The 57,671-nt window shown below is 57.8% G+C and carries 38 protein-coding genes, 3 rRNA genes and 5 pseudogenes (1 of these 46 only partly in view); 28 read left to right on the top strand and 18 right to left on the bottom strand.

Going from position 1 to position 57,671, the window contains the following annotated elements; all coding sequences use genetic code 11:
* Positions 1–292: 292 nt before the first annotated feature.
* Positions 293–805, bottom strand: a pseudogene (locus tag H2O17_RS09300) (transaldolase family protein); the annotation flags it as partial.
* A 116-nt stretch (positions 806–921) separates the two neighbouring features.
* Complete coding sequence (locus H2O17_RS09295; protein WP_220456753.1) at positions 922–1,608, bottom strand: TetR/AcrR family transcriptional regulator; 687 nt, start codon at positions 1,606–1,608, stop codon at positions 922–924.
* A 344-nt stretch (positions 1,609–1,952) separates the two neighbouring features.
* Between H2O17_RS09295 and H2O17_RS09290 the strand changes: the two genes are divergently transcribed.
* Positions 1,953–4,208, top strand: a complete 2,256-nt coding sequence (locus H2O17_RS09290) for an exo-beta-d-1,3/1,6-glucosidase (RefSeq protein WP_182049417.1) — start codon at positions 1,953–1,955, stop codon at positions 4,206–4,208.
* 39 nt (positions 4,209–4,247) lie between these two features.
* Positions 4,248–4,745, top strand: a complete 498-nt coding sequence (tpx, locus tag H2O17_RS09285; RefSeq protein ID WP_182049416.1) for a thiol peroxidase — start codon at positions 4,248–4,250, stop codon at positions 4,743–4,745.
* A 68-nt stretch (positions 4,746–4,813) separates the two neighbouring features.
* Here the strand turns inward: tpx and H2O17_RS09280 are convergent, their stop codons facing one another.
* On the bottom strand, positions 4,814–5,797 hold the full coding sequence (locus H2O17_RS09280) for a DUF5692 family protein (RefSeq protein ID WP_182049415.1): 984 nt from the start codon (positions 5,795–5,797) through the stop codon (positions 4,814–4,816).
* A 234-nt stretch (positions 5,798–6,031) separates the two neighbouring features.
* Here H2O17_RS09280 and H2O17_RS09275 point away from each other — a divergent pair, with 234 nt between their 5' ends.
* Positions 6,032–6,613: a TetR/AcrR family transcriptional regulator C-terminal domain-containing protein gene (locus tag H2O17_RS09275; protein ID WP_182049414.1), complete on the top strand. Its 582-nt coding sequence runs from the start codon at positions 6,032–6,034 to the stop codon at positions 6,611–6,613.
* 181 nt (positions 6,614–6,794) lie between these two features.
* Here H2O17_RS09275 and H2O17_RS09270 read toward each other — a convergent pair.
* Positions 6,795–8,468, bottom strand: a pseudogene (locus H2O17_RS09270) (oleate hydratase); the annotation flags it as partial.
* Between the two features lie 186 nt (positions 8,469–8,654).
* On the opposite strand from H2O17_RS09270, the gene H2O17_RS09265 reads away from it, so the two are divergent.
* Positions 8,655–9,362 (top strand): TetR/AcrR family transcriptional regulator, encoded by a 708-nt coding sequence (locus H2O17_RS09265; protein WP_220456752.1) that lies wholly within the window; start codon positions 8,655–8,657, stop codon positions 9,360–9,362.
* 129 nt (positions 9,363–9,491) lie between these two features.
* Here H2O17_RS09265 and fucO read toward each other — a convergent pair whose 3' ends face one another.
* Together fucO and H2O17_RS09255 are read right to left on the bottom strand one after the other, a co-directional pair.
* Positions 9,492–10,643 carry a lactaldehyde reductase gene (fucO, locus tag H2O17_RS09260; RefSeq protein ID WP_182049412.1) on the bottom strand — a complete coding sequence of 384 codons (1,152 nt, stop codon included), beginning with the start codon at positions 10,641–10,643 and terminating at the stop codon, positions 9,492–9,494.
* Between the two features lie 338 nt (positions 10,644–10,981).
* Positions 10,982–11,854 carry a D-hexose-6-phosphate mutarotase gene (locus H2O17_RS09255; protein ID WP_246311214.1) on the bottom strand — a complete coding sequence of 291 codons (873 nt, stop codon included), beginning with the start codon at positions 11,852–11,854 and terminating at the stop codon, positions 10,982–10,984.
* Between the two features lie 170 nt (positions 11,855–12,024).
* Between H2O17_RS09255 and H2O17_RS09250 the strand changes: the two genes are divergently transcribed.
* A complete protein-coding gene (locus H2O17_RS09250; RefSeq protein ID WP_246311213.1) occupies positions 12,025–12,816 on the top strand; it encodes an IclR family transcriptional regulator in 792 nt (263 codons plus the stop codon).
* A gap of 78 nt (positions 12,817–12,894) precedes the next feature.
* Here H2O17_RS09250 and H2O17_RS09245 read toward each other — a convergent pair whose 3' ends face one another.
* Entirely contained in the window at positions 12,895–13,587 is a 693-nt protein-coding gene (locus H2O17_RS09245) for a glutamine amidotransferase (RefSeq protein ID WP_182049410.1), read from the bottom strand.
* A gap of 238 nt (positions 13,588–13,825) precedes the next feature.
* Between H2O17_RS09245 and H2O17_RS09240 the strand changes: the two genes are divergently transcribed.
* On the top strand, positions 13,826–14,338 hold the full coding sequence (locus H2O17_RS09240; protein WP_182049409.1) for a DUF4282 domain-containing protein: 513 nt from the start codon (positions 13,826–13,828) through the stop codon (positions 14,336–14,338).
* A gap of 209 nt (positions 14,339–14,547) precedes the next feature.
* Here the strand turns inward: H2O17_RS09240 and H2O17_RS09235 are convergent, their stop codons facing one another.
* Complete coding sequence (locus tag H2O17_RS09235; RefSeq protein WP_182049408.1) at positions 14,548–14,727, bottom strand: hypothetical protein; 180 nt, start codon at positions 14,725–14,727, stop codon at positions 14,548–14,550.
* A 290-nt stretch (positions 14,728–15,017) separates the two neighbouring features.
* On the opposite strand from H2O17_RS09235, the gene fumC reads away from it, so the two are divergent.
* Entirely contained in the window at positions 15,018–16,442 is a 1,425-nt protein-coding gene (gene fumC / locus H2O17_RS09230) for a class II fumarate hydratase (RefSeq protein WP_182049407.1), read from the top strand.
* A 54-nt stretch (positions 16,443–16,496) separates the two neighbouring features.
* On the opposite strand, the gene H2O17_RS09225 is transcribed toward fumC, so the two are convergent.
* Positions 16,497–17,210: a TetR/AcrR family transcriptional regulator gene (locus H2O17_RS09225; RefSeq protein WP_182049406.1), complete on the bottom strand. Its 714-nt coding sequence runs from the start codon at positions 17,208–17,210 to the stop codon at positions 16,497–16,499.
* 160 nt (positions 17,211–17,370) lie between these two features.
* On the opposite strand from H2O17_RS09225, the gene H2O17_RS09220 reads away from it, so the two are divergent.
* The 5 genes from H2O17_RS09220 to H2O17_RS09200 all read left to right on the top strand — a co-directional run bounded on the left by H2O17_RS09220 (position 17,371) and on the right by H2O17_RS09200 (position 24,413).
* The gene (locus tag H2O17_RS09220; protein ID WP_182049405.1) at positions 17,371–19,119 is read left to right on the top strand and encodes an ABC transporter ATP-binding protein; all 1,749 of its coding nucleotides are present in this window, start codon (positions 17,371–17,373) and stop codon (positions 19,117–19,119) included.
* A complete protein-coding gene (locus H2O17_RS09215) occupies positions 19,116–21,098 on the top strand; it encodes an ABC transporter ATP-binding protein (RefSeq protein WP_182049404.1) in 1,983 nt (660 codons plus the stop codon). Before H2O17_RS09220 ends, H2O17_RS09215 begins: the two co-directional genes overlap by 4 nt.
* 304 nt (positions 21,099–21,402) lie before the next feature.
* Positions 21,403–22,284, top strand: a complete 882-nt coding sequence (locus tag H2O17_RS09210; protein ID WP_220456751.1) for a VOC family protein — start codon at positions 21,403–21,405, stop codon at positions 22,282–22,284.
* A gap of 125 nt (positions 22,285–22,409) precedes the next feature.
* A complete protein-coding gene (locus H2O17_RS09205) occupies positions 22,410–23,648 on the top strand; it encodes an LLM class flavin-dependent oxidoreductase (protein WP_182049403.1) in 1,239 nt (412 codons plus the stop codon).
* A gap of 21 nt (positions 23,649–23,669) precedes the next feature.
* Entirely contained in the window at positions 23,670–24,413 is a 744-nt protein-coding gene (locus tag H2O17_RS09200) for a CE1759 family FMN reductase (protein ID WP_182049402.1), read from the top strand.
* A gap of 69 nt (positions 24,414–24,482) precedes the next feature.
* Here the strand turns inward: H2O17_RS09200 and H2O17_RS09195 are convergent, their stop codons facing one another.
* The 4 genes from H2O17_RS09195 to H2O17_RS09180 all read right to left on the bottom strand — a co-directional run bounded on the left by H2O17_RS09195 (position 24,483) and on the right by H2O17_RS09180 (position 27,280).
* A complete protein-coding gene (locus H2O17_RS09195; RefSeq protein WP_182049401.1) occupies positions 24,483–25,019 on the bottom strand; it encodes a dihydrofolate reductase in 537 nt (178 codons plus the stop codon).
* A gap of 20 nt (positions 25,020–25,039) precedes the next feature.
* Positions 25,040–25,843, bottom strand: coding sequence for a thymidylate synthase (locus tag H2O17_RS09190; RefSeq protein WP_182049400.1), 804 nt, complete (start codon positions 25,841–25,843; stop codon positions 25,040–25,042).
* A 166-nt stretch (positions 25,844–26,009) separates the two neighbouring features.
* A complete protein-coding gene (locus tag H2O17_RS09185) occupies positions 26,010–26,456 on the bottom strand; it encodes an Hsp20/alpha crystallin family protein (RefSeq protein WP_182049399.1) in 447 nt (148 codons plus the stop codon).
* A gap of 356 nt (positions 26,457–26,812) precedes the next feature.
* On the bottom strand, positions 26,813–27,280 hold the full coding sequence (locus tag H2O17_RS09180; RefSeq protein WP_182049398.1) for a DUF2505 domain-containing protein: 468 nt from the start codon (positions 27,278–27,280) through the stop codon (positions 26,813–26,815).
* 36 nt (positions 27,281–27,316) lie between these two features.
* Here H2O17_RS09180 and H2O17_RS09175 point away from each other — a divergent pair, with 36 nt between their 5' ends.
* Positions 27,317–28,747 carry a sensor histidine kinase gene (locus H2O17_RS09175; protein WP_182049397.1) on the top strand — a complete coding sequence of 477 codons (1,431 nt, stop codon included), beginning with the start codon at positions 27,317–27,319 and terminating at the stop codon, positions 28,745–28,747.
* A gap of 138 nt (positions 28,748–28,885) precedes the next feature.
* Here the strand turns inward: H2O17_RS09175 and H2O17_RS09170 are convergent, their stop codons facing one another.
* Positions 28,886–29,140 carry a WhiB family transcriptional regulator gene (locus tag H2O17_RS09170; RefSeq protein ID WP_182049396.1) on the bottom strand — a complete coding sequence of 85 codons (255 nt, stop codon included), beginning with the start codon at positions 29,138–29,140 and terminating at the stop codon, positions 28,886–28,888.
* Positions 29,141–29,353: 213 nt separating this feature from the next.
* Positions 29,354–30,052, bottom strand: a complete 699-nt coding sequence (locus tag H2O17_RS09165; protein WP_182049395.1) for an SOS response-associated peptidase — start codon at positions 30,050–30,052, stop codon at positions 29,354–29,356.
* 61 nt (positions 30,053–30,113) lie between these two features.
* Here H2O17_RS09165 and ligA point away from each other — a divergent pair, with 61 nt between their 5' ends.
* Entirely contained in the window at positions 30,114–32,540 is a 2,427-nt protein-coding gene (ligA, locus tag H2O17_RS09160; RefSeq protein ID WP_182049394.1) for an NAD-dependent DNA ligase LigA, read from the top strand.
* Between the two features lie 79 nt (positions 32,541–32,619).
* Here ligA and H2O17_RS09155 read toward each other — a convergent pair whose 3' ends face one another.
* Positions 32,620–33,879: a phospholipase D-like domain-containing protein gene (locus H2O17_RS09155; protein ID WP_182049393.1), complete on the bottom strand. Its 1,260-nt coding sequence runs from the start codon at positions 33,877–33,879 to the stop codon at positions 32,620–32,622.
* 236 nt (positions 33,880–34,115) lie between these two features.
* Between H2O17_RS09155 and gatC the strand changes: the two genes are divergently transcribed.
* The 7 genes and pseudogenes from gatC to H2O17_RS09120 all read left to right on the top strand — a co-directional run bounded on the left by gatC (position 34,116) and on the right by H2O17_RS09120 (position 43,525).
* A complete protein-coding gene (gatC, locus tag H2O17_RS09150; protein WP_182049392.1) occupies positions 34,116–34,412 on the top strand; it encodes an Asp-tRNA(Asn)/Glu-tRNA(Gln) amidotransferase subunit GatC in 297 nt (98 codons plus the stop codon).
* Positions 34,412–35,923, top strand: a complete 1,512-nt coding sequence (gene gatA / locus H2O17_RS09145; RefSeq protein WP_182051016.1) for an Asp-tRNA(Asn)/Glu-tRNA(Gln) amidotransferase subunit GatA — start codon at positions 34,412–34,414, stop codon at positions 35,921–35,923. Before gatC ends, gatA begins: the two co-directional genes overlap by 1 nt.
* Entirely contained in the window at positions 35,923–37,416 is a 1,494-nt protein-coding gene (gene gatB / locus H2O17_RS09140) for an Asp-tRNA(Asn)/Glu-tRNA(Gln) amidotransferase subunit GatB (protein ID WP_182049391.1), read from the top strand. Before gatA ends, gatB begins: the two co-directional genes overlap by 1 nt.
* Positions 37,417–37,665: 249 nt before the next feature.
* A pseudogene (locus tag H2O17_RS09135) lies at positions 37,666–38,984 on the top strand (ISL3 family transposase).
* Between the two features lie 9 nt (positions 38,985–38,993).
* On the top strand, positions 38,994–39,179 hold the full coding sequence (locus H2O17_RS09130; RefSeq protein ID WP_182049390.1) for a hypothetical protein: 186 nt from the start codon (positions 38,994–38,996) through the stop codon (positions 39,177–39,179).
* Between the two features lie 337 nt (positions 39,180–39,516).
* A complete protein-coding gene (locus tag H2O17_RS09125; protein ID WP_182049389.1) occupies positions 39,517–41,496 on the top strand; it encodes an NAD(P)/FAD-dependent oxidoreductase in 1,980 nt (659 codons plus the stop codon).
* 710 nt (positions 41,497–42,206) lie between these two features.
* Positions 42,207–43,525 (top strand): annotated as a pseudogene (locus H2O17_RS09120) (ISL3 family transposase).
* A gap of 73 nt (positions 43,526–43,598) precedes the next feature.
* Here H2O17_RS09120 and H2O17_RS09115 read toward each other — a convergent pair.
* Positions 43,599–44,276 (bottom strand): annotated as a pseudogene (locus tag H2O17_RS09115) (GntR family transcriptional regulator); the annotation flags it as partial.
* 428 nt (positions 44,277–44,704) lie between these two features.
* Between H2O17_RS09115 and H2O17_RS09110 the strand changes: the two are divergent.
* Complete coding sequence (locus H2O17_RS09110) at positions 44,705–46,096, top strand: NAD-dependent malic enzyme (protein ID WP_182049388.1); 1,392 nt, start codon at positions 44,705–44,707, stop codon at positions 46,094–46,096.
* Positions 46,097–46,278: 182 nt separating this feature from the next.
* Here the strand turns inward: H2O17_RS09110 and H2O17_RS09105 are convergent, their stop codons facing one another.
* Positions 46,279–47,097 (bottom strand): class II aldolase/adducin family protein, encoded by an 819-nt coding sequence (locus tag H2O17_RS09105; RefSeq protein WP_182049387.1) that lies wholly within the window; start codon positions 47,095–47,097, stop codon positions 46,279–46,281.
* Between the two features lie 14 nt (positions 47,098–47,111).
* On the opposite strand from H2O17_RS09105, the gene H2O17_RS09100 reads away from it, so the two are divergent.
* The 6 genes from H2O17_RS09100 to H2O17_RS09075 form a co-directional block, all read left to right on the top strand.
* Positions 47,112–47,954 carry a substrate-binding domain-containing protein gene (locus H2O17_RS09100; RefSeq protein ID WP_182049386.1) on the top strand — a complete coding sequence of 281 codons (843 nt, stop codon included), beginning with the start codon at positions 47,112–47,114 and terminating at the stop codon, positions 47,952–47,954.
* Positions 47,955–48,460: 506 nt separating this feature from the next.
* Positions 48,461–49,993: ribosomal RNA gene (locus tag H2O17_RS09095) — 16S ribosomal RNA — on the top strand.
* 240 nt (positions 49,994–50,233) lie between these two features.
* A 23S ribosomal RNA gene (locus H2O17_RS09090) occupies positions 50,234–53,313 on the top strand.
* A gap of 117 nt (positions 53,314–53,430) precedes the next feature.
* Positions 53,431–53,547: ribosomal RNA gene (gene rrf / locus H2O17_RS09085) — 5S ribosomal RNA — on the top strand.
* Together the 16S, 23S and 5S rRNA genes form the textbook arrangement of a ribosomal RNA operon.
* A 425-nt stretch (positions 53,548–53,972) precedes the next feature.
* On the top strand, positions 53,973–57,419 hold the full coding sequence (locus H2O17_RS09080) for a pullulanase X25 domain-containing protein (protein WP_220456750.1): 3,447 nt from the start codon (positions 53,973–53,975) through the stop codon (positions 57,417–57,419).
* A gap of 235 nt (positions 57,420–57,654) precedes the next feature.
* A protein-coding gene (locus H2O17_RS09075; RefSeq protein WP_182049385.1) for a YceI family protein crosses the window boundary here: on the top strand, positions 57,655–57,671 show its 5' end (the start). Its footprint extends 511 nt past the window's final position; only the first 17 of its 528 coding nucleotides appear in the window; its start codon is at positions 57,655–57,657; its stop codon lies beyond the right edge, outside the window.

Below are 57,671 nucleotides of genomic sequence, written 5' to 3'. Positions count from 1 at the left end.
TGCTACACGACTTGGATGGGGAGCATCCCAGAACCGCGTGATTGAGGGTCCCTCTAATACCTAGTTGCGAGACCCCTCCAGTATGTGAGGGTCCTGCCGAGTTGGAGCGTATCCAACCGGCGGTATCAGGCGTCTTGAACACTACCGACGCCAGTAAACAGCAAGGAACGCCACCGTGCCCGCCTAGTAGGGGGAACGGTGGCGTCCTTTGCAATGAAGATATGCTCTCCAGCAAGTTATGGAGCCAGCTGCATGAGAACAATCCGTTGGTGTGAAGAAGTTGCGCTGCCTATCACGGCTCCGGAACGATGATGTCGCGAACCAGCTTGTCGAGGTCCGCATCTGCGTTGAGGAACTGGCGCAGTGTCTTGGCGGTGGGCCCGAAGGTCTCAAACTCCTCGATCGTCATCCCATCCACATCGTATGCACGGTTGAAATCGGGGATTCGGCGCAGTTGCTCAATGTAGTGTTCGTCCACTGGAACGTCCATGCGAGCTACTGGTTCATAGTCAGACCCATTGATGATCTTCTGCCACTTGAATGGCGGGGAAACGACGACGTCGCCGCCCTGGAACTCAGACCATTGGAGAACGTTGCGGAACGCAGCGCTCAGCAGGCGAGCACGAAGGCCACGCTCAATGGCTTCGGCAGACTTAACAGCCTGAGGGACGGAGAAGGATACTGTGACGTTCATTGAGGCGCCACGGTAAGTGGCATCTTCGATAGCCTCAATACCGGTCTTTGTTGCAGGTACCTTCACAACGATGTTGGGAGCAAGTTCGGAGAACTCAACGGCTTGATCAGCGCCCTGCGGTCCGCAAGGTTCCCGTGGCGCAGAACGTCATCGCCGTTCCGCCGGCAAGACTCCCGCCCAGTGACTGGGGAACCGCCTGCTGTGGCAAGAACGCGCTGTAGCCCGGCCTATTCGGCGGTCGCTTCTTCGGTCGATTGCGCAGGGTCCAACACCGCACGCACGATCGCTTGTATGGCGAAGTCAGTGGTCGCGGCCAAGTTAACGCCGTCTGGGTCCATTAGCCACTGGTACTGAATGCCATCCATGGCCGCGAGGATGGATGTTGCGGCCATCTCGGCGGTGTTGGATGCGATTCCGCGTTGCGCACACAGTGCCCGGAAGTTCTCAGTAATCTGATCGCGCAGGGTGCTGTATCGCGACTCGAAGTATTCGCGGGTGGCACCGTTGTTGGCGATCGCATCCGCGCTGAGAGTGACGAAGGTTTGGACGATGCCGGGGCGTTGCATGTTCAGCTCGGCGGTTTGGGTGAGATGCCGGAACTGCTCTAGCCCTTGCGGCATATGGTCGACGGCTGGTCTGGGTAGGTCGTGTGTGTCCCTGTAGCGCACTGCCTCAAGGAGAAGTTGCTGCTTGCTTCCAAAGTGGTGAAGTACTCCGGCGTGGGTCATTCCGACTCGTTCAGCTATCTCTTGAAGTGTGGCCTGGGAGTACCCATTGGTGCCAAATACTTCAACAGCTGCGCGCAGGATCTCGGCGCGCTTCTCAAGCGTCTCAGGGCGAGGCTTGAGCGCCCGGTGGGGCGGCGCTGCCTTGCGTTCTGTGTGGGATGTGTTGGTTTTCTGACGAGGGGGCACGGGCCAATTCTCCATGTCGGTGCTTGGTACCGCAAACGATTGTCATTGGTCGAACCCAAGCAACGTGAGTGATGCGGCCCCTAGCAGGGGCTCGCATGTGTGGTTCATGTAGTGCGAAAGAATCCAGCATGTCGCGGGTCGCGTGGACGGGAGTTTCTTGCACACGGGATGGGTTAGTGGATAGTCTATACTTCAATTACTGACAGTCAGTAAGTAAATGGTTTCGACGAGGATGCTTTTCTCACTTTCATCGATCCCACGTGCTGGCTGCCAACCCCCAGCGGTGTTCAAGCGCTGGTTTCCGTCAATGACGACACACGGATTCTGGATTGAAGGACTAGTTGATGGACCACAAACTCCCATATCAGGACAGCTCCAACTCGGTCACTGACCGGGTTGAGGACCTCATGGCCAGAATGACAGTTGAGGAGAAGGTTGGGCAGATGCTCCAACTTGATGCTCGAGGCGACGTCGAAGATGAGGTCCTCAACAAGCTGGCGGGTTCCTTGCTGCATACCTCGCCGGAAAAGGTGTTCCAAGCAGCAAAGCTCACTGCGCAAACACGGCTTGGCATTCCTTTGCTCATCGCCGATGACTGTATTCACGGTCACAGCTTTTGGAGCGGAGCAACCATCTTCCCTACTCAGTTGGCAATGGCGGCAAGCTGGGATCCAGAACTGATCGAGAGAGTTGGCCGAGCCACTGCGGTTGAAGTCGCTGCAACGGGCATTCACTGGACCTTCTCACCAGTTCTCTGCATCGCGAGAGATCTGCGATGGGGCAGAATCAATGAGACGTTTGGCGAGGATCCGCTCCTGATTGGGGATCTAGCCACAGCCTTGGCGCGTGGATATCAAGGTGACGGTTTGGCTGACAAGACGGCCATTCTGGCAACTGCCAAGCACTTCGCAGGATATTCAGAGACGCAGGGCGGCCGCGATGCCTCGGAAGCAGACATCTCCCATCGGAAGCTTCGTTCGTGGTTCCTCCCGCCGTTTGAACGGGCGGCCAAGTCCGGGATCGGCAGCTTCATGCTTGGATACCAGTCCACAGACGGCGTACCTATCACTCTCAACGATTGGCTCCTCACAGACGTGCTGCGCGGTGAGTGGAACTACAACGGCGTGCTCGTTACAGACTGGGATAACGTAGGTCGCATGGTCTGGGAGCAGCACGTGCAGCCTGATATCGCACACGCCTCAGCTGCCGCAGTAAAAGCGGGCAATGAGATGATTATGAACACGCCCACCTTCTTCGAAGGAACCTTGGAGGCTCTTGAGAAGGGGCTACTGGTTGAATCCGACCTCGACAACGCCGTCCGCCATATTCTGACGGTCAAGTTTGAGATGGGTCTGTTCGAGGATCCCCGCCAACCGTCCTCCGATCCCACTCTTATTGCGTCCCGCATTGGAACTCGTGAACACCGTCAGCTGAATCTCGAGGTTGCCCGCAAGTCCGTGGTGCTTCTGAAAAATGATGGAACACTACCTTTGGAACCGACTACGCAGCGCATCGCCGTCGTCGGTCCTCTTGCCGACGACGCCCAAACACAGCTGGGAGACTGGGCCGGTTCGTCTGGCCAAGTCGATTGGATGATGGAGGGGCAGCCTCGCGAGTTGATCACTACCGTGCTCGACGGTTTGGTGAATCAGACTCCTGAATCATGGGAGGTGACCTACTCACAAGGTGCGAAGATCCTTCGGCTAGAGCCTGATTCCTCTGGTAGGACTTTCCCGGATGGCCAACCGTTTCCTCCGGTTCCGGTTGCCGAACTGCCGGATGAGGAAATGATCGCTGAAGCTGTGGCTAATGCCGAGGATTCGGACGTCGTGGTCGCTGTGGTGGGAGATCGAATAGAGCTTGTTGGAGAGGCTCGGTCTACGGCCACGCTCGAACTGATAGGCGGTCAGATTGCACTGCTTGATGCCCTCATCGCCACAGGAAAGCCCGTCGTGGTTGTGTTGCTGGCCTCCAAGCCGCTTGTGCTGCCTGAGTCTGTGAACCGTGCTGCGGCCTTGCTGTGGGTAGCAAACCCGGGAATGGAGGGCGGCAATGCGATTGCTGAAATCCTGCTGGGCGCCATAGAACCATCTGGCCGCCTGCCGATCTCCTTTGCGCAGCACGTCGGGCAACAGCCCACGTACTACAACCAGATTCGGGGTCAGCACGGCTACCGTTATGCAGATTTGACTCAAGCCCCGGCGTTCGCGTTTGGTCAGGGCCTCTCATATACAAGCGTTGAGTACTCGGATGCGCGAATCGATCAGCCTGTCGTGGGCGAGCTGGATGTGGTGCGGGCCCACGTAACGGTCACAAATACAGGCAAACGCACGGCAGTGGAGACGGTTCAAGCATATGTCTCTGACCTCGTGACTTCGGTTTCCTGGACAGACAAGGAACTGAAGGCCTACCGGCAAGTTGAGCTGCTCCCAGGGGAATCCCGCGTGGTCCAGATCGAGATCCCCGTTGCGGACCTAGGGATTGTCGATGCCCACGAGAACAGGGTAGTAGAACCAGGCGAATTCGATCTGTTACTCGGCTGCTCTTCACGCTCTGAGGACCTCATGGCTGTTCGCTTTGAGGTAGTTGAAGGTCGCTGACCCTTGCCGTAGCTGTGGCCGTGTGCACAAAATGGGCGCATGGCTACAGTTACATTCAAAGGAATTCCCGTTCAGACAATTGGTGAGTTGCCGGCAGTGGGTGCGAAGGCACCTGAGTTCTCGCTGACCGGATCTGACCTTGCGGACGTCACCAGTGGGTCGTTCGCTGGTAAGCGCATCATTCTCAACATTTTCCCAAGCCTGGATACCGGCACGTGTGCGGCCTCCGTGCGTGAGTTCAACAAGCGTGCCGCCTCACTCGACGATACCGTGGTGGTGTGTGCTTCGGCGGATCTTCCATTTGCGGCCGGGCGCTTTTGCGCTGCTGAAGGTATCGACGACGTCGTGACCGGCTCCAGTTTCCGGTCCACATTCGGCAAGGACTTCGGTATTACTCAGGTGGATGGGCCGCTTGCGAACCTCTTGGCGCGATCGGTCGTGGTGTTGGACCGGGATGGCACCGTTGTGTACACCCAGTTGGTTCCAGAAATCACCACTGAACCCGATTACGATGCCGCCATCGCGGCGCTTGCGTAATAGCGAAAACGAACGTGAGGGCCCGGTCAACCACCGGGCCCTCACGTATGTGCCAGCCGAGTCTGCGCTCAGCGTCTGGCTAGTTCGTCTGCCGGTGCGGTTACACCAGTAGAAATGGTGGAGGTATCCGCGATGTTCTCTGCGACTACTTCCTTGTACTTGGTCAGTTCGGTGTAGAGCTCGTCGCGAAGCGGATTGAGGCGATGGCGCCGAATCGTACGCAGCTGATAAACGAGCACACAGAGGTTGGCGGTCAGAGACAGTGCGGCAACTGTGAACAGGGCTTCAGGCTTGCCGGAAGCATGTACTGCGAACTGTGAATCAGTTACGAAGGCCGGGACGGCCATCGTGAACATCATCCACAGCGCAAGGGTGTGTGCACGGTGCTGCAGCCATGCGCCTCGTTTGATGAAGAATGCCGGGATTGTGCAGGAGATCAGCAGAGCGGCGCCAGCGTAGAAGGAATGGTCGCCTACACAGTTGTAGACGTAGGAGAAGTTCCACAGATCGTACGCAATGATCCAGAACCACAACATGTCAGGCCAGATCATGTCCTTTGACTTGTCGCGGGAGATGAAGATACCGACCCATCCGCAGATGGTCAGCAGGTTAATGAGTCCGGCAATGCCATTCATCCAGTTCCACGGACCCGAGAGCATGTGGACGCCGTCCACGATCCCGTCTGCTCCCATGGAGCCCACCTGGAAATCACGGATGCAAGCTTCGATGATGTTGATAGCCAAGATGGCCGGTGGGAACCACAAAACCCACTTCTTCGCTGCGACGCGAGGGAAGTAGCGGATAGCCATGAAACCAAGGCAGCCAGCCAGAGCGGAGTAGACCTTCACCCAGTGGAACCAGGTTCCGGTGGACGAGCCAGCGCCTGCGGTGGTTGGCCAAACAAAAAGCGTGAGAATAATGGGAAGAGCGATAAAAAGGAGGATTCCGCCGGCTTTCCACCGCCTAGTTACTTCATTGAGTCCAATGAGCGCACCCAGCACGGCAAACCATGCGATCCATGAGTACCATGGAATAGATTCAAATAAAAACATGACAACGTTCCCCTTGATGTGTTCCGAGCCCCTTGATGTGTTCCGAGAATCGGCGGTGACTCTCTCACATCAAACGTATGTGACCGGCCTACTTGTCCCACATAGACAGATTTGCGGATGTGTGAAAGCCGGGGCAGAAATGCAGTAGTGTCAGGCGCGAACATTCACCCACGATGGGACTAAGTGCCCAGAATGATTCGGCAGTAAGTAACCATGACGAGGAGTTCGGCGGAAATGTCAAACGCGAACGCCACGCAAGACGCACTGGGTGCGTTACTAAAGGAAGAGCTGCGATCACGCCCTCTTTCGAAGATCACCGTGGCTGGTCTGACAAGTGCAGCAGGCGTGAGCCGCCAGACCTTCTACTACCATTTCGCAGACGTGTACGAACTGGCGGTGTGGGTCTTTGAACGCGACATCGCTCATCACATCATGGCCCACGCCAGCTATAGCGAGTGGGCGCAGGGCTTCCAGCAGATGCTCACATATATGAAGAACAATCGGGAACAGACGTACGCCACCATCAACTCGTTGAGCCACCGCGAACTGGAACGGTTCTTCATGCATCAGTTCCAAGGCATGACTGCGGCTATTGTGGCAGAACTCGAAGGGGATCTGCAGCTGGAGCCGGAGAGCCGCACCTTTGTGATCGATCACTACGCGATGATCGTGTTGGGCCATCTGCTCCATTGGTTTGCCGGAGGGATGAGGGAGGAGCCAGCTGATTTGGTTCCCCGGATTGAACTCATCTTGCGCGGGAGCGTGCGCGCTTCCTTAGAGCGGTTTGGTGCCGGATCCGCTGTAACGCACTCTTAGTTGTAGGTCGGAAGCACTGTGCCTCCGGTGTTGGTTCTCCGGTAGCCCGCTTCTTGCGTTCAATCGGCGCAGCGGAGCTGTGTGGGGTGGTGGCCAGAACTACTTCTAGAAGAATGGGCTGTCGAACTCAGATTCGACGTCGTAACATCAGTTCAGTAGGTCCGGCCACCACATCTCCTAACTACCGGAACATGGTGTGTGTTGCCCGTGCCAGGATCTTCGGGTTCTTCTCGTAGTGATGGAGTTTGGTCAATGGAAGGTCGAGTCCTAGCAGTGTGTACACCGCTACCTGTGCAGCGCGAACCGAGTATTGCTCGGTGAACACCATGTCGAATGGCATTTCGCAGAACTGGCTAATGAATGCGAGATTCGTGGAACCCTTTGGCACAACCAAGGGTCTATCTGTGGTTGTCCTTCGGTTGAACAGCGCTGAAGCGTATGGAATGTGGGACGGTATGACGTTTATGACCGTCTCCATGAGTTCGTCAGTTCGTTCCGAGATGGGGTTCGCCGTCGAATCCAACTTTTGAAGGTGCCCCAAAGATTCCAAGAGCATCTCTCGGCCGGTCATCTCAATGAAGGGCTTCTTCACAAAGTCGCCAGTGTTGCGTGGGTATAGCACGTAACCCCAGAACACGCCTTCTTCAGGCTTTTGCGCATGGTAGTGGGGCTGATGGTGTACTACGAGGGAGAGCAGGCAGTTTGAGTCAACAAAAGTGTTGAGTGCATTTCCGGGCAGTTGCTTAGTGAGCCGCGAGATCTCATTGATAAGCGCGTGGTCTTTGGTTGTCACGGTGAAGCTTGTCCACTCTGACTGACTTCGATCGCCAAAGAACTTGTCTGGGTTTCCAAGGTTGTAGAAGTGCTGGGCCGCCTGTTTCCACAACAGCGCCGAAGGCGCGTAACGCATGTCCTCAACGATTGGTGTGTCGAGATCGCCAATAGAGGTGGAGTCAGTGATGGATCCATTGGTGTCAAACACAAGGTCGTCCTCTGTGAGTTCAATAGTCCCTTCCTTGTTAGCGTTGTCCACCTCCTCGTACTTCAGCCCAACAACGGTTATTTCATCGCGAAGGAGAGTGTCCTTGAATATGAACTCGGTGACCTTGCGGTTGGTGACGAATTGGACTCCGCGGTCTTTGAGCCACGCGCGCATCGGGAGGATCACTGATTCCTGCTGGTTGTAGGGCGTGCGGGTTACACCTTCTAGGGTGTTGATTCGCGAGAACTCGAGAATCATCCTGTTCATGTATCGCCGCAGTTCAGCCACTGAAGAGACCTTTTGAAAGGCGAAAGTGGTTTGCCACATCCACCAGAAGTTGGTGGTGAAGAAGTGCGGAGTCTCTTTGAACCACTCCTGAACCGACATGTCATCCAGTTCGGCTTCACGAGATTCGGGAAGCATCATCAGCTTTGTTAAGAGATACCGCTCCTTATTGGTGAACTGCATGTGGATGTAAGAGTTCGGGCCGTGGTCGCGCAGTCCATGCGAGTCAATGAGGCGTCCGATGTCCTTTGTGGGGTGGGCGTGATCGAAGTCCAGTATCTCCTTTGTGACGGAGATACTGGGGTTATCCAGTGACGGAACCGTGCCCATGACGTCCCAGAAGTTCTCATACGTCTCTTCATTGAGCATACGTCCGCCACGGTTGAGGAAGCCCGCGTTATTTGAGAGCGAGTGGTGCCCATACTCCGATTCGAAATCGGCCGCTGCTTGGCCATCGTTGGCTCCGTGCGTTTCGAGGCCCAGCATGGTGATCTGTTCGCCCTTCCAACCGCCGTCACGGATTAGGTAAATACCCGCCGCCAGATTTCCGATTCCTGTTCCGATCATGAATGCTCTGCGAGTCATTGGATGTCCCTTCTTGGAGTCTCTGTTCTATGGAATCGAGTGCGTGGCATGATCCCTGGTCTTAGAGACAACCGCCACACCTCGAAACGGACTATACTCCAAACGGAGCACACTCCAAATAGGACCTGCCGGGAAGGATGTGGTTCACGACGTCGTCGCTTCAGACAATGTGCGGGCATGGATTAAAATGTGCTCGAAGATAAGTGGCGCGAAACCGCTGCGATAGCGGGCAAAAAGGGGAGTACGGGGTGCCAAGTGGTGCAGACGAATGCGAAAACTGCGGCGGTGGTTGGGCTGACGCTTCGGGAACGAAAGAAGGCGGAGAAGCGTGATCGCATCATGGCCGCTGCGAGTGACCTCTTCGCCGAATTTGGATACGAGTCTGTTACCACAGCGCAAATTGCGGAAAGAGCTGACGTAGGCACGGGAACTCTGTTTCGTTATGCGGGTTCTAAGGCTGAGCTGCTGGTGGCAGTGATGAATGCAAAGTTCGAAGAAGGCGTGGCGCTGAGCCTGAATGAAACTAGCGAAACCGGGGACGTCACGGAAGCGATCCTAGGAATGCTGCATCCGCTTGCCCGTGAGTCTATGGAGCATCCCGAAAATATGATTGCCTACGAACGTGAGGCACTGTTCGGTTCTCCGGAGCGTCAGAACGCCGCGGCAAGTCAAGTGGCAAAGACGGAGGAAGCGATTCTCAGAATCCTCAGTTCACGCAAGGCCATGCCGCGGCATCCCGATCTGACACTTTCGGACCTCGCCCACACGATCTACGCCACAATCTTCGTTGACATTGTGAAGGTGGGGGCTGGGCATTCGGACGTGCGGGATCTGCCAGTGACTATCCGCAGGGCAGTTACGCTCCTGACCAAAGCTCTGATTCAGGAGCGTAACTAGCGCTGGATTTCAAAGGTGTGGCGTGGAAGGCTGGAATTCCACGTGTACCTCATGTGTGGACGCGGTGAATCCAGCCTGCAGGAGCGGTCCGCGCTTGCGAAGACCGCAGGGAAGCCGAAAGAGAAGCCTCTAAAGAAGTGACCGATAGATTGCCGCGATCTCCTCCGGGTTGGTCTTGCGCGGATTTCCACCCGTACACACGTCCGCATAGGCGGCTTCGGCTAATGACGGGATATCCGCTTCAGTGGCACCGATTGCACTGATGCTCGTCGGGTTGCCCAGCTTGATTGCGAAATCTCGGATGGCCGCGACGGTTTGTTCACGAACCTCCTCAATGGGAAGAGTCCGGGCGCCGTCAACTCCAAAGGCTTCACCGATCGCGCGATACTTCTCACCACTATTTGGAGCGTTGTACTCGAGTACGGCAGCCAACAGAATGCCGTTGGCGAGCCCATGCGGAGCGTTGAAGAACGCGCCCAGTGGATGCGACATTCCGTGCACCAGCCCGAGGCCAACATTGGAGTATCCCATACCAGCAATGTACTGGGCCATGGCCATCTGATCGGCGGCCTCCGGATCGCCGTCTGCCGCGGAAGGTAGAGCCGTCGCAATCATCTGAATCGCCTTGATATGGAACATATCTGACAGGTCAAATGCTCCGGCCGTTATGTAGCCTTCAATGGCATGAGTAAGTGCATCTAGCCCGGTGGACACCTTCAGCCCCCGGGGTGCTGAGGCCATCATCTCTGGGTCAACGATCGCGAGAATGGGAATATCGTGCGGATCCACGCACACGAACTTCCTCTTGTTTTCTGTATCCGTAATGACGTAGTTGATGGTGGTCTCCGAAGCGGTTCCCGCTGTTGTGGGAATGGCGATGATGGGAACAGAAGGGTTAGTTGTTGCCGCGGTTCCCTCCAACGACCGAACGTCTGAGAACTCGCGATTGTTTGCGATGATTCCAATTGCCTTGCACGTATCCTGAGGTGACCCACCGCCAATCGCAATGAGCACATCTGCTTTGGCCTCATCAAATGCCGCAAGCCCGGCCAAGACGTTTTCGATGGGAGGGTTGGGCTTGATGTCTGAGAAGACAACGTAAGGGAACGCTTCGTCGTCGAGCAAAGAGAGAACCTTCTGTGCCACTCCGGTCTCAATGAGTACGGGATCAGTGACAACGAAGGCCTTTGTGAACGAGCGGCGCCGAAGTTCGTTGGGTATTGCGGTGATGGCGCCAGGACCGAAGTACGCAGTCTGGTTCCAAACCATGCGGTTAATCATGTTTGTCCTCGCCTTTCAATGGTGTTCGAGCAGCGGTGCAACGAATCTCCACAACGATGTGGCACGAAACGCCGTCACGCATCGCCACTTTCAGGCTATTGAGGTGAACCTGCCATGTCATGGGCCAATGGTCGCCACCGCTCCGGAACGGAAGTGTGTGCACGAGTCAACCGGGTTGCGTGCAAGATGTGCAGCCGGATGCCGCCCGGCCAACGCTACGTAAGGAGCCCGGCAAGCGGTACGAAGATAGTGCGGTCAACGTTACGTAACTGACCGGGCAAACGGGGTACATGTACCCAGATCAACGAAACAACAAGCGCTGGCGAACGCTCACCGCATCACAGATGGGCAACCTCCGCATGAAGCGAAAGCTGCGCGGTTGTGCCGGGTGTGATGATGGGGCGGGCATCGCGGGCGCGTGCTGCTTCTACGCAGATAAACTGCGTCCAATCCTCGGCGTCCATATCTGCGCTCGCTGCCGATCCCGTTATGCCAGGATTCCATACCACCGCATTGGTGGCGTCGGGTGAAGAAATCTTGATTTCTCGCTGGTTCCCGGCATCTTGCAGCACGATCGGCGCGTCGAACGGATAGAAGCGGTCGACTGCTTGGCCGGTCAGAGCCTCAAAGGTGCCAGCTGGGATCGCTGCGTTGCTGTTCAGGCTGTCACGCCCACCCATCTCGATGCCACTAGCAACAAGGGCGCGCGCCTCCACTGCCCAGTACGCGTGGAGCGCGAGTTCTGGGCGGATCGTGTGATCTGACGTGTTGGTTGCACTGAGCTTCACCGACAGGCGCGCGCCGAGCCTTATCTCAAGCGTGAGGCTAACTTCAGTACTGAGTGGGGCTCCAACTCGTCCCTGAGGGAGTTCCAGTCTCACGACGACGTCGCCGTCGTCGGATTCATCGATCGACGTGAGTTCCCAATCCAGATTGCGGGCCCAGCCGTGACGGCCAGCATCTGACGGACCAAACCATGGGGCGATGACAGGTACACCTCCACGAATTGCCTGACCTGGTTCGAACTGAGAAGCGCTGCTCATGAAGAGCACGGGCGTATGGCCTGCAGGCTGCCATTGAGCCAGCTGCGCTCCTTGGATGTAGATCAGTGCGTTGACGCGTGGGGTGGAAATCACGAGGGCAGGCATAGCGTTGTGCGATTCCAGAGTTATCCCTGCGATGGGTCCATGAACAAACGGTAGTGAATCCACTGTGATTTCTTCGATTCTGTTCCACGTGCGTCTGAGTTCTCACTCGGGCGATGGGACGTGCGGGTGTAGCTAATGCCCACTCATCATGTCACAGAGGAGCCGCTCTGTGGTTCCGTGCACAGGTGGGACCGATTCCAAGATGCTGCCCGTTTGTCAGTAGAATGTTAGGTATGGCAACAACGAAGCTTCTCGCCAGTGTGGGCAAGGCTGTTCGAATTGTTGATTTCCTAGCACGAAGCGATGCGGACGGTGTTCCGTTGACACTTATTGCGCGAAGCTTGGATATCAACAAGACAACGGCTTACAACACGTTGGCCACTCTGCGTGAGTACACGTGGGTTGAACAGGACGAAGAGACTGGGTATTACCGTTTAGGGGAAGGCATTGGCCCCATCGCGTCCTACCACACCCATACGCAACGCATAGTTGACGAGCTGCACCCTGTACTTGTGGGAATCTCTCGGCGCTTCAATGAACTTGTTCACCTGGGTCGACTCACCGGAACCAGCATCATCTATTTGGACAAGGTAGAGCCGGACCGCGCTATTCGGGTGGTCTCCCGGATAGGCCGAGAGGCGGTTGCTGCACGCACAAGTCTGGGCCGCGCCCTCATCGCATCCTCACCCGAAGGCGAACGGTCGGTGGACTATTACCTGTCCGATCCATCTCTCAAGCTGGCACGCGAGGAGACGATCGATAGTTTGCGAGCGTCGCTGGAGTCCAATATTGAACTCTTTCCCACGCGCGGATGGACTCAGGAACTCGAAGAAAACGAGGCCGGCATCTGCTGCGTGGCAGTTCCGATTAGCCTGCCAGGTGGGGGAACGATGGCCATCTCAGTATCCACACCGACCGAACGCATGCCCGAGGAGCGGCGCGTTGAGTTCGCACGTGGCATCGCTGAGGAAGTTCGCATGCACGCAGATTCAATTGGTGTGAGTCTGTTCCACGATATTCGGTGACGTCGGGCGTGGATTCTGGCCATTGGGCTGTGACCTGGGCTGGGATTTGGGCTGAATTACGCGCCGTACTTGCGACTCTTACAGTCCTGCTCCGGTCAACCACGCGTCATAGACTTGCCCGCCAAGTTCTTCAAGGGCAGCGCCAAACGCCGCCGTGTCCCGGCGCAGGTCGCGCGGATCAATGCCATGCGCCGCAAGTTCGAACGCATTCCCGATGAACCACCTCTCCAGAGTGAGTGGGGAGACTTCGAGGTGAAACTGAAGTGCCAGCACGTTCTCCCCGCGCCGAAAAGCTTGGTTGTGGAAGAGCGGTGTAGACGCTAAGAGTTCGCAGCCTTCCGGAATGGCGAACTCGTCACCGTGCCAATGCAGCACGGGAGTTTCGCCCAACGTGCTTAACACGTTTCCGGATACGTCGGAAAAGGTGAGTGGCGCGAAGCCGATTTCGGTGCGTCCTGAGGACGAAACTTCTGCACCCAGTGCCGCTGCGATGAGCTGCCCGCCAAGGCACACGCCCAGAGTGGGAAGATTGAGGTCAAGCCTGCGCTCTAACCACGCGATTTCTTGGACGACGACGGGGTAGCGATCGGCGTCCGCGATACCAATTGGACCACCCAAAACAATTGCAAGCGACGCCGTGACATCGTCGGGCAGGGGGTCCACGCCCGCTTGGACTGTCTGGATAGTGAAGCCGCGGCCAAGCAGGATGGGTTCAATGATCCCAAGATCCTCGAATGCAACGTGTTGGACAACCAAGGCCGTCTTGTCCATTCCTTACCTCACTCACTTCGATACTGGCTGGCGGACTCTCATAGATGTGGGCTGACCTAGATGAGGCCGCCATGGGCAGAGTATGCCCACGCCACCGTGACGCTAGCTTAACTGCGGTCTCTGGTGGGAGAACGTGCGCGCACGCATAGATGGACATGCTTCGAATGAGGCTATTGGGCGGTTAGTCTATAGGTTAAGGTACTCGTTCCAGTCGAGTGCTCTGTGGAAAGGACTCTTCATGACTCAACCGCCAGTGCCACACGGACAGAATGTGCCTTCGGGCGATCAGCCAACTGGAGGTGGCCAGCACCAAGGGGCGCGGCCTCAACAGCCCTTCCAACAGCCTAGCGGGCAACCATATGGCCAACCCTATGGGCAAACGTACGGTCAGCAGGCCTCAGGTCAAGCATGGTCTAGCGCTCCGATGTACCCGCAGCCAACTCAGGATGATTCCGACAAGGGATTCTTTGGTGCACTCTTCGATTTTGAGTTCAAGAACTTTGTAACAATCAAAGTTGTCAAGATCGTTTACATCGTTGTGATCGTGCTGGCAGTTCTGGCGTGGATTGCCGCAGTTATTTCAGGTGCTAGTCGGTACGGATTCCTGGGATTCCTCGGCGCCCTAGTCTTCGGAGGGGTCGGGGCATTCCTGTACATTCTTCTGGCCAGAGTTGGGCTTGAGGTTTCTATCGCGCTCATTCGCACTGCTCAGAACACGAGCAAGATTGTGGAAAAGACCGACAAGAAGTAAACGTTCGATTGCCGCGAATGCCAAGCCCTCTTTGATTGGTGGTGCGAACCCCGGTCTTCTCGGGCCTCACGCGAGGCTGCCAGCGGTTTGTGAAGCGCTAGCAAGGATCACAAGCACAGCGATACGTATATACAAGAGTGGCGGGTGGGAAGATTCCCACCCGCCACTCGCGTTGAGGGCCGCGACAGTGTCGCAGCACGCTACCTGTTTCAGGCGGCGTAGCTCAGATGACCAAGTTCAGCGACGGCGCGCCGTGCGGCGTCCAGCCGGAACTGCGCGCGTTCTGCGCGTGAGGCCGATGCGAAGATGCCAAGCGTGGCAACTTCTGCTTCTGCAGACTTGAGTTCTGCCTCCGCATGGCGGAGCTGTTGAGTTGTATTGATATTCATTTCTTCTCCTCGTGGGCGGAGCGTTGAGGCTCCACGCCCGTTTTTTCCGTAGTCCCGCAGGTGAATGCGGGGCAGCGCAGGACTCAAGGAATGCCTTGAACCGGCGCGGGCAACCAGCAGCAAGTGCTGGTGCGCAATCTGTTGCGCGTGCTGTGCAAGTGAAAGTCCTGCTTGCGCAGGAGATTCACTGTACATCCACACAACGGGGTTTGGATAGTGGTTATTCCCAAAGTTTGAATTAGGGGGAAAGTGGCCTGAGCTCTCAGCATGTGCTGGGGTAGCCTTGGGTCATGGTTAGTGATACTTCATCAGTGCGGACCGAGTCCGATTCGATGGGGACAATTGACGTTCCCGCTGCACATTACTGGGGAGCGCAAACAGAACGTAGCCTCCACAACTTTGAAATCGGCCGCTCCACCTTCGTGTGGGGGCGTCCGATGATCCAGGCACTTGGAATACTCAAGAAGGCTGCTGCGCAAGCAAATGCACAGTTGGGGGAGCTTCCCGCGGACATTGCGGACCTCATACAGCAAGCGAGTGACGAGGTTATTTCGGGTGCTCTGGATGATGAGTTCCCGCTCGTCGTGTTCCAAACCGGCTCAGGTACTCAGTCGAACATGAACGCCAACGAGGTCATCTCTAACCGTGCGATCGAACTCGCAGGTGGCGTGATGGGCTCGAAGTCTCCAGTCCACCCCAACGATCACGTCAACCGTGGTCAGTCGTCAAATGACACGTTCCCAACTGCGATGCATATTGCGATTGTCAACGAACTCAACCTCAAGCTGTATCCCGATGTCCGTAAGCTTCGCGACACGCTGGCACGCAAAGCCGAGCAGTTTGGCGATGTGGTCATGGTTGGCAGGACCCACTTGCAAGACGCCACTCCAATTACATTGGGGCAAGTGATTTCTGGGTGGATTGCCCAGATCGATTTTGCAATCGAAGGAATCAAGTATTCTGATTCGCGCGCTCGCGAACTGGCAATTGGCGGCACGGCGGTAGGCACTGGGCTGAACTCTCATCCGGATTTTGGAAAGGTCGCTGCCCGGTATATCAGTGAAGAGACAGGCTTCAGTTTCAAGCAAGCTGGGAACCTTTTCGCCGCGCTTTCAGCGCACGATGCCTTGGTGCAAGTCTCTGGCTCACTGCGAGTACTTGCCGGTGCTTTGATGAAGATCGCGAATGATGTTCGCTGGTACGCTTCAGGGCCACGCAATGGAATCGGAGAGCTTCTTATTCCGGAGAATGAGCCGGGGAGTTCCATCATGCCGGGCAAGGTCAACCCCACTCAGTGTGAAGCGATGACGATGGTCGCCGTGAAGGTTTTTGGCAATGACGCAACCGTTGGGTTCGCGGGTTCACAGGGCAACTTCCAGCTGAATGTGTTCAAACCTGTGATGGCATGGGCGGTACTTGAGTCCATCGAGCTTATTGGAGACGCATGTGTGAGTTTCGAAGAGCACTGCGCCCGAGGAATTGAACCGAATCTGCCACAGATCAAGCACAATCTGGACATCAACCTCATGCAGGTGACGGCGCTCAATCGCCATATTGGATATGACAAAGCCTCGAAGATCGCGAAGAATGCTCACCTGAAGGGCATCTCGTTGCGCGAGTCTGCGATGGAACTGGAGTTTCTCTCAGCCGGCGAGTTTGACAAGTGGGTGGTCCCTGCACACATGACGCAGCCCACTCCAGCTGAAGAAGAGTAGTAGATCCGCGAGATTTGTTTGGGTAGGGGGTGTGCTTCCTGTGAAGTGCACCCCCTAGTTGCAGCTCATCTCCCCAACGGTATTGCGAGTGGCATCACCAACGGCGTCGGGCTGTGTGCAGTAGGCCGTTTCTGTGACAGGCATTTCACCGTCCGCTACTGCCGAGGTTTCTTCGCCAAAACCATGCCAGTGCTTAGCCTTCCACGGGATCTCACTGTCGCGTTCAGGTGGATGCGGCCCAGGCCGGAGCTGGTACATGATGAGGTCAACCATCTCCTCCGGCGTCTGTTCGAAGCCCGAGGTGATCCACTGATCCGTGATAGCGAAGGTTGTTGCGGCGTGTAGCGCGGTGCGGTAGCGGCTCACGAGGGTCTTGTCAGAGAGCCTCGCTATTGTCTCCTTGTACATATAGACGAAGAGGACGTAATCCAAATCGCGGGAGTAGATGAGCTGCAGAACGTCTTTGTAGGCAGACAAGCTCTTGAACTGCGTAATGAGATGTTCTTTGATGGCGGCTTGGTCCGCACGCTGGTAGGGGAGACGCAGCGCTTCGTGGTGTTCTGTCTGGGAGAAGATCACATCGAACTTGTATAAGAGGACGTCCTTCTTTGATGCGAAGTGCCTGTAGTAGGTGGCGCGCCCCACGTCCGCCCGATCCGTGATTTCGCTTACCGAGATCTCTGAGTATGGTTTCTCGGCGAGCAGCTCAAGAAGTGCATCTGCCATGCGATCCTTGAGATTCTCGGTTGTTCGGGCCTGGCGGGCCATGCGATTCATCCTCCTCGTAAAGCAGTGCACTGCTTTGTGTGAACGACTTCGTGATGTGTTCCTTTGACAGTATGCCACATTATTGGTACAACTGTCTCGTTGAAACAAATGTATATAAGAGTCACCTGTATCAGACGTCACGGGCGTCAAGGATGGACGAATGAAGATTTTTACGTATATAGGTAAGAGGGAGTGGGGTTTGGCCGTGATCGCGTTGTGCGCGATCGTGACGCAGGTCTACCTCGACCTCAAGTTGCCTGATTACATGCAGGACATCACCACCTTGATCGTCACGCCGAACTCCGAAATGAGTGACGTGCTTCAGCAGGGTGGATACATGTTGCTATGCGCGCTCGGCTCAATGTGCGCCGCTATCGTGACCGGCTTCTGCACCGCGATGATCGGTGCAACTCTGGCGAAGAACCTGCGTGGTGCAGTGTTCGACCAGACCATGGACTTCTCAATGGCAGAATCCAATCGGTTCTCGCTTTCGAGCCTCATCACCCGCTCCACCAACGACGTCACTCAGATTCAGATGTTCGTGGTCATGGGTCTGCAGATGGCGATTAAGTCACCGATTCTGGCCGTGTGGGCCATGACCAAGATCGCTGACAAGAACACCACGTGGACGATCGCAACGGCCATCACGGTAGTCATCGTTATGCTGTTCCTCGTTGTCATCATGAGTCTTGTGATGCCCAAGATGATGCGTATGCAGCGCATCACCGACGACCTCAACCGGGTCACCCGCGAACACCTTGACGGCTTGAGGGTTATCCGCGCATATAGCGCGCAAGGGTTCCACGCGAAGCGATTTGAGCATACAAACGACGAACTCACTGGAACGTCGATGTATGTCAACGCGACGATGGCGTTCCTCATGCCAGCGCTCACCTCAATCATGTCAGGATTGACTATTGCGATCTACGCACTGGGTGCGCACATGATCAACGATGCAGGTGCTCCAGAAGAACGCATGCTGCTGTTCTCGCAGATGATTGTGTTCTCTTCCTACGCAATGCAAGTCATTGGTGCGTTCATGATGCTCGCGGTAGTGTTCATCTTCTTCCCGCGCGCACGCGTTTCTTACCGTCGTATTAGCGAAGTGTTGCGTACAGACATCTCCATCAAAGATGGGCCGGTCACGCAATCTGGCGAGCGTGGGCTCGTAGAGTTCCGTAACGTCGATTTCCGTTATCCAGATGCCGACGACGACGCCATCCACGACGTATCGTTCACTGCACATCCTGGTGAGACGGTCGCGCTTATTGGTGCAACTGGATCGGGAAAGTCTTCGATCGTCAACCTCATCCCGCGCTTCTTCGATGTTCGCGGAGGAGAGATCTTGGTCGATGGTGTTGATGTACGTGAATGGAACCAGCGTCAACTCCGCAACCGCATCGCATACGTTCCCCAGAAGGCCACGTTGTTCTCGGGAACTGTCGCCTCCAATATTGATTACGGAACGGGATCCACGGAGATAACTCCGGCGGACATCGTTCAGGCGGCGCGCATTTCCGCTTCCTCTAAGTTCATCTCTCAGAAAGATGAGGGATATGGCGCTCACGTCTCCCAAGGCGGCACCAATTACTCCGGTGGTCAGAAGCAGCGGCTTTCCATAGCACGTGCGGTGGCACGTCAATCGGAGATCATGATTTTTGACGATTCCTTCTCTGCATTGGACTACCGAACGGACCGCGACGTGCGCGATGCACTTCGCACCGAAGCCAGCGAGGCCACCGTCATTATCGTGGCGCAACGAATTGGAACGGTTCGCAATGCTGATCGTATCCTCGTCGTCGACAAGGGACGGGTAGTCGGATCTGGTACCCACCAAGAACTCATGGATAACAACGCGGTGTATCGCGAGATTGCATTATCTCAACTCAGTGAGGAGGAACTGGCATGAGTACCTCTGCAGCAAGTGCTTCCGACGTCAAGACTCCAGAGCAGATCGAACTCGAGAATGAAATAGCAAGTGCTGCTGCCGGGCAGCGAGCTGCTGAAGAGGTTCGGCAGAAGCAACTGGAGTCCAGTGGCAACGCTGGCGGCGGCCATGGGCCGGGCAGAGGTCCCGGGTCTGGTGGGCACGGCCCGGGCGGGCGAGGTTCTAGCGGAGGGAAGCTGAGCGGTAAGGCCGTCTCGAATATCGGCCCCACGCTGAGCAAGATGCTTGTATTTGCGCGCGATTACTGGCCGCACATGATTCTGGCTGTGGTTCTGGCCGTGGTGGGTTCGGTGCTCAGCGTCATCACGCCGCACTACCTCCAGGACATCACCAACACGATAAGCGCAGGGTTGGCCTCATCCATCGATATGGATGAGATCCGGCGTTTGGTGATCATCACTGTATCTGTGCTGGTAGGGAGCTTCGTCTTCACCTACGTTCAAGCCCGCCTCATGGTGACGGCCACCCAGCGCACCTCACAGAACCTGCGTACGGCAATCAACACGAAGATTGATCGCATGCCTCTTTCGTACTTCGACCGAACGAGCCACGGCGATACTCTCTCGCGAGTAACGAACGATGTGGATACGCTTTCGCAGACTTTGAACAGTTCGGTGAGCACGATTATCACTGGCGTGGTCTCCATCCTTGGTTCAGCCATCATGATGTTTGCGACGGAATGGCGCATGGCGCTCTCTGGAATCGCAGCAGCAGTCGTGGGCTTTGCGCTGACCCTTATTGTCATGACGACCAGTCAGCAGTTCTTCGAGCGTCGCCAGCGTGAACTCGGTGCGCTCAATGGTCATATCGAAGAGACGCTCGCGGGCCACGTAGTAGTGCGTGCCTTCAACGCTGAACCCGTTGTGAAGGATGAGTTCAAGCGTCGCAACGACAAGCTCTATCAGAGCACTTGGCGCGCCGATTTCTTGGGCGGCATGATGATGCCAATCATGCAGTTCGTGGGCAACCTAGGCTACGTGGTGGTGTGCGTGGTCGGCGCAGTCTTGGTCATCAATGACACGATCTCGATCGGCGTGATCGTCTCCTTCATGATGTACATTCGCCTGTTCACGCAGCCGTTGGCAAACATCGCGCAGGCGGCTACTTCGTTCCAGAGCGCCTCTGCTGCAGGAACTCGCGTCTTTGAATTGCTTGACGAGGACGAAATGCCTGATGAGTCAGACAAGCCAGATCATGAGCATGAGGTGCGTGGCCACGTACGTTTCGAAGACGTTCATTTCAGCTATGTGCCGGGTAAGGAGATCATCCACGGATTCTCTGCAGATGTGTATCCAGGGCAGAAGGTCGCCATAGTCGGCCCAACCGGCGCTGGAAAGACAACCCTTGTCAATCTTCTGATGCGTTTCTACGACGTGGATTCAGGCGACATTTTCATTGACGAGGTTTCCACGTCAGACCTCAAGCGCGAAGATGTGGATTCGTTGTTCTCAATGGTCTTGCAGGATACGTGGCTCTTCAACGGGACTCTGCGCGAGAACCTTGTGTACCGCACGCCGGACGTGAGCGATGAACACCTGAAGGAAGTCGTTGAGGAAGTTGGATTGACCGAACTGGTGAAGCAGTTGCCGCACGGACTAGATACGGTGATGGGCGAGGAGAACTCGCTCTCCGCTGGCCAGAAGCAGCTTGTCACTATCGCTCGGGCGATGATTGCGGATAATCCGCTGCTCATCCTCGACGAGGCGACCTCTTCCATCGATACACGCACCGAAAAGATCATTCAAGATGCCATCGATACCTTGACGGAAGGGCGCACATCCTTTGTAATTGCGCACCGACTTTCGACAATTCGCAACGCAGACATCATCTTCGTGATGAAGGATGGCGACATTGTGGAGCTTGGCAAGCATGAGGAACTGTTGGCTCAAGCGGGCTTCTATGCAGACCTCTACAACTCGCAGTTCGATGTAGTTGAGTAAGGGCACGATCGAGTGATGAGGCCGCCGTGGCCTCCGTTCTAGTTCGGGGTGCCTGGTTGGCACGGAAGCTGGGCCGGTAGTCCGTGCCTTAGGTGCGGAACTCGAGTACTAAGGGAAGGCTGGCACGATGCGTGCCAGCCTTCCCTTATCTGCGTGTGCAGCACCTACCTTCTTGTCCCAGATGTGTCCCATGCCCCAATGGCCTGTGGAATATATGCCATGCGTGTAGTGTTGAGCTAAATAGTTAAACCTTGAACTAAATGGTGGTACGCAGTACTACCGCCCTAGAACAGTGGAGGATGCAGTGAACCAGGATCTGTTGCCGGCGGCCACCCGGATGGGACTCGTGGAACTGGATGTTCGCAATCTCGCGGCTATGTCCAGCTTCTATCACGAGGTCGTTGGCCTTGATGTCTTGAGCGAAGGAAACGGCCGTGTTGAACTGGGCCGCCAGCAGCCCGGATCGCTCACGGGTGGCACAACGGTTGTAGTCCTTCAAGAGGATCCGTCCCTTCCTCTGCGCCCGGAAGGTTCGGCAGGGCTCTTCCACACTGCGATTGTGTTCGAGAATCCTCGTGAACTGGCAGCAGCCGTTATTCGCATTGCTCAGAAGGTTCCTGAGTTGTTCACTGGTAGCGGGGATCATGCGGTATCTCAAGCTTTCTACCTAGATGATCCAGAAGGTAACGGCGTGGAGCTGTATGTGGATCGCCCCCGGGACACATGGAAATGGGACTCACGTGGTGTCTACATGACCACCGAGTACATCGATCCAAATGCCTTCGTCAACGATCACATGCCAGGTGCTGGCATCATGCTGCGCGAAGGCGGCAACGATCTGAGCTTGGGGCATGTGCACCTCCAAGTGGGTGACGTGGCCTCAGCCCACAGGTTCTACGTTGAAACGCTCGGATTTGAACAGACGTCACGAATGGGCAACTCCGCTCTCTTCGTTTCGGCTGGCGGTTACCACCACCATATGGCTATGAACACGTGGGGTAGTGCTGGGGCTGGTTTTCGGGCTCCGAGCCTCGGCCTTGGGCGGGTGGACGTGACAGTCCCAGATGACCAGGCGCTCGGCGCTGCGGCAGATCGCCTAGTGACTGCCGGGTTCGCTGTACGCAATGATGGAACAAGCGTAGAAACCAATGACCCATGGGGGAATACGGTCCGACTCGCGGTGTAACGCCAACTCCACAACTACAACTCAACTTGTCAAAACCCATGTGGCACTTCACATGCTCAGTGCTTGTGGCACTTCACATGCTCAGTGCTTGTGGCACATTGCCACGTTAACCAGGAAGCGGAACCATGCAGTTCGGAATCTTTACCGTCTCGGACGTCACCGAGGACCCAACAACTGGTCATCTCCCCAACGAGAAGGAGAGGATCGACGCCGTCGTCGCTATTGCGAAGCATGCTGAGGAAATCGGCTTGGACGTGTTTGCGCTGGGCGAGCATCACAATCCACCCTTCTTTTCCTCGTCTCCGACCACCACGCTCGCATACATCGGTGCGCAAACCGAACGCATTCTGCTTTCAACATCTACCACGCTGATCACCACCAATGATCCGGTGAAGATTGCCGAAGACTACGCGATGTTGCAGAACCTGTTGAACGGGCGCATGGACCTCATGATGGGGCGTGGCAACACTGGCCCTGTCTATCCGTGGTTCGGAAAAGACATTCGTCAGGGAATCCCCATGGCGGTGGAGAATTATCAACTTCTACGTCAGCTGTGGGATGAAGAGGTGGTGGATTGGGAGGGCCGGTTCCGCACGCCGCTTCGTGGTTTTACCTCCACTCCGCGCCCGCTCGACGGCGTCGCACCGTTCGTGTGGCACGGCTCCATCCGATCTCCAGAGATAGCGGAACAAGCCGCCTACTATGGCGATGGCTTCTTCCACAACAACATTTTCTGGCCCGCATCGCACACCAAACGTATGGTGGCGTTGTACCGCCAGCGTTTCGCGCACTACGGTCACGGGCGCCCTGAGGATGCGATCGTTGGACTGGGTGGTCAGTTCTATCTGGCGAAGGATTCTCAACAGGCCGTGCGGGAGTTCCGGCCCTACTTCGACGTCGCCCCCGTGTACGGGCATGGACCGTCACTGGAGGAGTTCTCAACAGAGACCCCATTGACTGTTGGTTCGCCGCAGCAGGTCATTGACCGCACTCTGGGATTCCGCGAAATGGTGGGTGACTACCAGCGTCAGTTGTTCCTCATTGATCACGCAGGTTTGCCTCTGAAGACGGTGCTCAACCAACTCGACCTGTTCGGCGCGGAGGTCTTGCCTGTGCTCAAGCGCGAGTTCGAAGCCATGCGAAAGCCGGGCACGCCCGAGGCTCCAGTGCACCCACGTGTGGCAGCTGCGCGCGCTGGGCAATCAATGGAGGAATACGCCGCCACCCAAAGCACAAAGGAACATGTGCCGGCTGGCGCAGTGGATGACGTGACAGGAGCAAGCTTCTACGCTCAGGCGGATTCAGATGCAGCTGCTGTTGCTGGAGTTGACGATCTCATCAAGCGGGCCCGCGGCCTGCACTGATGGTCTATTTGAGAGGGACTCATGACGATGAAGGTATTGGCAGTTACAGGCGGAATGTCAGATGGTTCGGCCTCCGTGCACCTTGCAACGGAGATTGCGCGGGCGGCAGCGGAAGCGATGGGTGGAGCGGCCACCGAAGTTGTGAGCCTGCGGCCATATGCCCGTGACATCGCCGATGCAATGGTAACTGGATTCCCAAGTCCGCATCTTGAGGAGCTCTTCACCAAGGTGGAGCAGGCCGACGCCATCGTGGCTGTCACACCGATCTACAATGCCCTTCCCTCGGGTCTGTTCATCAGCTTCTTTGACGTTCTGCCTGAGGACGTGCTGCGGTCAAAGCCGGTCGCGCTTGGCGCGACCGGCGGATCGCCCCGCCACAGTCTCATCATCGAGCATTCCATGCGCCCGCTCATGGTGTACCTGCATGCCGTGGTGCCCACGACTGCTGTGTATGCCGCAACTGAGGACTGGGGCGCACCTGGAGTTGGGTTCGATGCCACAGCGGGCCAGACCCTCGCTCAGCGCATCCAACGTGAAGGCGCTGAACTGGCGATGCTTCTTCTGCTTGAGTCTCACGCACCGCTGCATGCACGTGAGGCCGAAGCGCCCGAAGGCACACGTACAGGCGTGGATGGGGACCGCAACGAAGCCGTTTCGCAGGCAGAGGCCACCCGGTCAAAGCCTGAGAAGGCCAACCCGTCTGAGCTGGAGGATGCTACGAAGTACTTCCCTGACTTTGTGGACTTCGAGAAGCTGATGAAGTAGCGCCACTGTCACTTCAGGGAAATAGGCACCAGAGGATGTGGGGGTGTTCAAGGCGAACACCCCCACATCTCATCCAGGCAGGTACAGCGACTCGGGGAGCTTGACTCCCGGCCGCGTGTACACCATAAAGCGGTAAGGAATGCCGCTGGTGGATTCGGTCCATCCACGCGTTGGGTCAACCGAAGCAATGTTCCAGCCCAAAGGGATGGCGGGTGCGAAGGCATCGGCGTCCGGTACATCGATGTCCAAGTGGGTCATGACCACGAAATCAGCCAATGGCATCGCATCCGTATAGATTTGTCCGCCGCCAATCACCCACATGACGTCGGTTGTATCGGCGAGCGTGGCAATAGCATCATCGATACTCGATACCACTACGGCTCCGTCAGCAACATATCCTTCTTGGCGTGTGATCACCACGTTTGTTCGTCCCGGAAGTGGGCGGTACTTCGCATCGAGGGATTCCCACGTCTTGCGGCCCATGAGGACTGGCCGCCCGTGAGTAACTCGTTTGAAGAACGCCAAGTCTTCGGGCACGTGCCACGGTACGGTGTTGTTCTTGCCGATGGCTCGGTTTCTCGCTTGAGCCCAGATCATGCCTATCATGGCTCTTCTCCTCGCTGTAGTTAGACGGAAACGGCTCCCCGGATGGCCGGGTGATGCTGATATCCATCCGAGGCGTCGATGTCATCCATCTGGTAATCAAAAATCGATGCAGCCTTGTTCAAGTGCAATGTGGGGAAGGGATACGGAGCTCGGGAGAGCTGTTCCTTCACCTGATCGAGGTGGTTGAGGTAGATGTGGCAGTCCCCGCCAGTCCATATGAACTCTCCTACGTCCAACCCTGTTTGTTGGGCCAACATATGTGTGAGGAGGGCGTAGGAGGCTATGTTGAACGGGACGCCAAGGAAGAGGTCAGCGCTGCGTTGGTAGAGCTGACACGAGAGCTTGCCATCTGCCACGTAGAACTGGAACAGCGCATGGCAAGGCTGCAAAGCCATCTCGCTGAGATCTGCCACGTTCCAGGCGGATACGATTATTCGCCTAGAGTCCGGCGTGGTTGTAAGTTGCTCAACAATATGAGCAATCTGGTCGATGTGATGCCCATCTGGCGTGGGCCAGCTTCTCCACTGGTACCCGTAGATGGGCCCGAGGTTGCCGTCTGGGTCAGCCCATTCATCCCAGATCGTAATGCCGTTCTCCTTCAGCCACCCTGTGTTTGTGGAACCCTGAAGGAACCACAGAAGCTCACCTTTGACAGACTTCATCGGCACGAACTTGGTAGTTATCCGGGGGAATCCCTCCGCAAGGTTGAACCGAATCTGGCGGCCGAAGACCGATAGGGTTCCTGTCCCGGTACGGTCACCCTTGAGAGTGCCGTTCTCCAGAACGTCGGCAAGTAGGTCTTCATACGCGCGGTTGATGCCCATGCCACAAGTCTAGTCGGACCATCTGCTATACGAGGAGGCTGTGGCATCGTGGCACAAAAAAGGGGAGCACTTCAGCTGAAGTGCTCCCCTGAGCCCGCGCAGGCGAGAGGGCGTTGGTTCCACCCGTGCCTTAGCGGCCTACTAGCTTGTGCCTGTGCCGCAGACCTTATTCGGAGACGGCCTCTTGTGCGGGGGCGTCAATGACGTGTCCGCCAGACACGTGGTTCACGGTGACCTTGCGCGGCTTGGACTCCTCCGAGACCGGCAGTGTCACAGTGAGTACGCCATCGCGGTAATCGGCATCGATCTTGTCAACGGCTAGTCCGTATCCGAGCGTCAACTGGCGTGCGAATGTTCCTGTTGGACGCTCCCGCGAAAGCCACTTGACGTCGGCCGTGGAATCGGCCACGCGTTCCGCGCGCACCGTCAAGGTCCGCTCGTCGATATCGATATCGATCGTCTCTGGATCCACGCCAGGTAGGTCGATGCGGGCCACGAATTCGTCACCCCTACGGAACAAGTCCATCGGCATGGCTGCGGTGTTGGGGGTTCGCAGCGTGCTGTTCATGAAACGCTCAATGTCGCGGAATGGATCGCTTGTGTATGTTGCCATTGTGTTCATCTCCAGAATCTCACGGTTCGGGGAACTTCCCCGATCTGCTGTTTACAACGCTAAGTCTTGAGCTGATGTTCCGCAACTAAAGTTGAGTCTGGTTCGCTCAAGGTGAAGCTTGTGAATTGTCCTAGTTGAATGTCGCTCACCACCGCTGCAAACGGGAGGCAGGCAGATGACACAAACGACGGGAGGCAGGCAGATGAGACAAACGACGGGAGGCGGGCAGATGAGACAAACGACGGGAGGCAGGCAGATGACACAAACGACGGGAGGCAGGCAGATGAGACGAATAGGAGACGCCCACCCACGTCGCAGTGCAACGCTGGGTGGGCGTCTCCTATCGGTTTGATCTTCTAGTTCATTTCCTTGATGGTTTCGGTCACCAGAGCGGCATCCTTAGCGAGGAGCCCATCCACCTTTCCGGCCGCCATCTTCTCAACCTTCGCCCCCACGAACGGAATCTTTACGGCGACGTCGGCATCAACAAGAAGAGACGTGGCAGCTCCGGCAGCATCGGCAGTTGCGGTCATCGCGATCTTGACGGGAACCCCCTTCACATCCACGTTGTACGCAACCACGTTGCCTGAGGCGGTCCCAGTAATGACGGCCTTGACGTCATTCTTGACAAACGTGCGCGCTTGGCTCGGGAGTTTCTGGGCGGGAACGGCCACGGTTGTGGTGGCGACGTTGCCCGTCACGGTGTGTGTGTAATCAGTAACTCCCAGCATTGCCATGCGCTTTGCCGCGAGTTCATTCGAAAGCAGGGCGGCCACAACCTGTTCAGGGGTGGCTTCAACAGTAATCTTCTTCGTGATCTGCATGCCTCCATTCTGCCTGATTGGCCTTAGGCTGTAGAGGTGCCAACTCTGACGAATATTCTTGGGCGAACAGAACTGCTTTCACCCACGGACCGTGAATGGCTGCATCAACTGGTAGGGGACTGGCAGGTCATCTCCGATGTGGCTTTCGCGGACATCTTGCTCATCGTTCCAAATCAGGATGGAACCTTTACGATCGCGGCACATTGCCGCCCGGCCACCTCCGTCACGTTTTTCGACGACGACGTCGTCGGTCACGCCGGAACGGAGGATATGTCGCGTCTTGGCCCGCTTGTCTTGCAGGATGGGCGGCGCCGTTCTCTCGAAGTCTCGGGCCTGTTTGCCGATCTCTACCCGGTCAAGCGGGAGAAGAAGAACATCGCACTGCTGTGTGTGGCAAGTGCATACGTTGGCGATCGCGTTCCCAGCCAAGTTCTTTCCACCTACGAGGCTGTGGCGGACAGACTGTTCCATATGGTGACAACTGGCGAGTTCCCCTATGACGGTGCTCCAACTGGGTACCGGCATGGAACCCCTCGCGTCATTGATGGGTTTGTGCAGCTCAACGATGATGGTGAAGTTATCTTCGCAAACCCCAACGCGGTTTCGAATCTGCACCGGCTTGGCGTGGTGGGTGCCCTCCAAGACAAGGTGCTTGCCGAATTGGTCACTGACGTCATTGAGGACCACTCCCAGGTGGATGAATCACTGCCAGTGGTTGTGATGGGGCGGGCGCCGTGGCTCACTGAAATCGAATCGCACGGCACCATTCTCTCCATGCGTGCGCTGCCGTTGCGTGATGACGGGGTGCGCAAAGGCGCGGTCATACTGTGCCGCGACATCACTGAGCTACGCAGGCGCGAACAGGAACTGCTCACCAAGGATGCGACGATCCGCGAGATCAACCACAGGGTGAAGAACAATCTCCAGACTGTATCGGCGCTGTTGCGCATGCAGGCGCGTCGGGCCACAAATGAAGAGACGAAGGCAGCGCTGGACAATGCGCAACGCCGCGTCGGCACGATCGCACTTGTCCACCAAATCTTGTCGCAGACCATTGATGAACACGTCGAGTTCGACGACGTATTTGGCCCACTCTTGCGCATGGCCAGCGACATCGCGGCCACCGGCGTGGTTGTGCGCTCGCGGTTAGAAGGATCCTTTGGCCGCATTGGCGCTAATCAAACAACTGCGCTCGCAGTGGTGCTCAATGAGTTGGTTTCCAATGCCGTGGAACACGGACTGCCTAACGGCGGGAACCTGAGCGTTACCGCTCGTCGCGATGGCGACCATCTGACTGTTTTTGTGGACGACGACGGCGCTGGGCTCCAGGGCAGCAAGCCGGGTTCGGGCCTCGGCACGAAGATCGTCAAGACCATGGTTGAGGGAGAACTCCATGGCGCGATCGCGTGGGAGGACCGCGATGGGGGAGGGACCCGCGTTCACCTTGAGATGCTCATCGACGAATAGAGGGTGGCTACTCGGAGGACGGTCAGTAGGTTCTGCTGCTGTACACAACTTACAAAAAAGCAGTGCGGGAATCCGCCATTGGATTCCCGCACTGCCTAAGTATGGTCCACGCCTTATCGGCAGTCGAGGCCGTTGGTCCTAGCCAACGCTCGAGCGCCGCGCACGGGCCGTGCGCCGCTTGAGGGAGCGGCGCTCGTCTTCTGAGAGACCACCCCACACACCTGCATCCTGGCCCGATTCAAGTGCCCACTTAAGGCAAACATCTGAAACCTCGCAACGGTTGCATACGCGCTTGGCCTGCTCAATTTGAGCAATAGCCGGGCCTGAGTTTCCAATGGGGAAGAAGAGTTCGGGGTCTTCAGTTAGACACGCGGCCCGGTGGCGCCAATCCATGGAATGCACTCCTTTTCAACAGTGACAAGGGAGATTCCCAAACACTGAGTGGTTTTACAGAACTGTTATCTAGAGTCCCAGTTTTGGCTTGACCCGTAAAGAGGAAAAAACGTGACATTGTCCCCTGTTGAAATCACTTGAATCTCAGCGAAATATTGCTACGCCTAGTTTCGGCTTGAGCTTCGGCTACCTCGCGGCCTTTGATGAGCTGAGTCAGTGAGTCTCAACCGGCTCAATGTTGGCGGGTGTGTTGTTGCGAATGCTGCCCACTGCGCGGCTCACTCGATGCGCACGAAGGTCCCGATTTGGCCGCGATATCAGCGCCTTCGCGGCATGCAGGTCAGTCATGTCTGGATCCAGCCACGCTGCAAACTCGGAGGGTTCGAGCACCACAGGCATGCGATCGTGAATTGTATCGAGCGGAGGCTGTGCCTCCCTAGTCACGATTGTGACGGAGAGGATCCATTTCCCGTCTGAAGCCTTCCACCACGAGTACAAGCCAGCGAAGGCAAGGAGTTCGTCGTCGTGAATGAAGAATGGCGTCTTCGAATCTCCCTGACGCTGCCATTCGTAGTATCCGTTCGACGGCACTATGCATCGGCGCTTTGCGAGCGAGGGCGCAAACGATTTCTTTTCATCCACCGTCTCAAGTCGAGCGTTGATGAGCGGCGGCCCCGATGTGAGGTCCTTGGCCCACGGTGGTACTAAGCCCCAACGCGCCATATGCAGTTCACGGATGGGTTTCTTGACGGCCGCGTCTTGTGCGTATCGTTCGACGACGACGGCGACGTCTTGGGTTGGAGCCACATTCCATGACGGGCGCAACTCTTGAACGTCCTCGCCGATGTGGTCGAGGTTGAATGCCAACTGGACATCAGCAACAGACATGAAAGAGGCGTATCGGCCGCACATGTGGCCAGCCTACGTGGTTCGCAGCTCTGACGGGAGTCTGCCGTGTGGTCATTTCCCGTCCATGGGGAAGAATAGGGCTGTGAGCGATTTTTCAGAACTGAGTGACGTGCCTGCAGACAGCCGATCGGCCGCCTTGCGGTGGGAGGAGCTCGCTCCTCAGGTTGCGAGCGCACAGCGCAGCTACCATTCGGGGTTCAACGACATCACAGATGAACACTATGACCGAATGATTCACGAGATGCGCGCGCTCGAGGCCGCCTTCCCGGAACTGGCAGTCCCGGATTCTCCCACCACGGCTGTTGGAGCGGTGGTTACCTCGGGTTTTGCTCCTGTGACTCATCTCGAACGGCTGTTCTCATTAGAGGACGTCTTTTCCTTTGAGGAACTGCAGAACTGGTATGTGGGCCTAGCAACTGAAACCCACGGTGCCCTCACATGCACTGCAGAGGCCAAGATAGATGGACTAGCGCTCAACATTCGCTATGAAGCTGGCAAACTCACAGTGGCCGCCACCCGAGGCGACGGTGTGACAGGCGAAGACGTCACCCACAATGCCAAGACCATTGGGGCAATTCCAGAAACCCTTATGGGTTCGGGTTTCCCTGAGGTGATGGAAGTGCGCGGCGAGGTGTTCTTTCCTCTTGCCGAGTTTGAAACCTTCAATGCAAGACTGCGTGGGGAAGGGCTCAAAGAGTTCGCAAATCCGCGCAACGCAGCAGCCGGTTCGCTGCGCCAGAAGGATCCCAAAGTGACGGCTGCGCGCCCGCTTTCCTTTATTGCCCACGGTATTGGTGCGCTTCAGGGCGTTTCCGATATAACCGCTGCGCGGCTTGCCACGCAGGAGGGCGTGTATGAACTCTTCTCTGAATGGGGCATTCCCGTCTCTCCATACACTGAGCTCGTTTCATCGTGGGAAGAGGTTGTGGCCTTCATTCACAAGTACGCCGGAGCGCGCTACACCCTGCTGCACGGCATTGATGGTGCAGTACTCAAGGTCAACGATCGTGGGCTCCAACAAGACTTGGGTACCACCTCGCGGGTGCCGCGGTGGGCCGTTGCGTACAAGTACCCGCCTGAGGAAGTGGAAACACGCCTTTTGGACATCCGCACCCAAGTTGGCCGCACAGGCCGTGTCACACCATTTGCCGTCATGGAACCCATTAAGGTGGCTGGCTCGGTGGTGGCGCAGGCCACTCTTCACAACCCGAAGGAAGTGGAGCGCAAGAACGTGCGCATTGGCGACATGGTGGTGCTCCGCAAAGCAGGCGACGTGATTCCTGAGGTGGTGGGCCCTGTGCTGGCTGCACGTGACGGCAGCGAGCGCGAATGGAAAATGCCACGCACCTGCCCATCGTGCGGAACTCCGATTGCGCCAGCTAAAGAAGGTGACGTGGACCTTCGATGCCCGAACACAAAGTCGTGCCCGGCTCAACTCGCCGAACGGGTAAGCCACATTGGATCGCGTGGTGCACTCGACATCGAAGCACTGGGAGGCGTGACCGCACTATGGCTGACGAACCCAGAAGCCCTACGCAACGACGCTCTCATGTCACTTGTCACTGGTCACTCGTTGACTCTGGAAGATCCGATCACTGGGCGATCACGCACGATATCCGTTGCGAAGGAGTGGCTCGTGGATCGTGGCGTTATTGACCACGACGGCGCCATCATTCACTCCGAAGAAATCATTCCGGCAGCCTTAGTTCGCGAACTTGGTATTCCCGATCCGCAGAAGCCCGTACTGGAGACCGAAGCTGGTCTATTTGACCTGACTGCTGAATCGGTGCGCGACGTGTGGATATGGCAAGAGATTCGTAAGAGCGGTGAGTTGACAGGAGACTTCCGGCGAGTGCGTGCCGCATGGACCAAGCCGAAGTGGAAGCGCCCGCGTGGCCAAGAACCATTCCTCGATACGCCGTCAGAGCCAGGAAAATCGATCACCCGAGTCGTCGATGAGCTCAACACCGCCAAAACCAAGGAGCTGTGGCGCAAGATCGTGGCTTTTTCGATCCGTCACGTGGGCCCAACCGCTGCGAAAGCACTCAGCGATCGTTACCATTCGCTAGACGCCCTGCGGAACGCGCGCGTTGAAGACCTCGCGGAAGTGGAGGGTGTGGGTTCTATCATTGCCGAATCGTTCAGAGAGTGGTTCGACGTGGATTGGCATCAAGAGATCGTCGAACAATGGGCATCGGCCGGAGTCGTCTTTGCCGATGAAGTCAGCGAATCCCAAGCTCCGCAGACCCTTGCTGGTCTGACAATTGTGGCCACTGGTTCGCTGCGCGGTTTCACCCGCGACGGCATAAAGGAAGCCATCCAATTGCATGGAGGCAAGGCCGCCAGCACGGTCTCCAAGAAGACCGATTACGTCGTGGTAGGCGAGAACGCTGGGTCCAAAGCCACCAAGGCCGAGGCACTGGGTGTTCCGATCCTTGACGAGGATGCGTTCAACGCGCTCCTAGCAAGTGGCCCAGCTTCCGAAGCCTGACCGAAAGTGTGGCCTTGTGGTCCTGTGAGCGAGCGGCTCGATGACTAGTCTCGTGTGCGGGTGTGCGGGTGTGCGGGTTCTAGAACAGGGGAGCAAGCGTGCCAATCACACGTTCGCCCAGCCGCGCCATGATGGGACGTTGAGTCCATTCGCGCAACGTTAGCTCGCGAGAGTTGGTGAGGTCGACGTCGAATACTTTCTCCATAGTGCGTGCGAAGCCTTCGTCATACACGTCCAAGTTGATCTCGAAGTTCCCTCGCAGTGAGAGGCGATCGATATTTGCGGTGCCGACCGTGGACCACTTGCCATCAATAGTCATCGTCTTTGCGTGCACCATCGCGTCTCGGTACAACATGATCCGCACTCCGGCACGCAAGAGTTCCTCATAGTATCCGCGGCCGGCCCAGTCCGAATACACGTGATTAGAGTATTCGGGAATGAGGATTCGAACGTCCACTCCGCGGCGTGCTGCCAGCACGAGCGCCTCCAGCATTGGTTCATCCGGGATGAAGTAGCCCATTGTGATCCAGGCGTAGTGGGACGCACGGCTCAATGCGCCGATATACAGTGCGCTGATCGGATACACGTTTCGCGAAGGAGTGTTCTCAATCGCGCCAATGTCAGGATTCCAGTCTCCAGCACCGGCATCGGGAAGAATCGGATGGCCTTGCTTGCGGTACGAGTTCCACATGTGAATGAAGGAGTTCTCTAGCAGCCACGCGCTGGGTCCTTCGATACGCAAATGGGTATCGCGCCACTGATGAGCGTAGAGAGTGCCAATGTTATATCCGCCCACATAACCAATGTGACCGTCAACTACGAGTATCTTGCGGTGGTCACGTCCCTTGTCATGCGGACGGCCGGTGAAGATGCCTGGACGAACAAAGGGAAAGTTCATCGAGTACAGGTTTTCGATCTTGGGAAAATGACGGAAGCGCGGATCTTGGTTGAAGTTGCCCCACGTATCCATCACAACGTACGTCTGGACTCCGCGGTTTGCGGCCTCGATGAGCGCATCCCGGAACTCGTGGCCCGTTTCGTCTGCTTTGACGATGAAACACTCGAAGTACACGTACTCCTTCGCCGCACGGATGTCGGCGAGCATGGCATCGTACAGTTCCCGGCCAAAGGTATACACGGTTGTAGAGTTTGCACCCACCTGCGTGGTTTGCGGAGGCAGATGGGGGAAACGGGTCGTGGGAGGAGTGCGGCGCTTGCGCATGTGATCCACGCCAGAGACGGCGGCAACAGCCCCAAGTTGGATCGCTATCGCGCCTGCCGTACCCCACTTGGCTGATCTGAACGCCTGTTCACGTGAGGGGAGCTTGAACGTACGCATGGACTCACAATACCTTCGCACAACCTTCGAGACCATCAAGGGCTGGGCACTCCACCTTCACGTCTGTGTGAGGTTCGTGCTCCTATGGCAACGGGTGAGCCAGCATCATTGCGAGCCGTTTGCATGGTTCGCCACAGCAGATTCACTTTATTGAACGCCCGCAGAGCCCACAAAGGTAGACCGGGGGTTGAGAACCGGGGAGCGCGGGGCGCGCCCAACAACGTAGAATCACCAACATGTCGTCATTCTCTGTAGATGAGGTCGCGCGCGTCGCGGGCCTCGCACGAATTGCACTCACACAGGAGGAGGTCGAACGGCTCGCAGGGGAACTCGCCGTAATTGCTGAGGCAGTTGCGAAGGTTTCTGAGGTTGCCACCCCAGAGGTTCCTGCAACCAGCCATCCGATCCCCCTCAAGAACGTCATGCGCGAAGACATCGTGGTTCCCACGGTGGATCGCGATGAGGTCCTTGCCGCTGCGCCAGCCCAAGAGGACGGAAAGTTCCTCGTCCCACAGATCCTTGGGGAGGAATGATGAACGAACTGCTGAAGAAGTCCGCCCTTGAGCTGGCGGACATGCTCGCCGCGGGTGAGCTGACATCCGAAGAACTGACGCGTGCTTGCCTTGACCGCATCAAAGCACTCAACCCGCGCGTCAACGCTTTCCTCTTTATTGATGAAGAAGGCGCATTGGCGACGGCCCGGGAAGTGGACGCCCAGCGCGCGGCCGGCGAAAAGCTCGGACGCCTTGCCGGTGTTCCCATCGCCGTCAAGGACAATATGGTTACCCGTGGCAAGCCCACCACCTGCGGCTCCAAGATCTTGGAAGGCTGGCTTCCGCCTTATGACGCCACTGTGGTAACCAAGCTTCACCAAGCTGGGATGCCCATCGTTGGCAAGACCAACATGGACGAATTCGCGATGGGTTCGTCAACGGAGCACTCAGCATTCGGCCCCACCCGCAACCCGTGGGACACCACCCGTATTCCCGGTGGTTCGGGCGGTGGATCGGCAACTGCGGTTGGTGCTTTCATGGTGCCGTTTGCACTCGGATCTGACACTGGTGGCTCTATCCGTCAGCCAGGAGCAGTTACCGGAACCGTTGGCGTTAAGCCAACCTACGGAGCTGTTTCTCGTTACGGACTTGTGGCCATGGCGTCGTCGTTGGACCAAATCGGCCCAGTTGCCCGTACCGTGGCTGACGCCGCTGCACTTCAGGAGGTTATCGGTGGATACGATCCGCTGGATTCGACATCGCTCGATGAACCCGTTCCCGCGCTCGAAGCGATCGCAACTGGCGCCGTTGGGAAGCCTCTCGAAGGCGTCAAGATTGGCGTGGTCGAACAACTGCAAGGCGAGGGTTACCAGGCCGGAGTGCTTGCGTCCTTCAACACCGCGGTGGATGTACTGAAGAGCCTAGGTGCTGAGATCGTGCAGGTTTCCTGCCCGTCATTCGATTATGCGCTCGCGGCCTACTACCTCATCATGCCGGCTGAAGTCTCATCAAACCTCGCGCGTTTCGACGGTATGCGCTACGGCCTGCGCGTGGAGCCCACTGAAGGACCTGTAACAGCTGAGACCGTCATGGCCGCAACCCGTGAAGCTGGGTTCGGTGATGAGGTTAAGCGCCGCATCATTTTGGGAACCCACGTGCTTTCCGCGGGATATTACGATGCCTACTACGGCAGTGCACAGAAGGTCCGCACGCTCGTTCAGCGCGATTTTGCGGCAGCATTCGATCAGTGCGACGTGCTTGTTTCGCCCACCGCTCCCACCACAGCATTCAAGTTTGGCGAGAAGATGGACGATCCCATGGCCATGTACTTGAACGACATCGCCACCATCCCAGCTAACTTAGCTGGCGTTCCCGGTATGTCACTACCTGCCGGGCTCGCGGATGAAGATGGGTTGCCGGTTGGCTTCCAGATTCTTGCTCCGGCACATGGTGACGATGAGATGTACCGCATTGCTGGTGCTCTTGAAGCAGGGCTGGGTGAGCCTCTCGCCTCGAGCTGCCCGGCCGCAGATTGGGAGGAGAACGCCTGATGGATGAACTGATGGATTACGAGGAAGCCATTGAACGCTTCGATCCTGTGATCGGGTTGGAAGTCCACGTTGAACTTGGCACCAAATCCAAGATGTTCGACGGCGCCCCCAACGCGTTTGGTGGCGATCCCAATACGTTTGTTACCCCTGTTTCCCTGGGCCTGCCGGGCTCGCTTCCGGTGGTCAACAAGCAGGCAGTGGAGTACGCAGTCAAGATTGGCTTAGCGCTCAACTGCTCGATTGCTGAATCCTGCCGCTTTGCGCGAAAGAACTACTTCTATCCTGACCTCGTGAAGGCGTTTCAGACCTCACAGTCGGACGAACCGATCGCTTATGAAGGTTTCCTTGATCTGGACCTCCCTGATGGTTCCGTCTATCACTTCCCGATCGAGCGCGCCCACATGGAAGAGGACGCTGGTAAGAACACCCACGTAGGTGGCGATTCCGGCCGGATCCAAGGAGCCAAGTATTCGCTGGTTGATTACAACCGGGCAGGCGTGCCGCTGGTAGAGATCGTTTCACACCCAGCAACAGGCGTCGGTCGATTTGCTCCAGAGATCGCCAGCCTCTACGTGCGTTCGTTGCGTGATATCTTCCGAGCACTCGGTGTTTCGGAAGCTCGTATGGAGCGCGGCAACGTGCGAGCCGATGTCAACGTGTCACTTCGCGATAACCCGCACGCACCGCTTGGTACTCGCACGGAAACCAAGAACGTCAACTCCTTCCGTGGCATCGAGAATGCCGTGCGCTTTGAGATTCAGCGGCAGGCCGCGATTCTGGCTGCTGGTGGCAAGGTGGTCCAAGAGACGCGCCACTACCACGAGGAGGATGGCACCACATCGGCTGGGCGTTTGAAGTCCGATTCGGAGGACTATCGTTACTTCCCCGAACCAGACCTCGTTCCTGTTGTTCCGGCAAGGGAATGGGTAGAGGGCCTGCGCGCAACGCTTCCTGAGCTTCCGGTAGCTCGCCGCCGCCGGGTAAAGGAGGAGTGGAGCCTTTCAGCAGAGGAGCTACGCGACCTCGTCAATGCCGGGGCAATCGATGCTGTTGAGGCTACCGTTGCTGCTGGCGCTACTCCTGCTGGCGCGCGCAAGTGGTGGATGGGTGACATCGCCCGGTTCGCCAAGGAGAACGATGTGGAGCTGGAGGATGCTCCAGCAACTCCTCAGGACGTTGCCGAACTCGATGCCTTGGTCCAAGATGGCAAACTGAACGACAAGCTGGCGCGCCAGGCTCTGGAAGGAATTCTGGCAGGGGAAGGCACTGCTGCAGAGGTAGTTGCCGCGCGTGGGTTGGAGATTGTCTCTGACGACGGCGCGCTCACTGCAGCTGTGGAGGAAGCCCTTGCAGCCAATCCTGACGTAGCTGACAAGATCCGTTCCGGAAAGGTCCAGGCTGCTGGAGCGATTGTTGGAGCAGTCATGAAGGCTACCGGCGGCAAGGCGGACGCAGCGCGTGTCCGTGAGCTGGTCATGGAGCGCTGCCAGTAACTCTGGCGATTGTTATGACGATGGGGGCACCACATGGTGCCCCCATCGTCATATCGCGTGCTACTTCACGCGAACTCCTCACTTAGATTCGGTGGGGAGTTCTGGTTGCTGAGAACCGGTCTGAAGCGTGAACGTTACGGGCTCATCACAGATGAGGGTGTAGGGGGCTGTTCGGCGCGTCGGGCCGGGTAGGGATCGAGGTCTCCCGATGATGGAAGTTCTCACACTGCCCATCTGGAAGACCTCGACGTGTCTGATGCTACCCCTGTGGCGGGGTTCGCCTGCCCTGACCTGTCCTCGTTCTGTCGGCTCGATGAGCTCGGCTTGGAGGTCACCGGCCAACTGCTGGAGCCTGGCCGCGCGGTCCTCGCCTGCCGGGTCGTGGAGCCGGATCAGTGGTGCCGACGTTGCGGCTGCGAGGGCCTCGCGCGTGACACCGTGACGCGGGCGTTGGCGCATGAGCCGTTCGGCTGGCGGCCGACGACGTTGCTGGTCACGATCCGTCGCTACCGTTGCACCGGCTGTGGTCATGTGTGGCGGCAAGACACCAGCCTCGCCGCGGAACCGCGGGCGAAGCTGTCACGCCGCGGACTGCGGTGGGCGTTGGAGGGCTTGGTAGTTCAGCATCTCACCGTCGCCCGGGTCGCCGAGGGGCTCGGGGTGTCGTGGAACACCGCCAACACCGCGGTCCTGGCTGAAAGCAAGCGGGTCCTGATCGACGACCCGACCAGGTTCGACGGTGTGAAGGCCATCGGCGTGGATGAGCACGTGTGGCGCCACACACGCCGCGGCGACAAGTACGTCACCGTGATCATCGACCTGACCGGCATCCGCGACCGGACAGGGCCTGCCAGGCTTCTCGACATGGTCGAAGGGCGCTCCAAGCAGGCGTTCAAGCAGTGGCTGGCCGAACGCGACCAGGCATGGCGCGACAGAGTTGAGGTCGTCGCGATGGACGGGTTCACCGGGTTCAAGAGCGCCACCACCGAAGAACTGCCCGACGCGACCGCCGTCATGGATCCCTTCCACGTGGTCCGCCTCGCCGGCGACGCCCTCGACCGATGCCGCCGACGCGTCCAACAGGCCATCCACGGACATCGAGGCCGCACCAGTGACCCGCTCTACTCGGCGCGCCGGACCCTGCACACCGGCGCCGGCCTCCTCACCGACCGGCAGAAGGACCGGCTCACTGCCCTGTTCACGGGCGATGATCATGTCGAGGTCGAAGCCACCTGGGGCATCTACCAACGGATGATCGCGGCCTACCGTGAACCCGACCGGACCAGAGGCCGGGCCATGATGACCAGCCTGATCGCCTCGATCAGCCACGGCGTCCCCACCGCGTTGACCGAGGTGATCACACTGGGCCGAACACTGAAGAAGCGAGCCGACGATGTGCTGGCCTACTTCGACCGGCCCGGCACCTCGAACGGTCCCACCGAGGCCCTCAACGGCCGCCTCGAACACCTCCGCGGATCAGCACTCGGCTTCCGCAACCTGACCAACTACATCGCCAGATCACTGCTCGAGACCGGCGGATTCAGACCCGACTACACCCTGGATTGTGATGAGCCACTATGCGGGACGCCACTGTTCGAGCACGTGCCGACCTCGTGCCTTCCTTCCCCTTCTCCGCTCAGGATTCCCCGGTGGAGGGCGGTGCGAGCGCAGGGCGCGCAGCGGCCACCATCGCACCTCCGCAGGCAAAGCCTTCGAAGAACGAGCTGGGCGACGGGGTTCTCGAGAATGAGTGCCGGCGTTAAGGTCATTCGGCGGGGCCATTCAAAGATCCCACGAATTGTCGTGAACCTGGGGCTCCGGCTCAACGTGCAGCTCCGTCTCGCCGTGGAAGGCTCCACCCGCTGACTGACTCGGTTCGTTGGCCCGCATGGGGCGCGGATCGTGGCCTGAGGAATCCGGATGAGGGCGAGGGGCGAGTGGCGGACATTCTTTCATTTCCTCGGATTGGAAGTGAACATTCGACCACGGTCCGGGGTTCGGACGAAAGTCACTGGCATTCACAAAAGGGCTCCATAGCATGACAACGAGGGCATCAGCACCGATGCCGCGAATCGTCACATGCACGAGGAAGGAACTGCCATGAGCAGCGAAACAGTCGAAGCGATCATTCCGGAGCGCATGCTCGCCACCCCGTTCACCATCGGATCCTTGACCCTGCCCAACCGGACCGTCATGACGCCGATGGGCACCGACCTGGCGAATGCCGACGGCACTCCCGGTGAGCGCCTGACGGAGTACTGGCTCGAACGCGCCCGGGGCGGATGCGGCCTCATCATCTCCGAGATCACGCGCATCAACGAGGAGCACGGAGCCGGCACCCCGATGCAGCTCGCCGTCACGCGCGACGAGCACGTCGCTCCCCTGGCGAGGGCGATCGACGCGATTCATGCGGCCGGAGCGAAGTTCTTCATCCAGCTCCACCACCCCGGAGCGGAGGGCATTCCCCCGCTGTGCAAGGACGGGATCACCGTGTCGCCCTCCGGAGTCGTCGTGCGGACGACCAACGCTCCGACACGCGCGCTCGAGACAGAGGAGGTCGAGGCGCTCGTCGACGACTTCGTCCAGGGCGCGAGGCGCGCGAAGGAGGCGGGTGCGGACGGCATCGAGATCCACGGGGCGCACGGCTACCTCGTCTGCGAGTTCCTCTCGCCCCACTCGAACCGGCGGACCGACAAGTACGGCGGCGACTTCGAGGGCCGGATGCGGTTCGTCACCGAGATCATCGAGGGCGCGCGGGAGGTCTGCGGACCGGACTTCCCGATCTCCGTGCGCCTCTCCGCCTCGGAGATGATGGAGACGATCGGCGAGCCCGGTGAGGGAATCACCGTTGAGGAGGGCGTGAGGATCGCGAAGCGCCTCGAAGAGCTCGGCGTCGACCTCATCTCCGTGTCGTCGGGGACCTATGAGACGGGATCGACGGTCATCGAGCCGATCAACACCCCGCGCAACTGGCGCGATCCGATCATTCGCGCGATCCGTGACGCCGTGTCGATCCCCGTCATGGGCACCTCGATCGTGCGCATGCCGAGCCAGGCCGAGACGATGCTCAAGGACGGGCTCGTCGACCTGGTCGCGATGGGACGCACCTGGCTGGCCGATCCTGCGTGGACGAGGAAGGCGATCGAGGGCCGTGACGACGAGATCGTCCGATGCATCGGCTGCATGGCGTGCTTCCAGTCCCTCGGCGAGGGCAAGGGCATCATGTGCGCCGTCAATCCCCGGTGCGCTCACGAGACGGAGTTCCCCGAGATCCCGCAGCGGGATCTCGAAGGGAAGAAGGCCCTGGTCATCGGCGGCGGCCCCTCCGGCTGCGAGGCGGCCGAGCAGCTGGCGATGCGCGGAGCCGAGGTCGTGCTGGCCGAGGCGAGCGATCACCTGGGAGGGCAGGTCTTCCCCGGGTGCAACCCTCCCGGCAAGGAGGCGATGCGCTGGGTCATCGAGAACTTCGAGGTCCGTCTGCGCCTGGCCGGAGTCGAGGTCCGCTTGAACACGGAGATGACGGTGGAGGCGGTCAAGGACCTCGGAGCCGATGTCGTCGTGGTGGCGACCGGGGCGATTCCCTTCATCCCGAGGCTCCCCGGACTCGACTCGCCGACCGTCGTCGAGGCCGTCGACGTGCTCAACGGGACAGCCGCCGTGGGCGAGCGCGTCGCGGTCGTCGGCTCGGGCATGACGGGCCTGGAGACCGCCGAGCTCCTCCACGTCGAGGGGCACGACGTCGTCGGGGTCTACGAGATGGCGGACCGGATCGCTCCGGGGGGCTACCGGACGAACGTCGAGTCGGTGGCCTCCCACCTGCGCGCGGCGAAGATCGGCATGTTCACCGGCCATACGCTCCTGGAGATGACCGAGGACGGGGCCGTCTTCGACACCGGCGCGGGGCGCGAGCTCGTGGAGGTCGACACGCTCGTCGCGGCGATCGGGATGCGCCCGAATTCGGCACTCGCCGATGCGCTCGCGGAAGCCGGGATCGAGGCGCACCCGGTGGGCGATGCGACCGGCGTGGGCCGCGTCGCCGAGGCGATCGCCTCCGGCTTCAGGGCCGGTCGGGGCGCGTGAGCCCCGTGCCTCTCACGTGAGCCGCACGGCTCGCGTCCGATCATCCGCGATCATCCGAGATCGTCCGTGATAGTCGAGCGCGCGGGCCGCGGGGACCCCGCAGCGCGCGGCGCCCAGTCCTGCTCGGGGTGCCCGGGGCGTCGTCATCGCCCCGGGCACCCCGCTGCATCCGGGCCCGTGGGCCGATCCCGACTCCGGCACGGGCGCCGCGCAGGGGCGTGCTCGCCGGGAACTGCTCCCTCACGGCGACGACGAGGGCCCCGGGCGGTCGTCGAGGCCCGCGCCCACGGCGCGATGCGCATGGAGGGCAAGGGCGACGTCATGCGGGACGGGGACGTGGTGGAGCCCCGCCTCGACCTCCGAGGCCGCGCGCCGTCGACCGACCGATCGTCCCGGCCACGTTGACGGATGAACGCGGGGCGATGAGCGCTCGACCACGGCCGCGACGAGAAGATACAACTCTGTATCCGGCGGGAGTATCGTGGGCCTCGCCCGTTCACCAACACACGGTGCAGCGATCAACCGAGATTCGAACGGAGCCGCGAAGGGGCGGCACGAAGGAGGAGCTCGACCATGTACTACTCGAACGGCAACTATGAGGGCTCATCACAGATGAGGGTGTAGGGGGCTGTTCGGCGCGTCGGGCCGGGTAGGGATCGAGGTCTCCCGATGATGGAAGTTCTCACACTGCCCATCTGGAAGACCTCGACGTGTCTGATGCTACCCCTGTGGCGGGGTTCGCCTGCCCTGACCTGTCCTCGTTCTGTCGGCTCGATGAGCTCGGCTTGGAGGTCACCGGCCAACTGCTGGAGCCTGGCCGCGCGGTCCTCGCCTGCCGGGTCGTGGAGCCGGATCAGTGGTGCCGACGTTGCGGCTGCGAGGGCCTCGCGCGTGACACCGTGACGCGGGCGTTGGCGCATGAGCCGTTCGGCTGGCGGCCGACGACGTTGCTGGTCACGATCCGTCGCTACCGTTGCACCGGCTGTGGTCATGTGTGGCGGCAAGACACCAGCCTCGCCGCGGAACCGCGGGCGAAGCTGTCACGCCGCGGACTGCGGTGGGCGTTGGAGGGCTTGGTAGTTCAGCATCTCACCGTCGCCCGGGTCGCCGAGGGGCTCGGGGTGTCGTGGAACACCGCCAACACCGCGGTCCTGGCTGAAAGCAAGCGGGTCCTGATCGACGACCCGACCAGGTTCGACGGTGTGAAGGCCATCGGCGTGGATGAGCACGTGTGGCGCCACACACGCCGCGGCGACAAGTACGTCACCGTGATCATCGACCTGACCGGCATCCGCGACCGGACAGGGCCTGCCAGGCTTCTCGACATGGTCGAAGGGCGCTCCAAGCAGGCGTTCAAGCAGTGGCTGGCCGAACGCGACCAGGCATGGCGCGACAGAGTTGAGGTCGTCGCGATGGACGGGTTCACCGGGTTCAAGAGCGCCACCACCGAAGAACTGCCCGACGCGACCGCCGTCATGGATCCCTTCCACGTGGTCCGCCTCGCCGGCGACGCCCTCGACCGATGCCGCCGACGCGTCCAACAGGCCATCCACGGACATCGAGGCCGCACCAGTGACCCGCTCTACTCGGCGCGCCGGACCCTGCACACCGGCGCCGGCCTCCTCACCGACCGGCAGAAGGACCGGCTCACTGCCCTGTTCACGGGCGATGATCATGTCGAGGTCGAAGCCACCTGGGGCATCTACCAACGGATGATCGCGGCCTACCGTGAACCCGACCGGACCAGAGGCCGGGCCATGATGACCAGCCTGATCGCCTCGATCAGCCACGGCGTCCCCACCGCGTTGACCGAGGTGATCACACTGGGCCGAACACTGAAGAAGCGAGCCGACGATGTGCTGGCCTACTTCGACCGGCCCGGCACCTCGAACGGTCCCACCGAGGCCCTCAACGGCCGCCTCGAACACCTCCGCGGATCAGCACTCGGCTTCCGCAACCTGACCAACTACATCGCCAGATCACTGCTCGAGACCGGCGGATTCAGACCCGACTACACCCTGGATTGTGATGAGCCACGTTACGTGGTACTGATCGCCGTCGTAGACGTGTTCACCCAGATCAACGACTCTCCCGGACTCCTCGAAGGCCGTGCGTTCGGCCGTGACCAGTGGCGCTCCTACGTCTATCTGGAGCAACTCTGCCTCGCGGGAATCAGCCACTTTGGCTCCCACCTTCTGGATAGCAGAGATGGGCTTGATTCCGCGTTCACTCAGGCAGTGGTAGAGGCCTGAGCGGGTGAGTTCAGTGACCGAAGGTGCGTATTCTGCTGGCAGGGTGTTGCGCATGATTGCCAGCGGATTGTCCTTGCTCCATCGCAGCCGCTCGATTGTCACGATCTCATGCCCTTCGTCTACTTGAAGGGCGAGCGCTGTAGCTTTGTCTGCTAGGCGTACCTCGTAATGGAGCACATCGGTGCGGGGGCTGAGGGAAGCTTCCTCGAGATCGTCATAAAGGCTTGTGAGGGCAACTTGGCGTTGGATGTGTGGCAATGTCACGCGCGTGCCCACACCGCGCCTGCGAGAAAGCAGACCTGCTGAGACCATGTCCTGAAAGGCACGCCTGACAGTGGGGCGTGAAACATGCAGGCGGTTGGCCAGCGTTACCTCATCTTCGAGCAACTGACCTGGGGCGAGCACTCCGTCGCGGATCATCTGAGTGATCGGCTTTGAGACCTGCAAATGAAGTGGAGTCTGCGAAGCTCTGTCGAGGGAAATGGTAACTACGAATGGTTCGTCGATGTTGGGTTGATTCGCATCCATGTAATGCAGCCTTCTCAGAACTTTGGTTTGACAATTACGGACAAATGGCCTGAATCCGATTCTAGCGCCTGAACATCACAAGGTTTGTAGCTTCGAAAAAAGATCATGTTAGCAGGGCTGTTTTTGCGGCATTGCCGACGAAAGCGCGCGATCCCGGAAGTTTTGAAGAAAACTAGGTTCATGTGAAGTGACTCTGAAACCCCTATTGCTAGGTCGTGCGCCAATACAAACGTGTCGGGGCCGTTGAGTTCGTTTGTGCTGACGACGATCGTGACGGCGGCGTCGTCGGCAATCACGCAACTTTGGACCAAACTCGAATGGGACTAAAGTCTTGATATTTCGCGGCTTTTCGCGAACGTGTGCACTCTTTTCCAGCAACTTCGCCTAGGCTTCATTCCGATTGCTTTTTGTTCTAGAGAGGTCCCAAGATGGCGCTGACGAGCCCGAGCTACACAGTCACAATGCGAGTTCAACTTCCATCCCATCCCCGTGCAACGCAGCACCTCGTGGAGGCGGTTTCCGACGGCGGCGCCACAATCACGGGTATCGACATCGTCGAGTCACTGGAGGACTCCCTCATAGCTGAGGTGACCTGTGATTGCGTGAACTCAGCCCACGTTCGTCAGGTGAACGACCAGATTGAAATGCTCGTTGGAGTCAAGGTCCTCTCCATTTCGGATGCCACCTTGGAAGCTCATGACCGCGGCAAGATCGAAGTGTCGCTCAAGAGCCAGCTGCGCACGCGGCAGGACTTGGCACGTATCTACACCCCAGGTGTTGCCCGGGTGTGTATCAAGATTGCGCGGGAGAAGGAACTTGCCCGCAAGTACACAATCAAGAGCAACACTGTGGCCGTGGTGACTGATGGAACCGCCGTGCTAGGGCTCGGTGACATCGGCCCGGAGGCTGCGCTACCCGTCATGGAGGGCAAGGCGGCACTCTTTAAGCGCTTTGGCAATGTTGACGCATGGCCCGTGTGCCTTGACACAAAGGACACGGATGAGATTGTGAGTATCGTCAAGGCAATCGCGCCGGTGTATGGCGGCATCAACCTCGAAGATATTTCGGCACCGCGCTGCTTTGAGATCGAGGAGCGGCTGCGCGAAGAACTGGACATCCCCGTGTTCCACGACGATCAGCACGGCACCGCAATAGTTGTGCTGGCTGCACTCATTAATGCACTGAAGATTGTGGACAAGAAGATTGAAGATGTGCGGATCGTGGTCTCAGGTGTAGGGGCTGCTGGTTCAGCCATCATCCGCTTGCTCATGCTTCACGGCGCTCACGACGTCATCGGCTGCGGACGCCAAGGTGCGCTTGGGTCGTTCCGTGAGGAAGCCAACTCGCATCGCAATTGGCTCGCACAGAACACCAATCCACGCGGAGTGGAAGGCAGCCTCAAAGATGTACTGGCTGGAGCTGACGTCTTCATTGGCGTCTCTTCCGGAAACATCTTGACGGGTGATGACATCGCTACGATGAACGACGACGCCGTGGTGTTCGCGCTCGCAAACCCAACACCAGAGGTGGACCCGGCAGCTGCGGCCCAGCATGCTGCGATTGTTGCCACCGGCCGTTCGGACTTCCCCAACCAGATCAACAACGTTCTCGTGTTCCCTGGGCTTTTCCGCGGCATGCTTGATGCGCACGCTTCAAAGATCGACGACGAGATGCTGCGTGCAGCGGCCGTGGCGATAGCCGGAGTAGTGAGCGATGAACAGCGCAACTCCAACTTCATCATCCCGGGTGTGTTTGATGAGCGCGTGGCAACTGCCGTCTCCCGCGCAGTAGTGCGCTACTTCGCTGACGACGAAGCATAAGCAATGTAGGGGCGCTTCTGGGTGAAGCGCCCCTACATTGCTTGCTCGCTCATGGTTTGTTAGTTCGCGGACGCCGCCATGTGTCTTATCCACAAGAGGCGCCAGTGGGTGGCGCTGTAGTCAGCGGTGTGGATTGAAGCACACGGCGTAAATGGCCACAGTAGTGCGGGACGTTCGCGGTCTCAGTACAAAGTGGTCTTGACGCCAAATGCATCAATCACTGCTTGGTGTTCGAAGGCTTGAATACCTTCGCCACGTCCACCAATGGTGAGGTTGCGATATTCATACATCGCTCCGGCTTCCACATACTCCACCTTGTCAACGCCAGCCAAGGGTGATTCATCAGAACGTGCCATAATGCCGTGCTTGGACCACAACACAATCTGGTGGTCACGCAGGGATTCAACGTTGTTGCGTCCCAGCTCTTCGCCTCCCGGAACCATGAAGTCCAGTACCTTAATGCCTTCGGGAACCTGAACAATCGTCTCTGGTTCCCACCGGAAGACGGCGTGGTTGAAGTCGTCGTCGTTACGAAGCGAGGCAATGTGTGAGAGCGTAACCAAGTAGGGCGGCTGTGCGTGTAGAACAGCTTGGAACTCAACTCCGCGGCGAACAACTTGGTCCTCATGGACTCCTAAGTGGGAGTTGAACTCGGAGGTGGGCTTGGAGTACGTGCGATCAGAAGACCTGTACCACGTAGCCGTGGTTCCGGTTTTGTCGATCACCACTGCACTCACATTGGCCGTAGGGTCCGCGTGTATTTCGCGAAGGCGGCAACCTGATCCGGTAACGAACACGGTCCAGCCTGCTAAGCCTGGAACGGCAACTGGCAGCTCCAAAGTGGAGGTCTCAGGGAAGAAGTCCGCCACATCGGTGGGAGTTTCCTTGATGGATACTGATATGTTTCCGGCGCCGGCTTCACAAGCGCCCATATGGTCAAGACGAGCGCCCGCTTTGCCCATGGAGGCGAGGATTCCGGCGGCGGTGGTTGGATGAGTCATGAGATTTCCTAATCTTGTCAGAGAGCGACAGAGCTGTTGGCGAATACGCGGGCCTCGGCAGCTTCCCAAAGCTGGCCGTGGTCTCGTGGGGAAGCTGCATCATGGTCCTTTCATCCACCCAGGCAGATCCGGACAAGGAAGCTCGCCTCCTCCAGACTTTCTCCGGCCAGGGTGTGCGTGGAATCCTCCTGACTCCCACTGACGACACTCTCAGTTCCGCTCGCGAACTCGCCGCGCGAGGCGTCAAAGTAGTCCTGTTTGATACCACCGTCGCACCACCAGACATGTCATCTGTTGGGGTCGACAACGAACGCGGTGCCGAGTTGGCCATTCGCCACCTTCTGGACCTCGGTCACCGCCGCATTGAGTTTGTGAACGGCCCAATCAATGTGATGCAAGCGCGCGATCGGCTAGCCGGTGTGCAATCAGCCATGCGAAGCGTCGGCTCGGAGGGCGCGTTACGCATTCGCGAAGCTGGTGCTTTCACTTCAGCTGCCGGGCGTGAGCTCTCGAAATCGATCGTCGCCGACCTCTGTTCCAACGACGGAACGTGCCTGCCGGCCGCTGAACGCTCGACCGCGGTCTTCTGCGCCAATGACATGCTCGCCTTGGGAGTCTTCGATGGTCTGAGAGATGCTGGGATCAGTATCCCCGGCGATCTTTCATTGGTCGGTTTTGACGACTCGTCCGTGGCCGCACAGACTTCCGTTCCGCTCACTACCATTCGTCAGCCGATGAGAGAGCTTGGTTGGACGGCAGCGGACATCCTCCTTTCCGACGACGACGCCATTCGCCACGAGCGGTTCTCCCCTCAGTTGGTAGTGCGTAAGTCCTCGGCTGCTCCGCCTACCACTTGAGTATTGGCTTCACAAAACTGAAGTCCGTTGCCGTTGGTCACTGAGGCAACATATGGCGTCATTCCGCGGTTTTCCTTCGAGGTGAAGAGCGTCACCGCCATCTGGTTTGTTCTGGTGTGGTGTGGGTGTGTATTGTTTTTTCTTGTCGCCGCGGGGTGTTGGGCTGTTTGGTCTGGTGTTGTGTGGTGGTGCTGTTTGGGTGTGTTTGCTGGTTGTGGTCTGGTTGGTTTGACTGGGTTGTGGTTGGTGAGTATGCTTGGGTGGTTGCCTCTTTCGGGTTGCTGTGCTGTTGTGGTGTGGTGGTTCGGGGTGTGGGTGTGGTGTTTGAGTACTTGATAGTGTGTGGATGTTTTGAGTGACTGTTTGGGCTCTTTGTGGGTCTGGATGGTGTGTTTTTTTGGGATGGCCTGTTGTGGGTTGTTCTGTTTGGGCTGTTTCGGGTTCTCGTTGTGGGGGTTCGGGGTGGTCTTATTTTTTTGTGAGTCTGTTGTCAGATTTCTCTGTTTTTTGTGGAGAGTTTGATCCTGGCTCAGGACGAACGCTGGCGGCGTGCTTAACACATGCAAGTCGAACGATGAAGCTCTTTCGGGGGTGGATTAGTGGCGAACGGGTGAGTAATACGTGAGTAACCTGCCCCTTCTTTGGGATAAGCCTTGGAAACGGGGTCTAATACTGGATATTCCTGGTCTGGCGCATGTCGGGTTGGGGAAAGTTTTTTCGGTGGGGGATGGGCTCGCGGCCTATCAGCTTGTTGGTGGGGTGATGGCCTACCAAGGCGTCGACGGGTAGCCGGCCTGAGAGGGTGACCGGTCACACTGGGACTGAGATACGGCCCAGACTCCTACGGGAGGCAGCAGTGGGGGATATTGCACAATGGGCGCAAGCCTGATGCAGCGACGCCGCGTGAGGGATGACGGCTTTCGGGTTGTAAACCTCTTTCGACACGGAACAAGGCTCTGCTTTTGTGGGGTTGAGGGTACGTGTATAAGAAGCGCCGGCTAACTACGTGCCAGCAGCCGCGGTAATACGTAGGGCGCGAGCGTTGTCCGGAATTATTGGGCGTAAAGAGCTCGTAGGCGGCTTGTCGCGTCTGCTGTGAAAATGCGGGGCTTAACTCCGCACGTGCAGTGGGTACGGGCAGGCTAGAGTGCGGTAGGGGTGACTGGAATTCCTGGTGTAGCGGTGGAATGCGCAGATATCAGGAGGAACACCGATGGCGAAGGCAGGTCACTGGGCCGTTACTGACGCTGAGGAGCGAAAGCATGGGGAGCGAACAGGATTAGATACCCTGGTAGTCCATGCCGTAAACGTTGGGCACTAGGTGTGGGGTCTGTTTCCATGGATTCTGCGCCGTAGCTAACGCATTAAGTGCCCCGCCTGGGGAGTACGGCCGCAAGGCTAAAACTCAAAGGAATTGACGGGGGCCCGCACAAGCGGCGGAGCATGCGGATTAATTCGATGCAACGCGAAGAACCTTACCAAGGCTTGACATACACCGGGATCATGCAGAGATGTGTGAGTCTTCGGACTGGTGTACAGGTGGTGCATGGTTGTCGTCAGCTCGTGTCGTGAGATGTTGGGTTAAGTCCCGCAACGAGCGCAACCCTTGTCTCGTGTTGCCAGCGCGTTATGGCGGGGACTCACGAGAGACTGCCGGGGTTAACTCGGAGGAAGGTGGGGATGACGTCAAATCATCATGCCCCTTATGTCTTGGGCTTCACGCATGCTACAATGGCAGGTACAGAGGGTTGCGATACCGTGAGGTGGAGCGAATCCCTTAAAGCTTGTCTCAGTTCGGATTGGGGTCTGCAACTCGGCCCCATGAAGTCGGAGTCGCTAGTAATCGCGGATCAGCAACGCCGCGGTGAATACGTTCTCGGGCCTTGTACACACCGCCCGTCACGTCACGAAAGTTGGCAACACCCGAAGCTCGTGGCTTAACCAGTTTTCTGGGGGAGCGGTCGAAGGTGGGGTTGGCGATTGGGACGAAGTCGTAACAAGGTAGCCGTACCGGAAGGTGCGGCTGGATCACCTCCTTTCTAGGGAGACACCTTTTTGCTTGGGCCTGTTGTGGTCTGGGTGGGTGTTTGTTTTTATGGAATGCTTGGGCATCTGCGCACTGTCAGGTTCTTGGGTTCTGTGCCCGTGCTGCTCTTGTGGCTGTCTCTTTTGTGGGGTGGTTGTGGGGTGTTGGTGTGGTGGTTGATTTTCGTATAGTGGACGCGAGCATCTTGGCTCATGCATCTTTTGTGGGTGTGTGGGTTGTGTTGTTTTTTGTTTTGTAGGTGTTTTAGGGCGTTCGGTGGATGCCTTGGTATGGAAGGCCGAAGAAGGACGTGGCAGCCTGCGATATGCCTCGGGGAGTTGGCAAGCGAACTGTGATCCGAGGGTGTCCGAATGGGGGAACCTGGCTGGGGTTATGCCTGGTCGCATGCGTTTGAATGTATAGGGCGTGTGTGGTGAGTGGGGGAAGTGAAACATCTCAGTACCCTGTAGAGAAGATATTCTGTGAGTAGTGGCGAGCGAAAGCGGAGGAGCCTAAACCGTGTGCGTGTGATAGCCGTCGGGTGTTGCGTGTGCGGGGTTGTGGGGCTGTTTGTCGATCCTCCGACTGGGGGTCGGGTCAGTGATAAACCGATGGGATAGCTGAAGGGTCTGGGAAGGCCTGTCGTAGAGGGTGAGAGCCCCGTAGGTGAAATCTTGTTGGCTGGCTATGACAGTGCCCGAGTAGCACGGGACTCGTGGAATTTCGTGTGAATCTGCCAAGACCACTTGGTAAGGCTAAATACCTTTCATGACCGATAGTGAATAGTACCGTGAGGGAATGGTGAAAAGTACCCGAGAGGGGAGTGAAATAGTTCCTGAAACGGGCGCCTACAATCCGTCAGAGCCTCCTTTGCTGGGGTGATGGCGTGCCTTTTGAAGAATGAGCCTGCGAGTTAGTGGCATGTGGCGAGGTTAACCCGTGTGGGTAGTCGTAGCGAAAGCGAGTCTGAAGAGGGCGTGAGTCGCGTGTTCTAGACCCGAAGCGGGGTGATCTACCCATGGCCAGGGTGAAGCACGTGTAAGAGCGTGTGGAGGCCCGAACCCACCAGGGTTGAAAACCTGGGGGATGAGCTGTGGGTAGGGGTGAAAGGCCAATCAAACTCCGTGATAGCTGGTTCTCCCCGAAATGCATTTAGGTGCAGCGTCATGTGGTTCCTTACGGAGGTAGAGCTACTGGTTGGTTGATGGGCCTTACCGGGTTACTGATGTCAGCCAAACTCCGAATGCCGTAAGGGTAGAGCATGGCAGTGAGACTGCGGGGGATAAGCTTCGTAGTCGAGAGGGAAACAGCCCAGATCGCCGGTTAAGGTCCCTAAGTGTGTGCTAAGTGGGAAAGGATGTGGGATTGCTGTGACAACCAGGAGGTTGGCTTAGAAGCAGCCATCCTTGAAAGAGTGCGTAATAGCTCACTGGTCAAGTGGTCCTGCGCGACAATGTAGCGGGGCTTAAGCACACCACCGAAGCCGCGGCTGCTCACCGTGTGGTGGGCGGGGTAGGGGAGCGTCGTGTGTGAGGTGAAGCGGCTTGGTGATGAGTCGTGGATTGCATGCGAGTGAGAATGCAGGCATGAGTAGCGAATGACGGGTGAGAAACCCGTCCGCCGATTGACTAAGGGTTCCAGGGCTAGGTTAATCCGCCCTGGGTTAGTCGGGTCCTAAGGCGAGGCCGACAGGCGTAGTCGATGGATAACCAGTTCATATTCTGGTACCGGTGAAGAACCGTCAATGTGTTTCATGATGATACTAACCATCCTTGATCTTGTGTCTGCCTTTCGGGGTGGGTGTGGGTGATGGCGTGGGACCTGAGTTGTGGGAGGCAAGCGTAGTAACAGGTGTGACGCAGAGTGGTAGCCCCGCGTGTCTTATGGCTTGGCACGTTTAAAGGCGCAGGCTGTTTCTTAGGTAAATCCGGGGAACGTGTAGCCGAGGCCTGATGGTGACCCCCATTTGTGGGGGGAAGTAGGGTGATCCTGTGCTGCCAAGAAAAGCATCGACGTGAGGTTTGAACCGCCCGTACCCGAAACCGACACAGGTAGTCAGGTAGAGAATACTGAGGCGATCGAGAGAATCGTGGTTAAGGAACTCGGCAAAATGCCCCCGTAACTTTGGGAGAAGGGGGGCCTGATCCTTGAAACACTTTGCGTGTTAGGGGTGAGGGTCGCAGAGTCTAGGGAGAAGCGACTGTTTATCAAAAACACAGGTCCGTGCGAAGCCGTAAGGCGATGTATACGGACTGACGCCTGCCCGGTGCTGGAAGGTTAAGCGGACTGGTCAGTCCTCACTTTGTGGGGGTGAAGCTAGGAAGTTAAGCCCCAGTAAACGGCGGTGGTAACTATAACCATCCTAAGGTAGCGAAATTCCTTGTCGGGTAAGTTCCGACCTGCACGAATGGCGTAACGACTTCTCTACTGTCTCGACCACGAACTCGGCGAAATTGCATTACGAGTAAAGATGCTCGTTACGCGCAGCAGGACGGAAAGACCCCGGGACCTTTACTATAGCTTGGTATTGGTGTTCGGTACGGCTTGTGTAGGATAGGTGGGAGACTGTGAAGCTGTCACGCTAGTGATGGTGGAGTCATTGTTGAAATACCACTCTGGCCGTGCTGCACATCTAACCTCGGCCCGTGATCCGGGTCAGGAACAGTGCCTGGTGGGTAGTTTAACTGGGGCGGTTGCCTCCTAAAGAGTAACGGAGGCGCTCAAAGGTTCCCTCAGCCTGGTCGGCAACCAGGTTGTGAGTGTAAGTGCACAAGGGAGCTTGACTGTGAGACAGACATGTCGAACAGGTACGAAAGTAGGAACTAGTGATCCGGCGGTGGCTTGTGGAAGCGCCGTCGCTCAACGGATAAAAGGTACCCGGGGATAACATGATCCTGCCCAAGAGTTCATATCGACGGCATGGTTTGGCACCTCGATGTCGGCTCGTCGCATCCTGGGGCTGGAGTAGGTCCCAAGGGTTGGGCTGTTCGCCCATTAAAGCGGTACGCGAGCTGGGTTCAGAACGTCGTGAGACAGTTCGGTCCCTATCCGCTGCGCGCGTAGGAGAATTGAGAAGGGCTGTCCCTAGTACGAGAGGACCGGGACGGACGAACCTCTAGTGTGCCAGTTGTCACGCCAGTGGCATGGCTGGTTGGCTACGTTCGGAAAGGATAACCGCTGAAAGCATCTAAGCGGGAAGCCTGCTTCAAGATGAATTCTCCCTCCAACATGTGTTGGGTGAGGCCCCCCACAGACCATGGGGTTGATAGGCCAGATGTGGAAGCCTGGTAACGGGTGAAGCTGACTGGTACTAATGGCCGACCACCTACAACACACACCCTCACCATGAGCATCATGGTGTGGGTTATAAACCTCTTGTTTGCGTCCACTATGCGATAATCGATCCCCACACCGGCGGATAAGCATACACACACAAAACCCGTATAACGTGACGGTGGTCATAGCGGCAGGGAAACGCCCGGTCCCATTCCGAACCCGGAAGCTAAGCCTGCCAGCGCCGATGGTACTGCACTCGCCAGGGTGTGGGAGAGTAGGACACCGCCGCCACACACACATTGGTATCGAGCCCCTAGCCCTGGGCACAACCGGACACCCGGCCCCCAGGACCAGGGGCTCGAACCACACCCCGAGGCCGTGTGAACACACCACAGCCCAGAGTCACTCGGCTCAACCACAGCCCAGGGTCACTCGGTTCAAAGGACCAACACTGCTCCACCAGTTTGCACACAAGCCCGACAAGCGTTGCAGAAATTGTTCGCAACACAGCAACATTTCGCAGTTTCTCCACATCATTGAGCAACCATTCTTTCATGTGAACAATGTGCGCTTTTACCGTTTTTCAAACTTCAGAAAGGCAAGGCAACCTTTGATAGGTTGCCCAAAGGCGAACACTTCTGCGTGTCACCCATCCACGCTGTGTTCACCTATGCCCACGTTCCCACGACGAAGTGCTAGAACTCTGAGGTTTTCACATGCCTAGTCATACAAAATTCTTACATCGAACACGATCCCACCCCGTTGGGACCGCATTTCTCGCCGGCGCGGTGATTGCTGCACTCTCTGGCATATCTGCAATCGCTGCTTTACCGGCGGCGGCAGATGATCTTCAGGTCACGCTGGTTGGCGACCTTCAATCAGAGATTGGCTGCACGGCCGATTGGGATCCTGCGTGCGAGGAATCAGTGCTTACCGCCACGGGCAGTGAGGACGTCTACTCGAGCACCTTTGAGATCCCCGAAGGCAGCTGGAACTACAAGGTTGCCATCGGTGGAACCTGGGACGAGGCCTACGGGTTGAACGGCGGCCAGGACAACATTCCGCTGACGATCGCGGGTCCTAGCCGAATCCAGTTCACCTTTGATATGTCTACGCAGCGGGTAGGCATCACTCCTGTCGATCTCAATACAACCACAACGCCGCAGGACTCGAATCTAGCAAGCGCTCCGGTGCGGGCAGCGGGAGAGAACGAGAACTTCTACTTTGTCATGACCGATCGTTTTGAGAATGGCGATACGAGCAATGACACCGGTGGACTCTCGGGCGATCGCTACACTACGGGTTTCGATCCCACTGATATCAGTTTCTATCAAGGTGGTGATATCGCTGGATTGACGAACAAGCTCGACTACATTCAAGGGTTAGGAACAACCGCCATTTGGTTGACCCCGTCCTTCAAGAACAAGGCGGTACAAGGAGATTCGGCGGGGTATCACGGGTACTGGATCACTGATTTCACTCAGATCGATCCTCATCTTGGCACAAACGCCGAGCTCAAGGAGTTCATTGACGATGCTCACGCCCGTGGTATCGATGTGTATTTTGACATCATTACAAACCACACAGCCGATGTGATTTCGTATGAGGAAAGTCAATACACATATGTGGAGCAGGCCGATGATCCCTATACGGATACCAACGGCAATCCATTTCTGATTCAGGATGTTGCGGGTAGTTCCTCGTTCCCCACATTGAGCCCATTGACGTCGTTCCCATACACGCCTGTGGTCACTGAGGACGAGAAGGATATCAAGGTTCCGGCGTGGCTCAACGACGTAACGAAGTATCACAACCGAGGTGACTCCACGTGGACAGGGGAATCTGTGACCCTTGGTGATTTCAATGGTCTTGACGACATCATGACTGAAGATCCTGAGGTAGTGGATGGTTTTGTGGATGTCTACGACGCATGGGTTGATATGGGTATTGATGGATTCCGAATCGATACGGTCAAGCACGTCAACACCGAGTTCTGGAATGTGTTTACCAAGGACATTTCGGAGCACGCCGCAAGCGTCGGAAACCCCGATTTCTTCATGTTTGGTGAGGTCTACGACGCCGATCCAACCAAGCTCAGTCCGTATGTACGCAACACAGACATGGATTCGGTGTTGGACTTCTACTTCCAACAGCAGGCGGTCTCTTACGCGACCGGTGGTTCAGCCAACCTGATGTCATCGCTATACGCTGGCGATGACTACTACACCACCGCGACGACGTCGGCGGCATACTTGCCAACGTTCTTGGGTAACCATGACATGGGCCGTGTGGGCTACTTCGCCAGAAACACTACAGACCCGATGCAGACCTCGCTGTTTGCCCACCAGCTCATGTACTTGACCAGGGGCCAACCGGTTGTCTACTACGGTGACGAACAAGGCTTCGTGGGTTCGAACGGTTCTTTGGGCGGCACTGATAAGGATGCACGCCAGTCAATGTTTGGCTCGCAGACGGCTCAGTTCCAAGGCGAGACGCTGCTAAGTGGCGAGAAGGCGGGCAGTGATGACCACTTCGATACTGACTCTGAACTGTATACAGATATCTCCGAGTTGGCGACACTGCGAACCAGCCATCCGGCGCTCCAAGACGGAGCGCAGATCGAGCGGCTTACGGATTCCACTGCTGGAATCTATGCGTTTTCCCGCGTCGATCGTGACGAGAAGGTCGAATACCTTGTGGTTGCGAACAACTCGTCTCAGGCGAAGTCGGTGCATGTTCCAACGCTGACGGACTCGGCGTCGTTCACACCTCTGTACGGAAGTACTACGGCAACTTCGTCTGACTCAGACGGGTACGCTGACGTGGCAGTTCCCGCAACATCTGCGGTCGTTTTGGTTGCGAACAAGACCGTTTCTGATGCATCGAGCGAATCCGATAGTACGATTTCCGTCAGTTTGCCGGCGGCTGGTGCTGCGCTCAAGGATCTGGCACCAGTTTCGGCACAGATAGACGGTTCGTGGCACGAAACCACGTTCCTATGGCGCGTTGTGGGTGATTCTGATTGGACGACACTCGGCACAGCTGAAGATACATCGCCGCGGGTATTCCACGACGTTTCGGACCTCGCGACCGGAACTCTTGTTGAGTACCGCGCTGTGGCGGTGGATGCCTCAGGAACAGTTGCGGCGACGTCGTCGTTCGCATCGGTTGGAAACAACGTCAGTACGGAGGTTCCAACCACCCCAGAGAATCCAACCTATGATTCCGTGAGCGTTCCGGGCAGCCATAATCAGGCGATGGGATGTGCCTCGGATTGGCAACCGGCGTGTGGTCAAGCGCAACTTAAGCTTCGGGCAGACGGGATATGGGCTGGCACATTTGACTTGCCTGCGGGTACCTATGAGTACAAGGTGGCTGTCAACGATTCGTGGGATATCAACTTCGGAGCGGGTGGAGTCTCTGGCGGAGACAATATCACGTACGTCCATCCGGGTGGCGAAGTCTCGTTCTATTTCGATCCGAACACTGGCATTTTTCAGAACACTTCCGAGGGGCCGATTGTGACCTTGGCGGGTGACTTCCAGTCGCAGTTAGGGTGTACCGCAAACTGGGCACCTGATCAGCTCTGCGCATGGATGCATGCCGATGACGCGGGAAAGTACAGGTTCAGTACGTCCAAGCTCGAGGCAGGTACGTACTCTGTCAAGGTTGCCCACGGGCTATCGTGGGAAGAGAACTACGGGCAGGGTGGCGTGCTAGATGGAAGCAATATCTCTTTCACGGTGACTGGAGGAGAGACGGTCACCTTTACGTATGACATCGAGACGCATGAACTCGTGATATCTACTGGAGATGAGCCGACGGGTGAGCCGACCGAGACGCCGACGGGTGAGCCGACCGAGACGCCGACGGGTGAGCCGACCCAGACCCCGACGGGTGAGCCGACCCAGACCCCGACGGATGGGCCAAGCGGTACGCCGACGGCGAGCCCGAGCAGCACGGGCGGTGTTGCAACTCCGACCAGCTCAACCAGTCCGAGCGAATCCGCTGCGGCAAGCCCAACTGTGGGGAGTCAGGGCGAACTCGCAAACACAGGTCCAAGTTCGTTGGCATGGGCGTTGGTGCTGGTCTTGTCCCTGTTGGGCGCTGGCGCAGTGATCCTCGTGGTTCGGAGGAACGCCGAGGCGGAGGAGCTCGAGTAGCCTAACTTGGCACGATAGAGCTAGTGATCATGGGGGTCGACGACGTCGACCCCCATGATCATGCCCGGCCACCGGCCGTCGTTACCCAGTCATGGTTCAGACCCGATCACGCGCCAAAGCGTGAGCTAATGCACGGCATCTGATGGCCCAAACGTGCTGACGAAGCGGTCTCGGCGGCTTATAGTTGTAGCGTTAACTAAATCCAATCATCCGACTTCTCGCCTTGGAGGCACTCATGACCAACTACATCAT

The sequence above is a fragment of the Changpingibacter yushuensis genome (genome assembly GCF_014041995.1).
GTDB lineage: Bacteria > Actinomycetota > Actinomycetes > Actinomycetales > Actinomycetaceae > Changpingibacter > Changpingibacter yushuensis.
The sequence above is the reverse complement of the archived record's forward strand: the minus strand, read 5'-3'. Positions and strand labels throughout refer to the sequence as shown.

Excerpts from the sequence above, each read along its gene's own strand:
- H2O17_RS09180 (WP_182049398.1), bottom strand. The coding sequence starts at position 27,280 with ATGCAGATCACGAAGAAGATTACTGTTGAAGCCACCCCTGAACAGGTT.
- H2O17_RS09125 (WP_182049389.1), top strand. The coding sequence starts at position 39,517 with ATGAGCAGCGAAACAGTCGAAGCGATCATTCCGGAGCGCATGCTCGCC.
- H2O17_RS09235 (WP_182049408.1), bottom strand. The coding sequence starts at position 14,727 with ATGAATATCAATACAACTCAACAGCTCCGCCATGCGGAGGCAGAACTC.
- gatB (WP_182049391.1), top strand. The coding sequence starts at position 35,923 with ATGGATGAACTGATGGATTACGAGGAAGCCATTGAACGCTTCGATCCT.
- H2O17_RS09215 (WP_182049404.1), top strand. The coding sequence starts at position 19,116 with ATGAGTACCTCTGCAGCAAGTGCTTCCGACGTCAAGACTCCAGAGCAG.
- H2O17_RS09080 (WP_220456750.1), top strand. The coding sequence starts at position 53,973 with ATGCCTAGTCATACAAAATTCTTACATCGAACACGATCCCACCCCGTT.
- H2O17_RS09155 (WP_182049393.1), bottom strand. The coding sequence starts at position 33,879 with ATGCGTACGTTCAAGCTCCCCTCACGTGAACAGGCGTTCAGATCAGCC.
- H2O17_RS09205 (WP_182049403.1), top strand. The coding sequence starts at position 22,410 with ATGCAGTTCGGAATCTTTACCGTCTCGGACGTCACCGAGGACCCAACA.
- tpx (WP_182049416.1), top strand. The coding sequence starts at position 4,248 with ATGGCTACAGTTACATTCAAAGGAATTCCCGTTCAGACAATTGGTGAG.
- H2O17_RS09170 (WP_182049396.1), bottom strand. The coding sequence starts at position 29,140 with ATGGATTGGCGCCACCGGGCCGCGTGTCTAACTGAAGACCCCGAACTC.
- gatA (WP_182051016.1), top strand. The coding sequence starts at position 34,412 with ATGAACGAACTGCTGAAGAAGTCCGCCCTTGAGCTGGCGGACATGCTC.
- H2O17_RS09275 (WP_182049414.1), top strand. The coding sequence starts at position 6,032 with ATGTCAAACGCGAACGCCACGCAAGACGCACTGGGTGCGTTACTAAAG.
- fumC (WP_182049407.1), top strand. The coding sequence starts at position 15,018 with ATGGTTAGTGATACTTCATCAGTGCGGACCGAGTCCGATTCGATGGGG.
- gatC (WP_182049392.1), top strand. The coding sequence starts at position 34,116 with ATGTCGTCATTCTCTGTAGATGAGGTCGCGCGCGTCGCGGGCCTCGCA.
- H2O17_RS09165 (WP_182049395.1), bottom strand. The coding sequence starts at position 30,052 with ATGTGCGGCCGATACGCCTCTTTCATGTCTGTTGCTGATGTCCAGTTG.
- H2O17_RS09290 (WP_182049417.1), top strand. The coding sequence starts at position 1,953 with ATGGACCACAAACTCCCATATCAGGACAGCTCCAACTCGGTCACTGAC.
- H2O17_RS09110 (WP_182049388.1), top strand. The coding sequence starts at position 44,705 with ATGGCGCTGACGAGCCCGAGCTACACAGTCACAATGCGAGTTCAACTT.
- H2O17_RS09280 (WP_182049415.1), bottom strand. The coding sequence starts at position 5,797 with ATGTTTTTATTTGAATCTATTCCATGGTACTCATGGATCGCATGGTTT.
- H2O17_RS09185 (WP_182049399.1), bottom strand. The coding sequence starts at position 26,456 with ATGGCAACATACACAAGCGATCCATTCCGCGACATTGAGCGTTTCATG.
- H2O17_RS09250 (WP_246311213.1), top strand. The coding sequence starts at position 12,025 with ATGGCAACAACGAAGCTTCTCGCCAGTGTGGGCAAGGCTGTTCGAATT.
- H2O17_RS09190 (WP_182049400.1), bottom strand. The coding sequence starts at position 25,843 with ATGGGCATCAACCGCGCGTATGAAGACCTACTTGCCGACGTTCTGGAG.
- H2O17_RS09225 (WP_182049406.1), bottom strand. The coding sequence starts at position 17,210 with ATGGCCCGCCAGGCCCGAACAACCGAGAATCTCAAGGATCGCATGGCA.
- H2O17_RS09105 (WP_182049387.1), bottom strand. The coding sequence starts at position 47,097 with ATGACTCATCCAACCACCGCCGCCGGAATCCTCGCCTCCATGGGCAAA.
- ligA (WP_182049394.1), top strand. The coding sequence starts at position 30,114 with ATGGGGAAGAATAGGGCTGTGAGCGATTTTTCAGAACTGAGTGACGTG.
- H2O17_RS09130 (WP_182049390.1), top strand. The coding sequence starts at position 38,994 with ATGCGGGACGCCACTGTTCGAGCACGTGCCGACCTCGTGCCTTCCTTC.
- H2O17_RS09220 (WP_182049405.1), top strand. The coding sequence starts at position 17,371 with ATGAAGATTTTTACGTATATAGGTAAGAGGGAGTGGGGTTTGGCCGTG.
- H2O17_RS09245 (WP_182049410.1), bottom strand. The coding sequence starts at position 13,587 with ATGGACAAGACGGCCTTGGTTGTCCAACACGTTGCATTCGAGGATCTT.
- fucO (WP_182049412.1), bottom strand. The coding sequence starts at position 10,643 with ATGATTAACCGCATGGTTTGGAACCAGACTGCGTACTTCGGTCCTGGC.
- H2O17_RS09240 (WP_182049409.1), top strand. The coding sequence starts at position 13,826 with ATGACTCAACCGCCAGTGCCACACGGACAGAATGTGCCTTCGGGCGAT.
- H2O17_RS09200 (WP_182049402.1), top strand. The coding sequence starts at position 23,670 with ATGACGATGAAGGTATTGGCAGTTACAGGCGGAATGTCAGATGGTTCG.
- H2O17_RS09195 (WP_182049401.1), bottom strand. The coding sequence starts at position 25,019 with ATGATAGGCATGATCTGGGCTCAAGCGAGAAACCGAGCCATCGGCAAG.